At 63.1% G+C, this 56,592-nt stretch carries 53 protein-coding genes (1 of these 53 only partly in view); 20 read left to right on the top strand and 33 right to left on the bottom strand.

The features are described from left to right. The 3 genes from FN060_RS05500 to FN060_RS05490 form a co-directional block, all read left to right on the top strand. On the top strand, window positions 1-662 hold the 3' portion of the coding sequence (locus tag FN060_RS05500) for a tellurite resistance TerB family protein (protein ID WP_077549738.1). It extends 40 nt beyond the left edge of the window; the window shows 662 of its 702 coding nt (coding positions 41-702); the start codon falls outside the window, past its left edge; the stop codon is at window positions 660-662. 68 nt (window positions 663-730) lie between these two features. After that, window positions 731-1,426, top strand: a complete 696-nt coding sequence (locus FN060_RS05495) for a GNAT family N-acetyltransferase (RefSeq protein WP_077549737.1) — start codon at window positions 731-733, stop codon at window positions 1,424-1,426. Further along, window positions 1,419-1,631 carry a hypothetical protein gene (locus FN060_RS05490; protein WP_077549736.1) on the top strand — a complete coding sequence of 71 codons (213 nt, stop codon included), beginning with the start codon at window positions 1,419-1,421 and terminating at the stop codon, window positions 1,629-1,631. Before FN060_RS05495 ends, FN060_RS05490 begins: the two co-directional genes overlap by 8 nt. Here the strand turns inward: FN060_RS05490 and FN060_RS05485 are convergent. The 3 genes from FN060_RS05485 to FN060_RS05475 all read right to left on the bottom strand — a co-directional run bounded on the left by FN060_RS05485 (window position 1,628) and on the right by FN060_RS05475 (window position 4,282). After that, window positions 1,628-2,671 (bottom strand): nickel/cobalt transporter, encoded by a 1,044-nt coding sequence (locus FN060_RS05485; RefSeq protein WP_142587224.1) that lies wholly within the window; start codon window positions 2,669-2,671, stop codon window positions 1,628-1,630. The two genes, FN060_RS05490 and FN060_RS05485, sit on opposite strands and share 4 nt — an antisense overlap. Continuing rightward, window positions 2,671-3,312 (bottom strand): DUF1007 family protein, encoded by a 642-nt coding sequence (locus tag FN060_RS05480; protein ID WP_077549734.1) that lies wholly within the window; start codon window positions 3,310-3,312, stop codon window positions 2,671-2,673. The genes FN060_RS05485 and FN060_RS05480 overlap by 1 nt, the downstream gene beginning before the upstream one ends. A gap of 73 nt (window positions 3,313-3,385) precedes the next feature. After that, complete coding sequence (locus FN060_RS05475; protein WP_077549733.1) at window positions 3,386-4,282, bottom strand: LysR family transcriptional regulator; 897 nt, start codon at window positions 4,280-4,282, stop codon at window positions 3,386-3,388. 544 nt (window positions 4,283-4,826) lie between these two features. On the opposite strand from FN060_RS05475, the gene odc2 reads away from it, so the two are divergent. The 3 genes from odc2 to FN060_RS05460 all read left to right on the top strand — a co-directional run bounded on the left by odc2 (window position 4,827) and on the right by FN060_RS05460 (window position 7,878). Continuing rightward, window positions 4,827-5,960: an ornithine/lysine decarboxylase gene (odc2, locus tag FN060_RS05470; protein WP_142587223.1), complete on the top strand. Its 1,134-nt coding sequence runs from the start codon at window positions 4,827-4,829 to the stop codon at window positions 5,958-5,960. Window positions 5,961-6,055: 95 nt separating this feature from the next. Continuing rightward, window positions 6,056-6,625 (top strand): GNAT family N-acetyltransferase, encoded by a 570-nt coding sequence (locus FN060_RS05465; RefSeq protein WP_142587222.1) that lies wholly within the window; start codon window positions 6,056-6,058, stop codon window positions 6,623-6,625. Window positions 6,626-6,792: 167 nt separating this feature from the next. Continuing rightward, window positions 6,793-7,878 (top strand): acyltransferase family protein, encoded by a 1,086-nt coding sequence (locus FN060_RS05460; RefSeq protein ID WP_142587221.1) that lies wholly within the window; start codon window positions 6,793-6,795, stop codon window positions 7,876-7,878. Window positions 7,879-8,021: 143 nt separating this feature from the next. Here the strand turns inward: FN060_RS05460 and FN060_RS05455 are convergent, their stop codons facing one another. The 4 genes from FN060_RS05455 to FN060_RS05440 all read right to left on the bottom strand — a co-directional run bounded on the left by FN060_RS05455 (window position 8,022) and on the right by FN060_RS05440 (window position 10,952). Then, window positions 8,022-8,582, bottom strand: coding sequence for a hypothetical protein (locus tag FN060_RS05455; protein WP_142587220.1), 561 nt, complete (start codon window positions 8,580-8,582; stop codon window positions 8,022-8,024). Window positions 8,583-8,598: 16 nt separating this feature from the next. Next, window positions 8,599-9,774 carry a zinc-dependent alcohol dehydrogenase gene (locus FN060_RS05450; RefSeq protein WP_142587219.1) on the bottom strand — a complete coding sequence of 392 codons (1,176 nt, stop codon included), beginning with the start codon at window positions 9,772-9,774 and terminating at the stop codon, window positions 8,599-8,601. A 190-nt stretch (window positions 9,775-9,964) separates the two neighbouring features. Then, a complete protein-coding gene (locus FN060_RS05445; protein WP_077549728.1) occupies window positions 9,965-10,183 on the bottom strand; it encodes a tautomerase family protein in 219 nt (72 codons plus the stop codon). A gap of 28 nt (window positions 10,184-10,211) precedes the next feature. Continuing rightward, complete coding sequence (locus tag FN060_RS05440; RefSeq protein ID WP_077549727.1) at window positions 10,212-10,952, bottom strand: SDR family oxidoreductase; 741 nt, start codon at window positions 10,950-10,952, stop codon at window positions 10,212-10,214. Window positions 10,953-11,050: 98 nt separating this feature from the next. On the opposite strand from FN060_RS05440, the gene FN060_RS05435 reads away from it, so the two are divergent. Both FN060_RS05435 and FN060_RS05430 read left to right on the top strand, forming a co-directional pair. Then, the gene (locus FN060_RS05435) at window positions 11,051-11,944 is read left to right on the top strand and encodes a LysR family transcriptional regulator (protein WP_142587218.1); all 894 of its coding nucleotides are present in this window, start codon (window positions 11,051-11,053) and stop codon (window positions 11,942-11,944) included. A 94-nt stretch (window positions 11,945-12,038) separates the two neighbouring features. Next, window positions 12,039-13,064 carry a serine hydrolase domain-containing protein gene (locus FN060_RS05430; RefSeq protein ID WP_142587217.1) on the top strand — a complete coding sequence of 342 codons (1,026 nt, stop codon included), beginning with the start codon at window positions 12,039-12,041 and terminating at the stop codon, window positions 13,062-13,064. Window positions 13,065-13,469: 405 nt separating this feature from the next. Here the strand turns inward: FN060_RS05430 and FN060_RS05425 are convergent, their stop codons facing one another. The 6 genes from FN060_RS05425 to FN060_RS05400 all read right to left on the bottom strand — a co-directional run bounded on the left by FN060_RS05425 (window position 13,470) and on the right by FN060_RS05400 (window position 17,880). Further along, window positions 13,470-14,150: a spermidine synthase gene (locus FN060_RS05425; RefSeq protein WP_142587216.1), complete on the bottom strand. Its 681-nt coding sequence runs from the start codon at window positions 14,148-14,150 to the stop codon at window positions 13,470-13,472. 4 nt (window positions 14,151-14,154) lie between these two features. Continuing rightward, window positions 14,155-15,141 (bottom strand): WD40 repeat domain-containing protein, encoded by a 987-nt coding sequence (locus FN060_RS05420; protein ID WP_142587215.1) that lies wholly within the window; start codon window positions 15,139-15,141, stop codon window positions 14,155-14,157. After that, on the bottom strand, window positions 15,141-16,259 hold the full coding sequence (locus FN060_RS05415; protein ID WP_142587214.1) for a CobW family GTP-binding protein: 1,119 nt from the start codon (window positions 16,257-16,259) through the stop codon (window positions 15,141-15,143). Before FN060_RS05415 ends, FN060_RS05420 begins: the two co-directional genes overlap by 1 nt. Before the next feature lie 117 nt (window positions 16,260-16,376). Then, entirely contained in the window at window positions 16,377-16,781 is a 405-nt protein-coding gene (locus tag FN060_RS05410) for a type II toxin-antitoxin system VapC family toxin (RefSeq protein ID WP_142587213.1), read from the bottom strand. Next, window positions 16,781-17,032: a type II toxin-antitoxin system VapB family antitoxin gene (locus FN060_RS05405; RefSeq protein WP_052639408.1), complete on the bottom strand. Its 252-nt coding sequence runs from the start codon at window positions 17,030-17,032 to the stop codon at window positions 16,781-16,783. Before FN060_RS05405 ends, FN060_RS05410 begins: the two co-directional genes overlap by 1 nt. A 56-nt stretch (window positions 17,033-17,088) precedes the next feature. Next, window positions 17,089-17,880 (bottom strand): creatininase family protein, encoded by a 792-nt coding sequence (locus FN060_RS05400; RefSeq protein WP_142587212.1) that lies wholly within the window; start codon window positions 17,878-17,880, stop codon window positions 17,089-17,091. An 82-nt stretch (window positions 17,881-17,962) separates the two neighbouring features. On the opposite strand from FN060_RS05400, the gene FN060_RS05395 reads away from it, so the two are divergent. The 3 genes from FN060_RS05395 to FN060_RS05385 all read left to right on the top strand — a co-directional run bounded on the left by FN060_RS05395 (window position 17,963) and on the right by FN060_RS05385 (window position 20,564). Continuing rightward, window positions 17,963-18,457 (top strand): MarR family winged helix-turn-helix transcriptional regulator, encoded by a 495-nt coding sequence (locus FN060_RS05395; RefSeq protein WP_183949900.1) that lies wholly within the window; start codon window positions 17,963-17,965, stop codon window positions 18,455-18,457. A gap of 100 nt (window positions 18,458-18,557) precedes the next feature. Next, the gene (locus FN060_RS05390; RefSeq protein WP_052639404.1) at window positions 18,558-19,580 is read left to right on the top strand and encodes a LacI family DNA-binding transcriptional regulator; all 1,023 of its coding nucleotides are present in this window, start codon (window positions 18,558-18,560) and stop codon (window positions 19,578-19,580) included. Window positions 19,581-19,601: 21 nt separating this feature from the next. Further along, the gene (locus tag FN060_RS05385; protein WP_142587210.1) at window positions 19,602-20,564 is read left to right on the top strand and encodes a 2-hydroxyacid dehydrogenase; all 963 of its coding nucleotides are present in this window, start codon (window positions 19,602-19,604) and stop codon (window positions 20,562-20,564) included. Window positions 20,565-20,589: 25 nt separating this feature from the next. On the opposite strand, the gene FN060_RS05380 is transcribed toward FN060_RS05385, so the two are convergent. After that, window positions 20,590-21,384 (bottom strand): gamma-glutamyl-gamma-aminobutyrate hydrolase family protein, encoded by a 795-nt coding sequence (locus FN060_RS05380; RefSeq protein ID WP_077549717.1) that lies wholly within the window; start codon window positions 21,382-21,384, stop codon window positions 20,590-20,592. Between the two features lie 286 nt (window positions 21,385-21,670). Between FN060_RS05380 and FN060_RS05375 the strand changes: the two genes are divergently transcribed. Beyond that, the gene (locus tag FN060_RS05375; RefSeq protein ID WP_142587209.1) at window positions 21,671-22,777 is read left to right on the top strand and encodes a TRAP transporter substrate-binding protein; all 1,107 of its coding nucleotides are present in this window, start codon (window positions 21,671-21,673) and stop codon (window positions 22,775-22,777) included. A gap of 131 nt (window positions 22,778-22,908) precedes the next feature. Here FN060_RS05375 and FN060_RS05370 read toward each other — a convergent pair whose 3' ends face one another. From FN060_RS05370 to FN060_RS05345, 6 genes are all read right to left on the bottom strand, one after another. Then, window positions 22,909-24,309, bottom strand: a complete 1,401-nt coding sequence (locus FN060_RS05370) for an NAD(P)(+) transhydrogenase (Re/Si-specific) subunit beta (RefSeq protein ID WP_077549715.1) — start codon at window positions 24,307-24,309, stop codon at window positions 22,909-22,911. A 12-nt stretch (window positions 24,310-24,321) separates the two neighbouring features. Then, complete coding sequence (locus FN060_RS05365; RefSeq protein WP_052639394.1) at window positions 24,322-24,732, bottom strand: NAD(P) transhydrogenase subunit alpha part 2; 411 nt, start codon at window positions 24,730-24,732, stop codon at window positions 24,322-24,324. Beyond that, window positions 24,732-26,042: a Re/Si-specific NAD(P)(+) transhydrogenase subunit alpha gene (locus FN060_RS05360; RefSeq protein WP_142587208.1), complete on the bottom strand. Its 1,311-nt coding sequence runs from the start codon at window positions 26,040-26,042 to the stop codon at window positions 24,732-24,734. Before FN060_RS05360 ends, FN060_RS05365 begins: the two co-directional genes overlap by 1 nt. Window positions 26,043-26,118: 76 nt before the next feature. Beyond that, window positions 26,119-26,343, bottom strand: a complete 225-nt coding sequence (locus FN060_RS05355) for an aa3-type cytochrome c oxidase subunit IV (RefSeq protein ID WP_142587207.1) — start codon at window positions 26,341-26,343, stop codon at window positions 26,119-26,121. 175 nt (window positions 26,344-26,518) lie between these two features. Next, on the bottom strand, window positions 26,519-27,268 hold the full coding sequence (locus FN060_RS05350) for an N-acyl amino acid synthase FeeM domain-containing protein (RefSeq protein WP_142587206.1): 750 nt from the start codon (window positions 27,266-27,268) through the stop codon (window positions 26,519-26,521). A gap of 137 nt (window positions 27,269-27,405) precedes the next feature. Beyond that, window positions 27,406-29,700 (bottom strand): putative bifunctional diguanylate cyclase/phosphodiesterase, encoded by a 2,295-nt coding sequence (locus FN060_RS05345; protein ID WP_142587205.1) that lies wholly within the window; start codon window positions 29,698-29,700, stop codon window positions 27,406-27,408. A 373-nt stretch (window positions 29,701-30,073) separates the two neighbouring features. On the opposite strand from FN060_RS05345, the gene FN060_RS05340 reads away from it, so the two are divergent. The 3 genes from FN060_RS05340 to FN060_RS05330 all read left to right on the top strand — a co-directional run bounded on the left by FN060_RS05340 (window position 30,074) and on the right by FN060_RS05330 (window position 33,839). Then, window positions 30,074-30,634 (top strand): TRAP transporter small permease subunit, encoded by a 561-nt coding sequence (locus FN060_RS05340; RefSeq protein ID WP_142587204.1) that lies wholly within the window; start codon window positions 30,074-30,076, stop codon window positions 30,632-30,634. Between the two features lie 2 nt (window positions 30,635-30,636). After that, window positions 30,637-32,625, top strand: coding sequence for a TRAP transporter large permease (locus tag FN060_RS05335; RefSeq protein ID WP_142587203.1), 1,989 nt, complete (start codon window positions 30,637-30,639; stop codon window positions 32,623-32,625). 194 nt (window positions 32,626-32,819) lie between these two features. Beyond that, entirely contained in the window at window positions 32,820-33,839 is a 1,020-nt protein-coding gene (locus FN060_RS05330; protein ID WP_142587202.1) for an LLM class flavin-dependent oxidoreductase, read from the top strand. A 24-nt stretch (window positions 33,840-33,863) separates the two neighbouring features. On the opposite strand, the gene FN060_RS05325 is transcribed toward FN060_RS05330, so the two are convergent. Together FN060_RS05325 and rpsU are read right to left on the bottom strand one after the other, a co-directional pair. Then, window positions 33,864-34,748 carry a tetratricopeptide repeat protein gene (locus FN060_RS05325; RefSeq protein ID WP_142587201.1) on the bottom strand — a complete coding sequence of 295 codons (885 nt, stop codon included), beginning with the start codon at window positions 34,746-34,748 and terminating at the stop codon, window positions 33,864-33,866. Window positions 34,749-34,867: 119 nt separating this feature from the next. Beyond that, window positions 34,868-35,095, bottom strand: a complete 228-nt coding sequence (rpsU, locus tag FN060_RS05320; protein WP_052639379.1) for a 30S ribosomal protein S21 — start codon at window positions 35,093-35,095, stop codon at window positions 34,868-34,870. Window positions 35,096-35,398: 303 nt separating this feature from the next. Here rpsU and FN060_RS05315 point away from each other — a divergent pair, with 303 nt between their 5' ends. From FN060_RS05315 to FN060_RS05295, 5 genes are all read left to right on the top strand, one after another. Then, complete coding sequence (locus FN060_RS05315) at window positions 35,399-36,022, top strand: hypothetical protein (protein ID WP_142587200.1); 624 nt, start codon at window positions 35,399-35,401, stop codon at window positions 36,020-36,022. Window positions 36,023-36,151: 129 nt separating this feature from the next. Further along, window positions 36,152-37,405, top strand: coding sequence for a sarcosine oxidase subunit beta family protein (locus FN060_RS05310; RefSeq protein ID WP_052639375.1), 1,254 nt, complete (start codon window positions 36,152-36,154; stop codon window positions 37,403-37,405). A gap of 16 nt (window positions 37,406-37,421) precedes the next feature. After that, complete coding sequence (locus FN060_RS05305) at window positions 37,422-37,763, top strand: sarcosine oxidase subunit delta (RefSeq protein WP_142587199.1); 342 nt, start codon at window positions 37,422-37,424, stop codon at window positions 37,761-37,763. Then, window positions 37,760-40,738 carry a sarcosine oxidase subunit alpha gene (locus FN060_RS05300; RefSeq protein ID WP_142587198.1) on the top strand — a complete coding sequence of 993 codons (2,979 nt, stop codon included), beginning with the start codon at window positions 37,760-37,762 and terminating at the stop codon, window positions 40,736-40,738. Before FN060_RS05305 ends, FN060_RS05300 begins: the two co-directional genes overlap by 4 nt. Then, window positions 40,731-41,279: a sarcosine oxidase subunit gamma gene (locus tag FN060_RS05295; RefSeq protein WP_142587197.1), complete on the top strand. Its 549-nt coding sequence runs from the start codon at window positions 40,731-40,733 to the stop codon at window positions 41,277-41,279. Before FN060_RS05300 ends, FN060_RS05295 begins: the two co-directional genes overlap by 8 nt. Window positions 41,280-41,294: 15 nt before the next feature. Here FN060_RS05295 and FN060_RS05290 read toward each other — a convergent pair whose 3' ends face one another. The 11 genes from FN060_RS05290 to FN060_RS23065 form a co-directional block, all read right to left on the bottom strand. Next, a complete protein-coding gene (locus FN060_RS05290; RefSeq protein WP_142587196.1) occupies window positions 41,295-42,536 on the bottom strand; it encodes an SAM-dependent methyltransferase in 1,242 nt (413 codons plus the stop codon). Between the two features lie 59 nt (window positions 42,537-42,595). After that, on the bottom strand, window positions 42,596-43,084 hold the full coding sequence (locus FN060_RS05285; protein WP_142587195.1) for a MaoC family dehydratase: 489 nt from the start codon (window positions 43,082-43,084) through the stop codon (window positions 42,596-42,598). 43 nt (window positions 43,085-43,127) lie between these two features. Continuing rightward, entirely contained in the window at window positions 43,128-45,101 is a 1,974-nt protein-coding gene (glgX, locus tag FN060_RS05280) for a glycogen debranching protein GlgX (RefSeq protein ID WP_142587194.1), read from the bottom strand. Beyond that, window positions 45,098-45,268 (bottom strand): GFA family protein, encoded by a 171-nt coding sequence (locus FN060_RS05275; protein WP_210310764.1) that lies wholly within the window; start codon window positions 45,266-45,268, stop codon window positions 45,098-45,100. The genes glgX and FN060_RS05275 overlap by 4 nt, the downstream gene beginning before the upstream one ends. A 26-nt stretch (window positions 45,269-45,294) precedes the next feature. Continuing rightward, window positions 45,295-46,923: an alpha-D-glucose phosphate-specific phosphoglucomutase gene (locus FN060_RS05270; RefSeq protein ID WP_142587193.1), complete on the bottom strand. Its 1,629-nt coding sequence runs from the start codon at window positions 46,921-46,923 to the stop codon at window positions 45,295-45,297. A gap of 1 nt (window position 46,924) precedes the next feature. Then, window positions 46,925-48,367, bottom strand: coding sequence for a glycogen synthase GlgA (gene glgA / locus FN060_RS05265; protein ID WP_142587192.1), 1,443 nt, complete (start codon window positions 48,365-48,367; stop codon window positions 46,925-46,927). A 6-nt stretch (window positions 48,368-48,373) separates the two neighbouring features. Beyond that, complete coding sequence (gene glgC, locus FN060_RS05260) at window positions 48,374-49,636, bottom strand: glucose-1-phosphate adenylyltransferase (RefSeq protein WP_142587191.1); 1,263 nt, start codon at window positions 49,634-49,636, stop codon at window positions 48,374-48,376. Between the two features lie 17 nt (window positions 49,637-49,653). Beyond that, window positions 49,654-51,867 (bottom strand): 1,4-alpha-glucan branching protein GlgB, encoded by a 2,214-nt coding sequence (glgB, locus tag FN060_RS05255; RefSeq protein ID WP_142587190.1) that lies wholly within the window; start codon window positions 51,865-51,867, stop codon window positions 49,654-49,656. After that, entirely contained in the window at window positions 51,867-54,329 is a 2,463-nt protein-coding gene (locus FN060_RS05250; RefSeq protein ID WP_142587189.1) for a glycogen/starch/alpha-glucan phosphorylase, read from the bottom strand. The genes glgB and FN060_RS05250 overlap by 1 nt, the downstream gene beginning before the upstream one ends. Before the next feature lie 203 nt (window positions 54,330-54,532). Then, window positions 54,533-55,681, bottom strand: a complete 1,149-nt coding sequence (locus tag FN060_RS05245; protein WP_142587188.1) for a vWA domain-containing protein — start codon at window positions 55,679-55,681, stop codon at window positions 54,533-54,535. A 215-nt stretch (window positions 55,682-55,896) separates the two neighbouring features. Beyond that, window positions 55,897-56,592, bottom strand: a 696-nt coding sequence (locus tag FN060_RS23065; RefSeq protein ID WP_244665697.1) for a cupin domain-containing protein, incomplete at its 5' end; no start/stop codon positions are given.

Below are 56,592 nucleotides of genomic sequence, written 5' to 3'. Positions count from 1 at the left end.
CGCAGATGGGCGGCAAGTCGGGGGATATACTCGGCCGGGCCGGCCAGTTCGGCGACATCGCGAAGAACAACCCCTGGAAGACGGCGGGTATTGCTGCGGCACTGCTTGGCACGAAGACGGGGCGAAAGCTCGCCGGCAATGTTGCCACCGTGGGCGGGCTCGCGGCAATCGCGGGTCTCGGCTATATGGCCTACAAGAACTACCAGTCCGGCCAGTCGCCCCAGACGGTGACACATAAAGAACCTGAGATCCTGCCGCCGCCGGTGGATTCGCCCTTCAACCCGCAGTCCTCCGCGCTCAGCAATGACTTTGCCCTGACCCTGATCCGCGCGATGATCGCCGCCGCCAAGGCCGACGGCCATATCGACGCCGCGGAGCGGGCGAACATCATTGACAAGGTGCATGCGGTTGACCTCGGCTCGGAAGCGGAAGCCTTCATCGCCAACGAGCTCGCCAATCCCGTTGATATAGACGATCTCGTCGCCTCAGCTCGCACCGAGGAGCAGAAGGTGGAGCTCTACACCGCCACCCGGCTCACCATCGATCCGGATACGCGCGCCGAACGCGGCTATCTCGACCTCCTCGCCGGTCGCCTCGGCCTGCCGGATGCGCTGCTTGACCATATCGACGCCACAGTCTCGGCCGCCAAGGTTCAGGCCTAGGTTCCCCTTCGGCCGGTTGCCTTTGTCCGGCAGCTGGCCTAAGCCTCGACCCGGACAAGAGGCAGACCATGAGTGATCTCAGGAACTACAAGGTTGAAGCACCCGGCCCCGTTACCTTGCGGGGCCGCTTCGTGACGCTGGAGCCCTACGAGGCCGGGCGCCACCTGCAGGCGCTATGGGAAGGACTGGGCGGCATGGGCGTCAACCAGCTCACCCGCTACTTCCCCAACGATGACTTTGTCGGGATCGACGATTTTGGTGCGTGGCTCGAGAAGGCTCGCACGCAGAGTAACTTCATGACCCTGGTCTTCCGGGATAACACCAGCGGGCGGATCGTCGGCATGGCGAGCTATATGCGGCCGGATCCGAAGAATGGTGTCGTCGAGGTCGGCTCGGTGGCCCATGGCCCGGATGTCCAGCGATCGCCGCTGACCACCGAGGCGCATTACCTCATGGCTCGACACGTGTTCGAGGATCTCGGCTACCGCCGCTACGAGTGGAAATGCCACAACGAGAACGAGGCCAGCAAACGTTCCGCTGTCCGCTACGGCTTCACCTTCGAAGGTGTCTTCCGCCAGCATGTCATCTCGAAAGGCGCCAACCGCGATACCGCATGGTTCTCGATGATCGACCGCGAGTGGCCGGTGCTGAAGCAGGCGTTCGAAGCATGGCTTGCGCCCGCCAACTTCGATGCTGATGGGAGCCAGAAGCGGCGCCTCGAGGCTATTCGCGAAGAGATCACCACGGGGGTGCAGCATGAGTGACAAGCAGCGCAGCCCGGCAATCGCGGCTGCCATCATCTTCGCGGGCTTCCTCGCGCTGTTCTTCGTCATGCCACCGATCATGATCTGGCTGGCGGAAACTTTTTCTCCCTATCTCGCTGCAGCCTTCGGCGTTCTGGCTGTTGTCTCCTTCTTCCTGATCTTCTGGCTGCGAGCCCGCCATCAGCGGCGCAAGACCGACGTCTAGGCCTGGAGTGCTGCCCCGAGCAGCGAGAGGCCGATCAGCAGGATGAAGAGCGCGCCGGCGATCTCGAAGCCGCTCGTAACCCGGCCTGCAGTGCGTGATCCGGGACCCGCGAAGCGAACGGCGACATCCTTCGCCGTCACGGCGAGGATCGCGAGCACCGACACGGTGATGGCGGTGCCGAGCGACATCGCCAGTACCGAGAGCATTCCGCCGAGATAGAGGCTGTTCAGGAGCGAGAAGCTCATGACTAGGATGGCGCCGGAGCAGGGGCGCAGCCCGACCGCCACGATGGCCGACCAGGCTTCCCTGGCTCCGAAGCGGTTCCCGCCGAGCAGGCTTGGATCCGGCGCATGGGCGATGCCGCAGGTTTCGCAGGCGTCTCCGCTCCCCCGATAATCATGGTCCGTTACGTCGACCGCCTGGAAGGCGGACACGGCAGGTCGCGTGGGCCCGAGCCGCATGGGTCGGGGCGACGTTGCGTTGCCTGCGCCCGCCAGAACGGGCGCGGGTGCCGCACGAAGCACCATCAGCTTGCGGACCAGCAGCCAGGCGCCGAAGGCGGCAATCAGCGCGAAGCTCGCGATTTCCATGGCGCGGGTTGCGGCCGTCATGGTGATGCCGCTGCCCCTGAGGAGGAAGAACGCCGTGCCGACCAGGAGTACTGCCACAAGCCCCTGAAGGAGCGAAGAGATGAAGGAGATGGCCACGCCGCGCCGGAGTTCCACCTCATTGGCGATCATGTAGGAGGAGATCACCGCCTTGCCGTGTCCTGGCCCTGCCGCGTGGAAGACACCATAGGCGAAGGAAAGGCCGACCAGCCCGCTCAGCGCCCACGGATCGTCGCGCATCGCCTTCAGCGTGCCGGTGAGCGAGCGGTAGAAGAGCTGCTGGTAGTCGTTGATCCAGCCAAGGAAGCCACCGAGCGGGCCGCCGATGCTGAAGGCCGGTTCAGCCGACCCGACGCCAAGCGGCGACTGCGCGTGCGCGGCTCCAGCCAGCGCCAGCCCCACCAGCAGCAGAACCAGACGTCTCGACCGCATCAGCAGGTCAGCTCCAGTCGTGTTGCAAAGAGCTTGGACATGTCGTTACCCGAGGGGTCTTCGAAGAAGGCTTCGGTCAGTGTTTCGCTGTTCTGAGCAATGATCTCGTCGGGATCGGGGCGAACGACCTGCCGCTGGCATGCGTCGGCCGCCTTGCCCTGCGCGACGAGGTCTTCGTCGGTCGGGAAATCGATGGCCGTGTACATGGAGGGATCGTAAACGCCGAAGGCGAGCTTGCCCTTCAGCGGCAGCGGCGCCTCCGGCCGGACCGCGAAGAAGATAAGAATCTGGTTCTCCTCGAACGAGACATGGATCGCATCCGGTTTCACGATCGCTGCACTCTTGCCGTCCACAGAGATTGTCGTGAAGTAGTCGAAATCCGCAAGCGAGGCCCGCATGATCTCGCCGAGCTCGGCCAGTTCGGCCTCGTCAAGCTTGAGGTTGGTGTTCTGGTCGAAATCGAGCAGCACGCTCGACGAGAACACCTCGTCGAATCGCCATACGTGACGCAGTTCCGAGATGCTGCCATCGTCGGCGGCTACGACCTCCAGTCGCGCCTCCGCGAAGATGTGAGGGTGCGCGGCGGCCATTCCCGGCAGCGCCAGCGCGAAGGCAGTCACCGAAGGCAGGAGGTATTTCATGCGGGGACCGTGTCTCCGGATTGGAACATCTGCCGTATTTGGGCAGGAAATGGGTCGGAATTTCGACCTGCTGTCAACGCTGGTGCCTGCGGAACCAGACGGCCAGGTAGTCGACGAAGCTGCGCACCTTGGCGGGCAGGTAGCGGCGATGCGGATAGACGGCATAGATCCCGCGATCCTTGGCGATATATTCATCGAGAAGCGTGACCAGATCGCCCGCCTGAATGGCGGGGTTTGCGATGAAATCCGGGATGATCGCAACGCCCAGACCCGCCTTAGCGGCACGTAGCGTAGCCTGCGGGCTGTTTACCTCGACCGGGCCGCTGACCGGCACCGAGATCGTGTTGCCGTCTGCGCTGGAGAAGCGCACATTGTTGTGCCAGCGGGAATTGGTATCGATCAGGAAGGGGATGCGCGAAAGGTCCTGCGGCGTCTCGATCGGGCCGTGCCGTGCCACGAAATCTGCGGACGCGCAGGCATAGACCCGGAAATCGGCGATCTTGCGGGCGATCAGCCCGGAGTCCTCAAGCTTTGTGATGCGGATCGCGAGGTCGAAGCTCTCCTCGATCAGGTCGACGAAGCGATCCTCCGCGACGATTTCCAGCGAGACGTCGGGATGCTCCTTGGCGAAGTCGATCAGCGACTGGCCGACTTCCGCATCCACGAACGTGCGCGGCACCGAGACTCTGAGTCGGCCTTTCAGGTCCGCATTGTTCTCCCGCACCAGGTCGGCGAGGTTGTCGATCTCCTTCAGGATGTCGGCGGCCGTCCGGTAGTAGGTATGCCCGGCCTCGGTCATGGAGAACTGCCGCGTCGTGCGGTTCAGGAGCAGGGCGCCAAGATCATCCTCCAGCTCCTTCACATACTTGGAAAGCAAGGCTTTCGAGCGGCCTGTCCGCCGCGAGGCGGCCGAAAAGCCCTCCGCTTCCACCACGTCGATGAAGGCGCGCATGCGCGTCAAGGTGTCCAATACGATCGTCCCTTTTCTGGCCCCACGCCTAGTTGGGAATTCAGGTTCCCGGCGGCAATGTGAAAAATAGATAAACAGGCGAAAAAATCTCTTGATTGTGAAGGCGAATATTCTTATCTCCCGTGCTGCCCAAAGTCGCACGTGCCTGTGGGTGTCCGCCGACCCTCGAACTGGGATTCATCCCTAAGGTGAGGTCATCGGTAAGGTACCTGGAACTAACCCCTCCAGTCGCTATTCCGGCCAACCGGGAAATGCGAGGACATCTTGAAGCAACGACGGTGCGGGCCTTTCTGGTTCTCTTCCGGCTTTCCATCAGCCGGGGTCACTGAAGAGGCACACCATCATTGCCGGAAGTGCGGTGGGATAACCCCTCCAATCCATGGCAGACAAAGCCGGATCTTTGCCCGTGGCAGGGCGCTGATCCATTGTTTGCGCGTATGAGCGTGTAGCGGCGTCGGGGTCTCCACCGGCTGGCGCGATCGCATACCTCATCCGCCCTTTGTCCTCCGGTCCGCCGGAGCTTGGAATTTTGAGGGACTGCAAGATGACGACCGCTCGTATTCTCGATTTCATCAAGACCCGACGCCCCGAAGGCCCCTGCCTCGTCGTCGACCTCGATGTCGTGCGCGACAACTTCCACGCGTTCCGCCACGCCCTGCCCGACAGCGCGATCTACTATGCCGTCAAGGCAAACCCGGCGCCGGAAATCCTGAAGCTGCTCGCCTCGCTCGGTTCGAGCTTCGACTGCGCGTCGGTTGCAGAAATCCAGATGGCGCTCGACGCAGGTGCGACGCCGGACCGGATCTCCTACGGCAACACGATCAAGAAGGAACGCGACGTTGCCCGCGCACACGCGCTCGGCATCGGTCTCTTTGCCGTCGACAGCCACGAGGAAGTGGAGAAGATTTCCCGTGCCGCTCCCGGCGCGAAGGTCTTCTGCCGCGTGCTGACGGATGGCGAAGGTGCCGAATGGCCGCTGTCGCGCAAGTTCGGCTGCGTGCCGCAGATGGCCGTCGACGTGCTCGTCTACGCACACCAGCTCGGCCTTGAGTCCTACGGCGTATCCTTCCACGTCGGCTCGCAGATGATGAAGGTCGATGCTTGGGATTCGGCGCTTGCCGATGCCAAGCGGGTCTTCGCTCAGCTGGCCAAGCAGGGCATTCACCTGCAGATGGTCAACATGGGCGGCGGCTTCCCGACTAAGTACCTGCGCGACATCCCGTCGGCGGAAGCCTATGGCCAGGCCATCTTCGCTGCTCTGCGGTCGCACTTCGGCAACAACCTGCCGAAGACGATCATCGAGCCGGGCCGCGGCATGGTCGGCAACGCCGGTGTGATCAAGGCGGAAGTGGTTCTCGTGTCGAAGAAGTCCGACAATGACAACCACCGCTGGGTCTTCCTCGACATCGGCAAGTTCGGCGGTCTCGCCGAAACGATGGATGAGGCGATCCGCTACCCGATCCGCACGGAGCGCGACGGCGACGACATGGAGCCTTGCGTGCTCGCCGGCCCGACCTGCGATTCCGCTGACGTGCTCTACGAGAAGAACATGTATCCGCTGCCGATCTCGCTGACGATCGGTGACGAGGTTCTGATCGAAGGCACCGGCGCCTATACGACGACCTATTCGGCGGTGGCCTTCAACGGCTTCGATCCGCTGAAGAGCTACGTCATCTAAGGCCTGACACCGCCGACCCCGTAACCAGCCGGGGCGGCAAGCTCACAATTCCTCTTCATCGCCGCTGATAACGGTATTGGGTACGGGAGGCCGCCATGGCCGCTGTTCTTGACACTGTGCGCGCATTCTTTGCGCCGACCACCTATACGATCGATAGCGAAACGCCGGCGGATGTCGTCGCGCGTGAAAACCTGCTTGACCGGGTCATGGGACCGGAGCGCCGCAGGAAATCGTCGGAAAAGATCCGCCGCGGCCGCCTGCCCGCCGAAGGCCTCGCCCTTGTTGCCCGCGACGAAGACGGTCACGTGATCGGTACCGTGCGCCTGTGGAACATCGAAGCCGGCATCAGCCAGCAGGGCACGCTGGTCGAGGCGCTGTTGCTCGGGCCGCTTGCCGTCGACTGCACGCAGGAAGGCCGCGGCATCGGCGGCGCGCTTATGCGCGCGGCGATCGCGGAAGCGGATCGGCGCGGCCACGGCGCCATCTTGCTGGTGGGCGACGCCGCCTATTACGAGCGTTTCGGCTTCTCGGGCGAGAAGACCCGGCACCTCGTCATGCCCGGCCCCTCTGATCGTGACCGCTTCCTGGCGCTGGAGCTCCGGTCCGGCTGGCTGGACGGTGCCGCCGGCATGATCGTCGCGAGCGGACGCAAGCTTGCCTTCTGACGGCAGACACCCGTGCAAGCTCCGGCCTGCCTGACGCAGTCCGCGGTTCACCTTATGGAGTAGGCCGCCGCTGCCAATTTGTGCAGGTTTGCCTTATTGTAGGATGGGCGCTTATCTACCGACCCCTTGTTGCTGCTGTTACTTTCTAGAGCAGCAAGGGGGATGCAATGCGAGAATTGTCAGGGCGGTTCACGGTTGTCGATGCGTTGCGCGGCGCGGCGGCGATGGGCGTGGTCCTGTATCATGCTGTTTCGGCCGGACATGTGGAACGTTTGATGGCGCTGTTTCCGGCGTGGGTTGAGGCGGGGGTGCTGCATGCCGGCCTCGGCGTCGCCGTGTTTTTCGTACTGAGCGGCTTCGTCATCGCCCATTCGCTTTACAACCGACCGATGACTCTTCGGGAACTCGGCCGTTTTACCCTGAAGCGTTCGCTTCGGCTCGATCCGGCCTATTGGGTTTCGATCGCGGCCACTATCGCCTTCGCGGTGCTCTCCTCTTACGTGGTAGCCGGCCGGGAAATGCCGATTTACACTGCTCCGCAGATCCTCGCACACATTTTCTACGTTCAGGACCTTTTGGACTACCCGGCAATCAGCCCCGTCTTCTGGACGCTATGCCTCGAAATCCAGTTCTACCTCGTCTACGCCCTGCTCATCGGAGTGAGCGGCTTCAGACCAGCCGGAATCGTTGCAGCCTGCGCCGTCAGCCTTGTTTGGCCGCTCGGCCTCGGACCTGAACTCTGGTCCGGGCTCTTCTTGCCGCTGTGGTATGGCTTCCTTCTAGGGGTGGCAGTCTACTGGACATGGCAGCAGCCGAGACTTGTACCTCTATTTCTGATCTACGCGACAGTGCTGCTTCTATCCGGCCTATGGGCGGACGACGCCTTTAGGGTCGTGTGCTCGGCGACGGCGCTGTCCCTTTTCTGGGCATCCATCTACGGGCAAATCAGCGTCGGGCTGAACTGGCAATGGCTGCAGTTTCTGGGCCTGATCTCCTATTCGCTCTACCTGACGCATAATATTGTCACTGGCGGGATTTTTCGCATCGCGACCATGCTGGGGCCCCGCTCGTCACTGGGGGATCTGGTTTGGTGGGGACTTTCGATCCTGGGCTGTGTCAGCTTTGCGACCGTCTTCTGGTGGCTTTTTGAGCGGCCAAGCATGGAACTGTCCAAGAGAGTGGGGCAGCGGAAGAATGCCGGTTGTCCACCTCAAAGCCCTGCCCCCATGGGAGTATCACAGGGGCCGCACTAGTCCGGCCCCACCGCGCAGGGTCCACCGACGGAGAAGGCTAAGAGGGATTGGCGACTTGGGCGCCGTTGCGACGACTGCTTCCAAACGATGAACTGGCTGCTCCCGGGAAAGGAGCGGGCTGAACCGTCTCACATGCGCTGCTCTTACAGCGCCAGCTGCGGCGCGGGAAGCGCCTTGACCGGCGCCTCGCCCTCCTGTTGCCCATCGCGGCGGGCAGCCTCGACGCCATTGGGGAAACCGCTGCGGTCGCTGTAATCACGGATGTCGTTCTCGTCGCGCCTGCTCTGTTGCCGAGTTGCGAGTGCGGCCGCAACGTCGAGCAGCGTCACCCCGGACACCATGGCGAGTGCGAGCGCCGCATTGCCGCGCTTCGGATTGTCGTCCGTGACTGCGGTGCTCAGCACGGCGAGGTCGACCGCGTCACCTGCGACCCGGCTATAGAGCCCTGCCTTCTTGTCCACCGAAAGCGTCAGCATGCCGCTGGCGATCTCGCGGGCGCCGAAGGCGCGGATCAGGCTTTCGGATCCTTCCATGCCGATGGCGCGGCTGATGCGTCTGGCGGCGACAAGCTCGGCGATGCCGAGGCCGATGCTGAACCAGCCGAGATTGCGGGCGAGGCGGTCTGTGTTGGTGAGGGAACTCGGGCCTGTTTCGATCACCCTTGGATTGTCCGAGCGCTGTAGGGCGTTGGCGATATGCATCATCACTGTTCTCCCTATCCTATGGTTTGAGTACAACCTTGACGCAGCCGTCCTGCTTGTTGCGAAAGACCTTGTACATGTCCGGTCCGTCCTCGAGCTTCGCCGTATGGGTGATGACGAAGGAGGGATCGATCTGGCCTTCCTCAATCCGGCGGACGAGATCGTCGGTCCAGCGGTTGACGTGGGTCTGGCCCATACGGAAGGTGAGGCTCTTGTTCATCGCCGGACCCATCGGGATCTTGTCGACAAGCCCGCCATAGACGCCGGCAATCGAGATGATGCCGCCGGGCTGGCAGACATAGATCATCTCGCGCAGCACATGCGGCCGGTCACTCTCCAGCATCACCATCTGCTTGGCGCGGTCGAGAAGCGTATCCGGCTGGCCCATTGACACATGGGACTCCAGCCCGACCGCGTCGATGCACTTTTCCGGGCCCTTGCCTGTGGTGAGGTCGTTCAGACGCTCCACCACGCTTTCGGTCTCGAAATGGATGGTGATTGCACCACCCGCTTCGGCCATGGAAAGCCGCTCGGGAATGCAATCGATCGCAACGACCTGCTTGGCGCCGAGAAGGACGGCGCTGCGGATCGCCATCTGTCCGACAGGGCCGCAGCCCCAGATGGCCACAGTGTCGGTCGGCTGGATGTCGCAATTGACCGCCGCCTGCCAGCCGGTGGGGAAGATATCGCCGAGGAAGAGGGCCTGCTCGTCGGTCAGGCTGTCAGGCACCTTGATATGGGTCTTGTCGGCGAAGGGCACGCGGAGATACTCCGCCTGGCCGCCGGGATAACCGCCCGTCAGGTGCGTATAGCCGAAGAGCCCTGCGGTCGCGTGGCCGAAAACCTTGTCCGCCATGTCCTTGTTGCGGTTGGAGCGCTCGCAGACGGAGAAGTTGCCCCGCTTGCACTGGTCGCATTCACCGCAGAGAATGGTGAAGGGCACCACGATCCGGTCGCCCTTCTTGAGGGCACCGTTGATGCCGGAGCCCACTTCCACGACCTCGCCCATCATCTCGTGGCCCATGATGTCACCCGGCTCCATTGCCGGAATGAAATTGTGGAAGAGGTGCAGGTCGGAACCGCATATGGCACAGCTGGTGACCTTGATGATCGCGTCGCGAGCGTCCTCGATCTCGGGATCCGAGACCGTGTCGCAGCGGATGTCCTCTTTTCCGTGCCAGACCAGAGCTTTCACAGACTTCTCCTTCGGTTGATGTGTGCGCACTCACGCAGCGTGCAGGGCACCACAACCTTCGAAAGGGCCTGAGGTTTCAGATCTTCCCGAACTTCACGAAGGGTTGCCCGGACGATGGCCAGACAAATCAGGGAACAGACATTGCCGGATCCCGGCGGCAACGCCGCCGGGCGGCACCAGCTTTGAGCGCTTATTCCGCTTCACGTGCGCGGTAGGCGTCGGGGATGACGTAGATCTCATCGGCGCGGCCATAGCCGCCATCCTTGACCTCCTCGATCAGCACCATGGTATGCGGACGTGCCGCTTCGCTGAAGTAACCGATCAGCAGGTCTGTCGTGCGGTGCACGATCTCCTCCTTCTGCGCCCGCGTCAGCGCGCCCTCCGGGGTCTTGATGTTGACGAATGGCATGGTTTTTTCCTCTCGCTCTCTCGTTACGTCACAGCATGCCGCCATTGGCGCGAAGCACCTGGCCGTTCACCCATCCGCCCTCGGGGCTTGCGAGGAAGGACACGACCGGGGCGATGTCGTCCGGCTGGCCGAGCCGCCCGAGCGGAATGCCTCGGACGATGCTCTGCACCAGTTCTTCCGACTTGCCGTGCATGAACATCTCGGTTTCCACCGGCCCCGGCGCGACGGCGTTGACGGTAATTCCCCGGCTTCCGAGCTCCTTCGAGGCCACATGAGTCATGGCTTCGACGCCGCCCTTGCTTGCCGCGTATCCGCCGTAGCGCGGGCCGTATGCCCCGATGACGCTGGAGGAGAAGTTGATGATGCGGCCACCGTCGCGCAGCCGGCGGCCTGCCTCGCGGATACCGTAGAAGGTACCGGTGAGGTTGACGGCGATGTGCCGCTCGAAGGTGGCATCATCCATCTCCGTCAACGGGATGAGCGTCATCACGCCGGCATTGTTGACGAGGACGTCGGTGCCGCCGAAATGCTGTTCCGCAGCGTCGAACAGTGCGGCGATGCCTGCCGATGTGCTGACGTCCGCCTGCACGGCGAGCGCCTTGCCGCCGGCCGCTTCAATCTCCGCGACCACCTCGTCGGCGGCGGCCGGGCTTGAGGAATAGTTGACGATGACTGCGAAACCGTCAGCTGCAAGGCGAATAGCCGCGGCGCGGCCGATGCCCTTCGAGGCTCCGGTGACGATGGCGACGTGTTGTTCTGTGTGTGTCATGGCATGTCTCCTTTCGTTCCTACCCAAGATACGAAGCCTTGGTCGAAGAACAATGAACGCGAATTGACATGATAATTCAGCCATGCTGAACAATAGCAATGGATCGCCTGACGCGCATGGAACTCTTTGTCCGGGTGGTGGAACGCGGCAGCTTCGCCGCGGCCGCCGCCGATCTCGGGCTTGCACGTTCCACCGCGACGGCGGCGATCAAGGCGCTTGAGGCGGATCTCGGCGCGCGCCTCCTGGAACGGACGACCCGTCACGTCGCCGTCACCCTCGATGGCCGCGCCTTCTACCAGCGCTGCCTGTCGATCCTCGCCGAGATGGCGGAGGCGGAGACGATTTTCCGGGAGGCAAAGCCGCAAGGCGTCCTGCGGGTGGACGCCCATCCGATGCTGACGCAGACATTCCTGCTTCCGCATCTTCGCGAGTTCCTCGACCGCTACCCGGCCCTGGAACTGCAGATCGGCCAGACGGATCGCTATGTGGACCTCATCCGGGAGGGGGTCGACTGCGTCATCCGCGCCGGCGAAATTTCCGACAGTTCATTGATCATGCGGAGGCTCGGCTCGATCACCGAGCTGACCTGCGCCAGCCCCGCCTATATCGAGGCCCACGGCACGCCTGAAACCCCGGATGCGCTGGAGGGGCACGAGGCGATCGGCTTCATCTCCTCGCGTACCGGGCAGGTCCTGCCGCTGGAGTTCACCGTCAACGGGCAGATCCGCGAAATTACGCTGCCGACGCGCATCCGGGTCAACAATTCCGACACGATCGTGGACCTCGCCTGCCGTGGCTTCGGCCTGATCCAGGCGCCGCGTCACCGCCTTCGGCCTTTCATCGAGAGGGGTGAACTCGTAGAGGTGCTGGCAGATTTCTTACCGGCGCGAACGCCGCTTTCGGCTCTCTATCCGCAGAACCGGCAGCTCTCGCCGCGCGTGCGCGTGTTCCTCGACTGGATCAGCGAGATCTTTGCAAAGGCCGAGCTCTAGAAGCCGCAGTTGGCTCTCTTCACGCGCCATCACCTTGGCGTGAATCGGCAGGGCGGCCATAGTTCAGGACCCACGTCGCACTAAATTGGCGTTCATGATCACAAGACGCACCCTGATTTCTGCCATTCCCCTCGCTCTCACTGCCCCTCATGCTCTCGCCCAGGCTGTTCCGCAGACGCCGGAGCCCGGCGCATCCCTCGGCGCTGTCTTGGACGGGGCGAGAGGCCTGGAGCCGCTCAAGGTGGTGCTGGTTTCCCGGGAAGGAGAAATGCTCGCCGAACGCGCCTTCAACGGGCATTCAATCGACGAATCGACGAACATCAAGTCGGCCTCCAAGTCGATCATCTCCGCAATGGTCGGCGTCGCCATCGACAAGGGTCTGTTGCAGGGAACCGACCAGAAGATCGCGCCGATCCTCGAACGCGAGCTGCCGCGCGAGCCGGATCCACGCATGTCCGAGATCACCATCGGCAACCTTCTCTCCATGCAGGCGGGTCTCGCCCGCATGTCGGGACCCAACTACGGCCGCTGGGTGTCGAGCCGCAACTGGGTGCGGTTTGCCTTGTCGGAACCGTTCGACGGCGAGCCCGGCGGCTCTATGCTCTACTCCACCGCCTCCACCCATCTCCTCTCGGCCATCCTCACCCGCGTCGGGGAGAAGTCGACGCTGGCGCTGGCGCGCGAATGGTTCGAGCCGGTGGAAGGCTTCCGTATCGGCTCCTGGGAGCAGGATCCGCAGGGGATCTATCTCGGCGGCAACCAGATGGCGATGACCGCGCGGTCATTGCTGGCCTTCGGTGAAGTTTACTGCAACGGCGGCAAGGCAGAGGACGGCACGCGCATCATCTCCGAGGACTGGATAGAGCAGTCATGGATACCGCGGACCAATTCCCGCTTTTCCGGCGATGGCTACGGCTATGGCTGGTTCCTGCGCAGGATCGGCGGCGAGGAGATCAGGTTCGGCTGGGGCTATGGTGGGCAGATGCTCTATATCGTCCCGTCGCTCGGGCTCACGGTGGTGATGACGTCGGACGAGAATTCACCCTCGGCACGGACCGGCTATCGCGACGACCTGCACGCCCTCCTGGCGGAGATCATCGGTGCTGTTCGCTCCGCCTGACGGGAGCAATGTTGTTGCGCGGGCGAGAAATTGCGCTGGCGTTTCAAGGCCGCGATTCCGTCATTCTTCCCCGTCCATCCCCGCAGCCTTGCCTCGTCTTATCCTGAAGCAGTCATCGGGCAGGGACCGGGTTCGCGAACCGGTTGCCTCCCCCCGGGAAGCACCCGGTGCCCGGTGATGGTTGCAGACGGTGGCGGGCCGGCGTCAGGCCGGCCCCCACCCGAAGCTCCGGAAAGAGAACTGACACCTCTCCTCTGGATCTTTGGGAAGGCCGGAAGCAATCGGGCAGGCAGTCATGCCTGACACACCAATACCCTCGATGCCGATTGCCTGCCCATCCCCTGATCCCGTCGCGGAGTTCTCCGGCGCGGTTCTTCCTGCTGCCGGTCGGCAGGTGCAGAGGTTCTAGCGAGCCTGCTTCACGCCAAGCCAGATCATGTGCTTCGCCCCGCGTCCCTTGGTGCTGGCACGCGTCGGATTTTCCTCAACCGCGAATCCTGCCGACTGCATCCGGCGCGTGAAGCGGGAATCCGGGGCAGAAGACCAGATGGAAAGCACGCCACCCGGCCTCAGCGCAGATTTGGCCGCTCCCAGACCGCCTGCATCGTAGATGCGGTCGTTCTCGTCTCGCGTCAGCGCCTCCGGCCCGTTGTCGACATCGAGAAGGATGGCGTCAAAGACAGCCGTCTCGCGACGGATCAGCTCGCCGACATCCGCTTCCACGACCATGACGCGCGGATCGTCCAGGCACCCCTTGAACACCTCGGCCATCTCGTTCTTCGCCCAGCGGATCACCGCCGGCACGAGCTCTGCGACGACGACACGCGCATCCTGTGGAAGTTCCGCCAAGGCTGCACGGAGCGTAAAGCCCATTCCGAGGCCGCCGATCAGGATCACCGGCCGTTGGCGATCGCTGATCTTGCCGATGGAGAGACGCGCCAGCGCTTCTTCCGATCCGGAGAGCCGGCTGTTCATCAGTTCGTTGGTGCCGAGCATGATGGAGAACTCGGAGCCGCGCCGCTTGAGGCGCAGTTCCTCGCCTCCGCCGGGAACGGTTGCAGTGTCGATGAGGGTCCAAGGAATCACGGGCTCAGGCCGAGATGTCGATGACGCCGCAGTCACCGGCTTCCGAAGCGAAGGCGAGCAGCTTGCCCGTCGCGCTCCAGCTCAGGCCGGTGATGGCGCCCTTGCCCGGGCGACGCAACAGCGCCTCCTTGCCGTCGGCGATCCGCACGCCGAGGATCATGCCGTCGACGAAGCCGATCGCCAGGACCTCCTCCGCCGGATGGAATGCAACCTGGGTGACCATGATGTTGGCGCGCGTGCCAAGCTCCAGCGGCGCCTTGCCCATCGGACCGTCCTTGGCCGAGAACGGCCAGACGATCGCGGCGGGCGCGCCGGAGGAGGCCAGCCACTTGCCCTTCACCGACCAGGAGAGCGACTTCACCTTGGCCGGATACCCGGTCATGCGCATGTGGCGTGCGTCCCCGGGCTTGCCGTCGAGCTTCCAGCCGTGCAGGGCGTTTTCCTGCATGGTGGTGACGAGGAAACGGCCGTCAGGGGAGAAGGTCACGCCGGTGTGGGCACCCTTCCAGTCAAGGTCCACAGGCGCGCCATTGGTGCCGACCCAGTGCAGGGTCACGCCGTTGTACCGCGCCACGGCAATCCGTAGGCCCTTCGGGGCGAAGGCAACGCCTTCCACCGTGCGCTCTTCGGGAAATTCCCGCGTCGTGCCGTCCGAAAGGCGCACGAAGCTCGTGCGCCCATGCGCATAGGCGACGGCCCCCTGCGGCCCGCCGGCTACCACGTTGATCCACTTGCGCGGCGCTTCCGCCAGCTGCGTCACACTGCCGTCATGGGCGATGCGCAGGACCTTGCCGTCCTCGCCGCCGGTAAGGAGGGTGGCGCTGTAGGGGTCGCGGATGCAGGTGAGCAAGCCCTCATGCGCGTCTGTCACCTTCTCGCCGCCATCGAGGCGGTGGATGGTGCCGGCAGCTGAGGCGAAGAGAGGGACCTCGCCGAGGAAATGCGTAGCGACGAAATGGCCTTCGAGATCAAGCGGTGCGACGGTCGGCATCAGGCAGGCGTCGCCTCGCAGGCCCTGAAGCTCTTCTCGATCTTCTCGACGTCGAGGTCGCGGCCGATGAAGACGAGGCGGGATTCGCGCTTCTCGCCATCCTTCCAGGGACGCTGGTGGTCGCCCTCGACGATCATGTGAACACCCTGCACCACGTAGCGTTCCTCGTCGCCCTTGAAGGCAATGATGCCCTTGAGGCGCAGGATATTGGGACCATCGGTCTGGGTGATCTTCTGGATCCAGGGGAAGAAGCGGTCCGGGTTCATCTCGCCACCGCGCAACGAGATGGACTTCACCGTCACGTCGTGGATCGGGGAGGGGGCATGATGATGGTGATCGTGGCCATGGCCATGATCGTGATGATGGTGATGATCATGATCGTGGTGGTGATGGTCGTGGCCGTGATGATGACCGTGGTCATGGTCGCAATCCGGGCCGCAGACATGATCCTCGTGACCATGCTCCAGGAACTGCGGATCGTTCTCCAGCGCCCGCTCCAGGTTGAAGGCACCCTGGTTCAGGACTTTGGCGAGATCGACGCCGGAACGGCTCGTCTTGTAGATGCGTGCGCCGGGATTGATGGCCCGAACGACGTCCTCGATCTGCGCCAGCTCGTCCGGCGTCACGAGATCGGTCTTGTTGATGACCACGACATCGGCGAAGGCGATCTGGTCCTCGGCCTCGCGGCTGTCCTTCAGGCGGAGCGGCAGGTGCTTGGCGTCGACTAGAGCGACCACGGCATCAAGCTCGGTCTTGGCGCGCACGTCGTCGTCCATGAAGAAGGTCTGCGCAACCGGAACCGGGTCGGCAAGGCCGGTCGTCTCGACGATGATGCCGTCGAAGCGGCCGGGGCGGCGCATCAGGCCTTCCACGACGCGGATCAGGTCGCCGCGCACCGTGCAGCAGACGCAGCCGTTGTTCATCTCATAGATTTCCTCGTCGGATTCCACGATCAGGTCGTTGTCGATGCCGATCTCGCCGAACTCGTTGACGATGACCGCATACTTCTTGCCGTGGCTCTCGGAGAGGATGCGGTTCAGGAGCGTCGTCTTCCCGGCGCCGAGATAGCCGGTGAGAACGGTGACGGGAACGGGCTTGGCGATGGTCGTGTCGGTCATGGGAAACCTCGAAGGGTGAGCCGGCGCCGGGGCGGCGCGCAAAAGGTGTCGGCCTGATATAAGGGCAAGCCGGAAGCAGTTCAAAGGGTTTTGAATGTTATAAGGTGACAGCGGTTGTCACGGCTTGGTGTCGACGTCTGTCTCCCGCAGGAGACGGTCTGTGGTCAGGATAGGCTGCCCCATCACCTTCGCATGAGCGTAGTGGAAGCAATCGAAGTTGCTCAGATACCGACGGCCGATGCCGCGATCCTGCGCCACCGCGACGGCGTGATGCAAAATCTCCCGGGGCTGGCCTGTCTCCCTCAACTCAATATTGCGGTCGTCCAGCCACTCAAGCACGGCACCTTCCGCGTCGCGATAGCTACAGTCGAGCTGATCAGGACGCGAAAGGATGATGATCGCCTCCCAGGCAGCGAGTGCTGAGGTGAAAGGCGAAGCTGCGCCGAGTAAGGCCTCTTCATAGGCATCGGCCGTGTCTTCGCCTGCCATCAACGATATGATCGCGCAGGCGTCGACAAACATCAGTCAGATGCTAGTTCGTGGTCGAGTTCGTGGAACGCTTCGGCAGGAACAGGACGTCGGTTCGGCTTGAATGCGAGGCCGCGTCTAGCAAGTACGCGCCTTGCAGTCTCACGTGGGCTTTCGTTCTTTAGGCGGCTTGCGATGGTTTCCCGCAGCGCATTGACGACTGCGTCTGTGATCGTGGTGCCGTCAAGTTCCGCCAATTCGCGCGCCAGAGCATCCGCTTGCTTGTTACGGATATTGAGGGTCATCATGGCCTCCTGTGTAGCAGCAGCATAGCCATTTGTGTAGCTAGCTGCAATGCGAGCTATGACAGTTCCACCGCATCGAACGCCGCCACATCTTGCAGCAGTTCCATGATTCCCTTCACCGCATGGGCCAGGATGGCCTCGCCCTTTTCCGCGGTCGCGGCGGCGGCATTGCCGGCGACACCCGCCTTGTTGAGGTCCGACATCTTCCAGCCGAAGGCATGCGGGCCATAGGCGCGCAGGTGCCGGTAGCGGCTGGCGAATTCGCTCTGGCGGGATTGGAAGGCTTCGGCCCTCCCCATGTCCACCCGATCCGGATGGAGCGCCAGCATGACCGACGTCTCTATGTCACCGCCATGGATGTCGATCGCCTTTTCCTCAGGGCTGATCAGTCCTTCGGGTAGCCCGAAGCGTGTCCAACTCGTCGCGACAGCGAGCATGTTGAACCGGACACGGGCTTCGGTGGCGACGATGGTCATCAAAGGGGAATTGCCGCCATGGGCATTGAGCATCACCAACTTGCGGATGCCTTGTCGGTGCAGGTCCTCCGCAATCCCCAGCCAGCGCATCACCGCCTCGTCGAATGCCAGTGTCTTCGTCCCGGGCACATCCATGTGCTCGATGGAATAACCGACGGGTTCGATGGGAAGGAAGGTGACCGGAAGGCGAGGGGGCAGGGTGTTGATCAGCCGGTCGACGATCCCCGTTGCAATCAGCGTATCGGTTTCGAAGGGCAGGTGCGGTCCATGCTGTTCATGGGCGCCGAGCGGCAGGACGGCAATCCAATCGCTGCGGTCGACGGGCGACAGCGTCGGATCATTGTCCCTGAAATGCGGCCGTGGGTGAGGCATCTGGCGGTCCATCCCTCGTTTCGCTATGCATGGGACGAAGTCTATAGCCGTGCGAGCCTCAGCACGGAAGCAGGAAGGGCAGATGGCCAAGAAGAAGGACGGCAAGAAGGGCAAGGACGGCAAGAACGGCAAGAAGAAGGATCTCGAAGCCTTTGCTCCCGCCGATCTTGCGGTCGGCCTCACCCAGGCGGCCCGGTCCCTGCGCACCGTGCTCAGCCGCAGCCTTGCCGAAAGTGGCCTCTATGCGGGGCAGGATGGCGTGATCCTTGCACTCGCCGAGCAGGACGGCTTGACTGCCGGCCAGTTGGCCGCCCATCTCGGCGTCAAGGCCCCAACCATGACGCGCACCATCGGACGCATGGAGGCGCAGGGTTTCGTCATGCGTAGCGAGGACGGCGAAGACGGACGCCTGACAAAAGTATTCCTCACCGAGAGCGGCAGAGCGAGCGTGACACGGATCGAGCAAAGCGTGGCGGCCTGTGGGGAGCTAGCCTTGAAGGATTTCTCCGGCAAGGAGATCCGGACACTGATGCGGCTCCTGCGCGCCCTGGACAACAATCTCCATTCGCCTGAATAACCTGTTCGCTGGGCCTTTCCGGGCAGTTGCGATTTCCCATTTAATTATTTAAAGGATTTTAAATCCGGCCGCAGCCGGTGCTTGCCTGGCCGGAGGGGACGTGGCGCAAAAGATCAAGCTGTCGACGATTGCCGAAAGCCTCGGCCTGTCCACCGCAACCATTTCGCTCGCCTTGCGCGACAGTCCGCTGGTTGCAGCTGATACCCGGGAGAAGATCAAGGAGCAGGCGCGCGCGCTGGGCTATATCTACAATCGGCGCGCGGCGAGCCTCAGGACCTCCCGCTCCGGCATTGTCGGCGTCGTTGTACACGACATCATGAACCCCTTCTACGGGGAAATCCTGAAGGCGATCGAAAGCGAGCTCGACCGCAGCGGCCAGACCTTCATCCTGTCCAATCATTACGATTCCGTCGAGAAGCAGCGGACCTTCATCGAAACACTGCTGCAGCTCGGTGGCGATGGGGTCATCATGTCTCCGGCGATCGGCACTCCGATTGAGGACGTCAAGCTCGCCGAGGCCAATGGCATGCCGGCCATTCTGGTTGCCCGGTCCATGGAGGGCGTCAACCTGCCCATGTATCGCGGCGACGACAGCTACGGCATCTCGCTCGCTACCAACCATCTGATCGGGCTCGGCCACCGGGTCATCGCGATGATCGGCGGTACGGATCAGACCTCGACCGGGCGCGACCGCTACCAGGGCTATGTCAACGCGCTGCGCAAGGCAGGCATCGAGGTGGACCCGAACCTTCGCATTCCGGGCCCCCGGTCCAAGCAGGGTGGGTTCGAGGCGGCCGTGCATTTCCTGTCGCTGCCGCAGAAGCCGACTGCTGCCGTCTGCTGGAACGATCTCGTCGCAATCGGCCTGATGAATGGGATCGCCCGGGCCGGCCTTGTCCCCGGCCAGGACATCTCGGTCACCGGCTACGACGACCTCGAGGAAGCCTCGATCGCAACACCGGCCCTGACAACCGTCTGGAACGGCCAGAGCGAGGTCGGCCGGCTTGCCGCGCGCGCGCTACTTGACCGCCTTGCCGGGAGCCACGAGCCGGACGGCATCCATCTCATCAAGCCGGAGATGCGCATCCGCCAGTCAACCGGCATCTACCGACCCCGCAGCTGAATTCGAAGGAGGAGAGACAGCATGTCCGACCAACCCGTAGCCATACTCGTGCCCGGCCGCATCCACCCGCGGGTGCTCGAACGGCTGATGGAGACCTTTGAGATCGTCGCCGTCCCGATGGGCCCCCCGCACGATATCGATCCCGGCCTTCGCGACAGGATCAGGGGCGTTGCCATCTCGGGCGTCCTGGACAACGGCTGGATCGACAGGTTGCCCAACTTGGAGATCGTCTCCAACTTCGGCGTCGGCTACGATGGGGTCGATACGGCAAAGGCGTTGCAGCACGACATCATCGTCACGCATACGCCCGACGTGCTGAACGACGAGGTCGCCGATACGACCATCGCACTGCTCCTCAACACGCTTCGGGAATATCCACGGGCCGAAAATTATCTGCGCGAGGGGCGCTGGAAGAGCGAAGGGCCCTATCCGCTGACACCGCTTTCGCTGCGCGGCCGCCACGTCGGGATCCTCGGTCTCGGCCGCATCGGCATCGAGATCGCAAGGCGGCTCGAGCCGTTCAAGGTTCGGATCGGCTACCATACCCGCACCCGCAGGGACGGGCTCCCCTATACCTACTATCCATCGCTGAAGGCGATGGCCGAGGAGGTGGACACGCTCATCTCGATCGTGCCCGGCACGGCTGCGACCCATAAGATATTCACCTCGGAGATCTTCGCGGCCCTTGGGCCGAACGGTGTCTTCATCAATGTCGGTCGCGGTACGAGCGTAGACGAGGAGGCGCTGGCCGAGGCTCTGCGCAGCCGCACCATCGCCGCAGCGGGACTGGACGTCTTCTATGATGAGCCGAACGTCCCGCAGGCGCTCCTCGACCTTCCGAATGTCAGCCTCTTGCCGCACGTGGCCTCTGCGTCGGTGCCGACGCGCAATGCCATGGCCGACCTGGTGGTGGACAATCTCATCGGCTGGTTCCGCGAGAAGAAGGTGATCACGCCGGTTCCGGAAACGCCGGTAAAGGCCTGAACAACCCTCGTTGCTGCCGGTTGGCTCAGCCGGCAGCAGCGGCCAGCTTCGCGGGCCGTGTGCCGGCTCCACGAACGGCGGCGTAGTCCCTCACTGCGTCGCCGAAGGCTTTGAACAAGGCGCGCGAGGGGGCATCCGTCTCGGCCCAATATTCCGGATGCCACTGGACGCCGACGGCAAAGCCCTTCGCATCGATCACCGAAACTGCCTCGATCGTCCCGTCTTCAGCCGTTGCCTCGACCGCCAGCCGGGGCGCAGTCTCGGCGATCGCCTGGCGGTGCAGCGAGTTGATCTGCACCTCGCCGGAGAGGCCGAGGTGGCGGGCGATGCAAGTGCCTTCCCGAACGAAGACAGGCTGGCGGATCGCGTACATGTGATCGCGCTCGGGCACGTTCGGCTTGCGGTGGTCCCACATTCCAGGCTGGTCGTGTATCTCGCTCGCAAGCGTCCCGCCCAGCGCAACGTTCAGTTCCTGGAGCCCGCGGCAGATCGCAAGCATGGGAATACCGCGCTCGATGGCGCGCCGGATGAGAGGCAGCGAGGTGGAATCCCGCGCAATGTCGAAAGGCCCATCCGCTTCCGTCGCTTCTCGACCGTAGAGCGAGGGATGGACATTGGTGGCGGAGCCGGAAACGAGAAGTCCGTCGACCCGGTCGAGGATGGCATCGGTGTCATTGCCTTCCTCGAAGGCGGGAATGATGAAGGTCATCACGTCCGCCACCTTGAGGGCCGCCTTCACGTACTGGTTCGGAGTGGCGTGCCAGACTGTACCCTCAAATTCGCGAATATCTGCGGGTAGGGCGACGATCGGTTTGGGCATCTGAAGTCTCCGAGACGAAACCGATTTCTGGCGCCGGATCATCCTTGCTGTCAAGCGGTTCCCGCGGCTCCTGTCGCCCATAGTTTGGGCAGCGTTCTTGGCGGTGTGTGAAACCTGCGGAGAAATTGCGCAGGTCTCGGATTCTGTTAGTAAAAGAACATCCGAGACCAAGGGATAATGCCGGATATGCTTGCACGCGCGAGGGGGACATGGTTACCTCCGCGGCGGACCGGGGGAGGGCAAGAAGACCGTCCCCTGCGGTTTTTGTTTTGTTGGGAGGTAATACATGGATCGTCGTTCATTCTTCAAGAAGGCGGCAGTAACCGGCGCCGGTGCAGCCGCCGCCACGACGCTGGCGGCTCCGGCCATCGCTCAGGAAAATCCGAAGATCACCTGGCGTCTGACGTCTTCGTTTCCGAAGTCGCTCGACACCATCTATGGCGGTGCTGAAGACATCGCACGCCGCGTCTCGGAAGCCACGGGCGGCAACTTCACCATCCAGCCCTTCGCGGCCGGTGAAATCGTTCCCGGCCTCCAGGCAGCTGACGCCGTTAGCGCCGGCACGGTCGAAATGTGCCACACCTGCTCCTACTACTATGTCGGCAAGGACCCGACCTTCGCGATCGGAACGGCCATCCCCTTCGGCCTCAACGCCCGTCTGACCAATTCCTGGTTCTACGAAGGCAACGGCAACAAGCTTCTCAACGAATTCTACGCCACTCATGGCCTCTACGGCATGATCTCCGGCAATACCGGCGCCCAGATGGGTGGCTGGTTCCGCAAGGAGATCAACACGGTCGACGACTTCAAGGGCGTCAAGATGCGCATCGCCGGTCTTGCCGGCAAGGTGGTCGAGAAGCTCGGCGTCGTGCCGCAGCAGATCGCCGGCGGCGACATCTATCCCGCTCTGGAGAAGGGCACGATCGACGCAGCCGAGTGGGTCGGTCCTTACGACGACCAGAAGCTCGGCTTCTACAAGGTCGCCAAGTACTACTACTATCCCGCATTCTGGGAAGGCGGCCCGGTCATCCACTCCTTCGTCAACCTGGAGCAGTGGAACAACCTGCCGAAGCACTACCAGGCCGCGCTGACCGATGCCTGCGCCTATGCCAACACCAGCATGATGGCGAAGTACGACGCCAAGAACCCGGCCGCCGTGAAGCAGCTCGTTGCCGACGGCACGATCCTGCGTCCGTTCAGCCAGGAGATCCTCGAGGCCTGCTTCAACGCCGCGCAGGAAGTCTATGCCGAGCTCACGGCTTCCAACGAGTGGTTCAAGAAGATCTACGAAGACCAGGTCGCCTTCAAGAAGGAAGGCTATCTGTGGATGCAGCTGTCGGAATACACGTTCGACACCTTCATGATGATCCAGCAGCGTAACGGCAAGCTCTAAGCTTTAGTCGACTACGGTAGCACCGAGGCCCGGATCTCAGGATCCGGGCCTTTTCTGTTGCAGCCCTCTGGACAGGTCAAAAAGAAAGCCCGGCTTCTCGCCGGGCTTGGGATTCGGGCAGATTGACCCGTCTAGTGCTTCATCGCCTTGACGATGTCCTCGGTCATCTTCTTGGCGTCGCCGAGCAGCATCATCGTGCCGTCCTTGTAGAACAGCGTGTTGTCGATGCCGGCATAGCCGGAGCCGAGCGAGCGCTTGACGAAGAGGCAGGTCTTGGCCTTGTCGACGTCGAGGATCGGCATCCCGTAGATCGGCGAGGTCTTGTCGTCGCGCGCCGCCGGATTGGTGACGTCATTGGCGCCGATCACATAAGCGACGTCCGCCTGCGCGAACTCCGCATTGATGTCCTCCAACTCAAAGACCTCGTCATAGGGCACGTTGGCTTCGGCGAGTAGCACGTTCATGTGTCCGGGCATGCGGCCGGCGACAGGATGAATGGCGTACTTCACCTCGACGCCGTGCTCCTTCAGCGTATCGGCAAGCTCGCGCAGCGCATGCTGCGCCTGGGCGACGGCCATGCCATATCCTGGCACGATGATCACCTTCTCGGCGTTCTGCATCAGGAAGGCTGCGTCGTCGGCGGAACCCTGCTTCACGGTCCGCTGGATCCCGTCGTCGGCACCCGCTGCAGCCGTTTCACCGCCGAAGCCGCCGAGGATGACGGAAATGAAGGAGCGGTTCATCCCCTTGCACATGATGTAGGAGAGGATCGCACCCGAGGAGCCGACCAGTGCGCCGGTGATGATCAGCGCCAGGTTCCCGAGCGTGAAGCCGATGCCGGCTGCGGCCCATCCCGAATAGGAGTTCAGCATTGACACGACGACCGGCATGTCGGCGCCCCCGATCGGGACGATGAGCAACACGCCAAGCGCCAGCGACAGGATGACGATCAGCCAGAACTGCGTATGGCTCTCCGTCTGTGTCAGCGCGACGATCAAGACGATGATCGCCACCAGCAGGCCGATGTTGATCAGGTGCCGGAAGGGCAGGAGGATCGGCTTGCCGGACATGCGTCCGTCGAGCTTGAGGTAGGCGATGACCGAACCGGTGAAGGTGATCGCGCCGATCGCGGCGCCGAGTGCCATCTCGACGAGCGCCTGCCCGTGGATCGTGCCGACATCGCCGATCCCGAAGGAGACCGGGTCATAGAGGGCGGCGGCAGCAACCATGACGGCGGCGAAGCCGACCAGCGAATGGAAACCTGCCACAAGCTGGGGCATGGCCGTCATCGGAATGGTACGAGCGATATAGGCGCCGGCACCGCCGCCGATGGCGAGCGCCAGCACGATCAGTACAAGCCCGCCGAAGTCCGGCGTCGCAAGCAGAAGCGTCGTGCCGATGGCAATGCCCATGCCGACCATGCCGTAGACATTGCCCTGGCGGCTGGTCGTCGGATGCGACAGGCCGCGGAGCGCCATGATGAACAGCACGCCGGAGACGAGGTAGAGGAAGGCTGCAAGGTTCTGTGACATTGTTCAGGACCCTCAGCGATCTTTTTTCTTGTACATGGCGAGCATCCGGCTGGTGACCAGAAAGCCGCCGAAGATGTTCACCGAGACAAGCACCAGTGCCACGAAGCCGAAGCCGGTGGCATAGCCGCTGGCGGAGATGCCGACAGCGAGGAGTGCCCCGACCACGATCACCGAGGAAATGGCATTGGTGACGGCCATCAGCGGGGTGTGCAGCGCCGGCGTCACCGACCAGACGACGTAATAGCCGACGAAGATGGACAGCACGAAGATCGCCAGCCGGAACACGAAGGGGTCGATCGCGCCGCCTGACACTCCGTGTGCTGCCTGGGCGACAGCTTCGGGAGCCTGTTCGGCCGCAACTCTCACAGCCTCGACGGCATGTTCGAGCCGATCAAGAGCCGAATTCATCACTTCGCTCGCCATCAAAGCCCCTCCTTCTTGTCAGGCGTTGCTGCTTCGGTCTTCTTGCGCGTTCGCTTGGGCTTGTCCGGCGAGGTCTCGCCCGAGACGGGAGATGCAGTCCTAGCCGGTTTGCGCGCGGGTGCCGCAGCAGCGGTTGTCGTCGTCTCGGCTACTGATGCCGTGGAGGGTGCAAACGATGCTGCCGCCTCGGCAAAATTCGGATGCACCACCTGGCCTCCATGGGTCAGCATGGTGGCCTTCACCAGTTCATCGTCCGGATTGACGGCAAATTCCTTGGTCTCCTTCGAAACCATGGTCTCCAGGAAGGCGAAGAGGTTCTTCGCGTAGAGCGCCGAAGCAGAGGCCGCAACGCGGCCCGCCACGTTGGCGTAGCCGATGACCTTGACGCCTTCGACCGTGGCGATCGAACCCTTGACGGAGCCCTCGATATTGCCGCCCCGCTCGACGGCGAGGTCGACCGCGACCGAGCCGGCCTTCATCGAGGCGAGCATGGCACGGGTGACGAGGCGCGGCGCCGGCCGGCCGGGAATGAGCGCGGTGGTGATGACGATGTCCTGCTTGGCGATGTGCTCGGTGACGAGCGCCGCCTGCTTCGCCTGGTAGGCTTCCGACATCTGCTTGGCATAGCCGCCGGCCGTTTCCGCGGCCTTGAACTCCTCGTCCTCGACGGCGATGAACTTGGCGCCGAGCGAGGCGACCTGTTCCTTGGCGGCCGGACGCACGTCGGTGGCGGAGACCACGGCACCCAGCCGGCGGGCGGTGGCGATCGCCTGCAGACCGGCGACGCCGGCGCCCATGACGAAGACCTTGGCGGCCGGAACCGTACCAGCGGCGGTCATCATCATCGGCAGGGCGCGGCCGTATTCATGCGCCGCATCGATGACGGCACGGTAGCCGGCAAGGTTCGCCTGGGAAGAGAGAATGTCCATGGACTGCGCGCGAGTGATGCGCGGCATCAGCTCCATGGCGAACGCCGTGATGCCGGCGCGCGCCATTTCCGCCAGGGCCGCCTCGTTGCCATAGGGGTCCATGCCGGCGAAGACGGCGGTGCCGGGCCTGTATCCGCTGATCTCGGCCGATCCCGGACGGTTGACCTTGAGGATCACGTCCGCGGTGGCGGCGTCCGAAGCCGAGCCGATGCGCGCGCCAGCCGCCTCGAAATCAGCGTCGAGAATACCGGATGCCGTCCCGGCGCCCGCCTCGACCACGATGGAAAAGCCCATCGCCGAGAGGCGCTTCACCGTTTCCGGCGAGGCCGCCACCCGTTCCTCACCTGCCCCTTCGCGGGGTACGAAAATCACCTTTGCCACGATTTGCCCTCCCAGATTCGTGTGCTGGACAGGCATGAATGTCATGCCGGTCCTTCCGATCATTTCGGTCGAGGGATCAGTGAAGCAGGTAGAAGCCGGCGGCGGTGAGGACGAGGAAGACGATGAGCGCGCCGAAGAAGCCGGCCCCGCCGAAGAACCCGGCCGCCATGGCGATCAGGAGGACGACCATGACCATGGTTCCCCACTTCGTCAGCGCGAGGAACATGTTGTAGGTCTTCTCGTGCTCCGGGTAATCCATGGAAGCACCCGTCTCGACTGGAGCGCTGTTGTGATTGTCCATTCGTCGTCTCCCTGATGCGGCCGCTCCGACCACCTTCTCGGCGCGGCCGTTGAAACCTGTCCGACCGGCCACGAGCGAAATGATCGGGGCCGATTTTGTTGGATTCTGGCCTTACACAAAGCCGCCACAAAGCGCAATGGCACCTTCTGGCGCAGGCAGTCACGCTCCCGATGTTTCAGCTCGCGAGCGGCATGGAATGCTGCCGGGCCAGTCGTGCCGTCGGCAGGATCGTCAGCGGCGCCATGCCGCTGAGCGGCGATCGGTCGAACATCAGACGGCGTTCGTAGGGCTGGGATTCGTAGATCGGGAAGCGGCTCAAGAGCTTCGGCCCGATCTCGCGGGTGCGTGACGCAAGAAGCGTCAGATCGAAACCATATATGCTGGCGAAGGTCGGGGGTACGACGGTATCGGCATAGAAATAGCGGCGGTAGAAGGCGGAATGGGCGGGACGGATATGCTGCAGCATGCGGTCCGCATTGAAGTAGATCGCCGCCATGATCGTCGGCCTGACCGTCAGGAAAGGCAGGGCCGAGCGCTCGCCGTCCAGTTCGGGATCAATGGCGAGCCTTGCCGGGTCGATCAGCGTCATGCCGGCATCGAGGAAGGCATTCACTGCGTCGGGAAAGACGCCGGCCGACTGGCTGATCCGGTGGGTCGGGGTCACATGGTGCACCCTTATGGTGCTAACCAGTTCCTCATATAGATAGACCCCGAAGACGTAGGCGTGGTCGTCGAAATCGACCTCGTCGAGCATGCTGCTCGCGGAGAGCGGCAGGACGCCTCGCTCCTGATAGGACTTGTAGCGAAGCCGGGCAATGTCTTCGAAATCCTCCTGGCTTTCGATGCGGCGATACTCGACGGCGTCCAGGATCGAAAGAAGCTTGGTGGAAAATTCCTTGGTGGTAACGGTACTATTATTGAGCATCTGCGGCAATCTCCTCAGAGTTAACGAGAAGTTAACCCGAGATTGTCCGCTTCGGATGTGCTGCCACCCCGATCGGGCGGTATTTCGACGATTATGGTTAAGACCGAAGGGCGCGCGGCGCCTCCGTTCCGAGGCCGCTATATCACTGGCTTTAGGCGCTTGCGCGATGCCTTGACGGCCACAGGCTGACCGCTTGCACGGAGCATCCTGCTCGCGGCCTCGGCATCAACGGGTGGCGCAAAGACGTAGCCCTGGATCAGATCCGCGAAGCGGTTCTCCTTGATGAGTTGAAGCTGTTCCTGCGTCTCCACGCCCTCAATCACGATCCTCAATGCGAGATCGCGCGACAGTTGCGCAATTCCCTTCAGCAACTTCAACTGGCGCGGATCATGGTTGATGTCCCGGATGAACGCCCGGTCGACCTTGACGATGTCGAGCGGCAGGGAAGTCAGATAGCTGAGACTCGAAAAACCGGTGCCGAAGTCATCAATCGCGATCGTCACACCCTTCTCCCGCAACTGATGCAGGACCTTGCTTACCGCGGCGGGGTCATCGATGAAGCAGCTTTCTGTCAACTCCACGTGCAGGCGCCAGGGGGGCAGGCCGGTGCGCGCAAGAATATCGAGTATGTCGCCGAAGATGTCCGGATTCAGTAGGTCGTGGGCGGACAGGTTCACGGAAAGCGCCGTCGGGTGCTCCCAGCCGGCGCAATCGCGGCTGGCCCGTTCCAGCACGAAGCGTGTGATGCTGGAGATGATGCCCATCTCCTCTGCCATCGGAATGAAGACGTTGGGCGCGATCATGCCTTTTTCAGGATGCTTCCAGCGAACGAGTGCCTCCATGCATTCGATCCGGCTGCCGTCGACCGTGTACATGGGCTGGTAGACAACCTGGAGCGCCTCGTCCTCGACCGCCTGTCGCAACGCAGCCCGCAGCTTCTGCTCCTCGACATAGCGAGCATCCATTTCGGGTCGGAAGAAGGAGAGGGAGCCCTTGCCCTTCACCTGCGCATCGCTGAGCGCGAGATCGGCCTTGATCAGCCAGGTCTCTATATCGAATTCGTCGGCTCGACCGACGATGGCACCGCCATTGACACAAATTTCGATCCGGAAGTCAGGGAGATCATAGGCTCGCTGGATTTCCTCATGCGCCTTCTGGACGTGTGCCTCCAGTTGGGGGCGGTCCTCGGCCATCACGAAGAGGGTGAATTCGTCGCCCACCAGGCGCCCTGTGAGCAGGTCGGGCCCAGCCTGGGCAGACAGCCTCGATGCGACGGCTGCTAGTAGCCGGTCACCGACCACATGGCCCCGCAGGTCGTTGACGTGCTTGAAGGCTTCGAGATCGAGCACGACAAGGGCGGCAAGGCTGTCAGACGGGCGCCGATTGAGCTCGGCCGTTGCCATTGCGGCAAAATGAGACCGGTTGGCCAGCCCCGTCAGTGTATCGAACTGCACCATGTGCAGGATCTTCGCGTCCGCCTCGACGCGAGCACTGACGTCCTCGAAGATCAGCACGATCCCGCCATCCTCGCGCCGGCTGGCGGAGAATTCCACATGCAGCCCTTTCTTGAGCTGGAAAAGGGTGCGGTCCACGTCGCCGCTCAACAAATGCCGTAGTTCAGAGACGGCCCTCGTGCGGTGATAGCCATTATGGGCTTCCAGCACACCAACCAGCGGAAGCCCGCGAATCTCGGAAGCGTCCGGCAGCCCGAGCAGGTCGGAGGCGCGGCGGTTGACGACTTCGATGCGGCCTTCGCTGTCGAGCATGACGAGTCCGTGGGCTATCGTCGTCAGCGCCAGATCAAGCTGGTTGGCGATAAGGCGAATCTTTCGGGCCGCCAGGACATTCTTGTAGAGAAACTCGCGTACGCCATTGGCCATGGAGCGGGTCGTCAGGCCGAAGGGGATAAGCAGTAGTGACATCATTGCAAGATGCGTGTCGCCGCTGGCGACGCAGGCGATGATGATGGGGACGCAACAGCCGAGCGTCTGGAAGTCTACCGCATAGCGCGAGCCGTAATTGCGGCCTACGATGGACATCATCGATCCCATCGTCATTGCGATGCAGGTAAAGGCGACGAAGCTGTCCTTGAGGACGAGCATGGCGTGGCCGCTCGTCGTTCCCAGAAGGAGAGCCGTCATGGTGGCGCCCACGACGTAGCGCCGCTCCCAGCGAGCGATCTGCTTGTCCGTAAGCGAGGTCTTGTCGACCTTGTCGAAACTCAGGAAGTCGAAGAAGCGAAAGGCGAAGACGAGCGGGAAGCCGCCCGCCGCATAAAGATAGAACTGGGATCCTGTATAGCTGAAGACGATAGCGCACCAAACGACGTGGACCACCACACCGGTTATCAATGTGCCACGATTTTCAAACAGCGAGCTCACGAAGGACAGGTAGACGTCCGTCGGCAGCGTCGTTGCGTCTTGCGCTTTCATGGGTTGCCCCTCGTCTCGGCCCAACCCTGCCTGAGACAGCTTAATTTCATCCGAATCGGCACCCCTTCCCCCATGAACCTGAGGGGTTGTTTGTTTTCTGCTTAACAGAAGTCAAAGAAAGCCCCGCAGGAATTCGCACTCCATCTTCACAGATTTCCGAACGGTGGCAAGCGGATCACTGTCCCGAGACGATTCGACCATTTCCAGCGGACAGACTGTCGCGGTTGGGCCGCAGAAGCCTTGAGAACCAGCGCATCGCGCGCCTAGCCAATTGATTTTTGCGGCTCCAGCCAATACAGGTCGCGCACTAACAACGGGACCCGGCAATCGCCCAGACCGGTGGCGATGCCGCAAGGTTCGACAGGAGGGGAAAATGTCTGCGCTGCTCGCACTCAGTCGCGCGATTGATGCCGTCACCACGGTGATCGGGAAATCTGTATCATGGCTGCTGCTCGCAGCCGTTCTGATCAGTACCGGTAATGCCATCCTGCGCAAGGCGCTCGACATGTCGTCGAACGCATGGCTGGAAGTGCAGTGGTACCTGTTCGGCACCGTCTTCATGCTGGCCGCGGCCTATGCGCTGCTGAAGAACGAGCATGTCCGCATCGACATCGTCTCGTCCATGTGGAGCAAGCGGACGCGCGACATCATCGACCTCGTGCTGCACATCATCTTCCTCGTGCCGTTCGCCGGGCTGATGGCTTATCTTGCCTGGCCCTGGTTCTGGCTTTCGTTCAACTCCGGCGAGATTTCGTCGAATGCCGGGGGGCTCACCATCTGGCCCGCCAAGCTGGTGGTGCTGCTGGGCTTCCTGCTGCTCCTGCTGCAGGCCTTCTCCGAGATCATCAAGCGCTACGCCGTCATCACCGGTCGGATTGTAGATCCACGTCATGATACGGCCGGCGAAATGCCGACTGCCGCGACGGAGGTCTGAGCGTGATCGACTTCATTGCCCACAATCTGCCGCTGGTGATGTTCTCCAGCGTCATGCTGATGCTGCTGCTCGGCTATCCAGTGGCCTTCACGCTCGCCGCCGGCGGCCTGATCTACTTCGTGATCGGCGTCGAACTGTCAGCGATTTCGCCGGAAATCCGGCTGTTCTGGCCGCTGCTGCAGTCGCATCCCGAACGCATCTACGGCATCATGTACAACGATACGCTTCTGGCGATCCCCTTCTTCACCTTCATGGGGATCATTCTGGAGCGGTCGCGCATGGCGGAAGACCTGCTCGACACGATCGGCCAGCTGTTCGGCCCGATCCGCGGTGGCCTGGCCTATGCCGTCATCCTCGTCGGCGCGCTTCTCGGCGCCACGACCGGCGTCGTCGCCGCATCCGTCATGGCCATGGGCCTGATCTCGCTGCCGATCATGATGCGCTATGGCTACAACAGGCCGCTCGTCTCCGGCACGATCGCCGCCTCCGGCACGCTGGCGCAGATCGTCCCGCCGTCGCTCGTCCTGATCGTCATGGCCGACCAGCTCGGTCGCTCGGTCGGCGACATGTATGTCGGCGCGCTCTATCCGGCACTGCTGATCGTCGGTGCCTACTGCCTCTACATCTTCGCAGTCTCGATGGTGAAGCCGGAATGGGCACCAGCGTTGCCCATGGAGGCCCGCACGCTTGGCTCCGGCGTGACCTCGCTGGTCGTCATGCTGGTGATCGCCATCGCCCTCTATTATCTCGGCATGTACGTCCTGTTCACCGGCATCCAGTCGCCGGAGTGGCAGCTGGTTGCGGCGATGACCTTTGCCGTTGCCGTGGTTTATGTCGTGGCATTGGTCAACAGCCGCGTCGAGAAGAAGCTCATCTCGCGCTTGGCCGAGCAGGTCATCATCGTGCTCATCCCGCCGCTGGCGCTGATCTTTCTGGTGCTAGGCACGATCTTCCTCGGCATCGCCACTCCGACCGAAGGCGGCGCGATGGGCGCCACCGGCGCACTGCTTCTCGCTCTCGCCAAGGGGCGCCTGAGCTTCGGAACGATCAAGAATGCACTGGACGCCACGACGAAGCTGTCAGCCTTCGTGATGATGATCCTGATCGGTGCGCGCGTCTTCGGCCTGACCTTCTACGGCATCAACGGCAATGTCTGGATCGAGGAACTGCTGCTGGCACTGCCCGGGGGCGAGTACGGCTTCCTGATCGTGGTGACGATCATCGTCTTCATCCTCGGATGCTTCCTCGACTTCTTCGAGATCGCCTTCATCATGGTGCCGCTGCTGGCGCCCGTGGCAGAGGCGCACGGGATCGATCTCGTGTGGTTCGGGATCATTCTCGGCATCAACCTGCAGACTTCGTTCCTGACGCCGCCCTTCGGCTTCTCGCTGTTCTTCCTGCGATCCATCGCGCCGGCTGCACCTTGGCTCGACAAGGTAACGGGCAAGACCATGCCAGCCATGAAGACGACGGAAATCTACAAGGGTGTCTTCCCCTATATCGTCATCCAATTCGTGATGATCCTCGTGGTGATCTTCTTCCCCGGGCTGGTGATGCACTACAAGACCGATCATCCGAGCGCCGATCCCACCGATATCCAGATCGAGATCCCCGGCTTCGGCGGCCAGGGTGGCGGGCTCGGCCTGCCGCCGCTGGGCGGCCAGGGAGGCGGAGGAGATGGCGGAGCGGGTGCGCCGCCTGCCATGGGCCTTCCGCCCCTCAATCTCGGCGAGCCGCCTGCCTCGGGAGCCCAGCCCGCGGCGCCGCCGGCCTTCGGCCTGCCGCCACTCAACCTGGGTGGGGAGCAGCCGCCATCGGCGCCGCAGCCTGCGGCACCGTCAGAGCCCGGGGCTCCTGCCGCTCCGCCGGCCTTCGGACTGCCGCCGCTCCAGGGACTGCCGGGGCAACAGGTCCCGCAGGCACCGGTCCAACAGCCGGCACAGCCACCCGTGCAGCCGGACCTGAGCCAGCCGCCACCGATCAATCAGTAGGTACCAAGCAAAAGCCCCGGCACGTCCGGGGCTTTCTCCTCGCTCCTGATCAGTCCGGTGCAGTGTCAGGCAGCGGGATTGGCGGCATCGTTCAGCACGAGCGAACGGTCCGTCCGGCGTCCAGAACGAGCTGGTACCTGACGCCGAGGCGTCCGCGTGCCATATAGGCCGTAACGCCACGGCAGGAGCACGCCATGAAGAAGATCGGTTTCCTTTCCTTCGGCCACTGGATGCCGTCACCACAGTCGGGCACACGCTCGGCCGGAGATGCTCTGCTGCAGTCCATCGATCTGGCCGTGGCAGCCGAGGAACTTGGTGCCGACGGCGCCTATTTCCGCGTCCACCATTTTGCCCGGCAACTGGCCTCGCCCTTTCCACTGCTCGCGGCAGTAGGAGCCAAGACCAGCCGCATCGAGATCGGCACGGCCGTGATCGACATGCGCTACGAGAATCCGCTCTACATGGCCGAGGATGCCGGTGCGGCGGATCTCATAGCCGGTGGTCGCCTGCAACTCGGCATCAGCCGCGGCTCCCCGGAACAGGTCATCGATGGGTGGCGCTATTTCGGCTATGAGCCAGCCGAGGGACAGAGCGATGCAGACATGGGGCGTCGCCATGCGGAGGTCCTTCTCGACGTCCTGAAGGGGGAGGGCTTCGCCCAGCCGAACCCGCGGCCAATGTTCCCCAACCCGCCCGGGCTGCTTCGCCTAGAGCCCTATTCCGAGGGCTTGCGCGAGCGCATCTGGTGGGGTGCCGGTTCCAATGCGACGGCGGTGTGGGCTGCCAAGCTCGGCATGAACCTGCAGTCGTCGACGCTGAAGGACGACGAGACGGGCGAGGCCTTCCACATCCAGCAGGCCAAGCAGATCCGTGCCTATCGCGATGCATGGAAGGAGGCGGGCCATGACCGCACGCCGCGGGTTTCCGTCTCGCGGTCGATCTTCGCAATCGTCAACGACATGGACCGGGCCTACTTCGGCCACGGCAAGGACGAGGATTCGATCGGCTATCTCGACGCCAATACCCGCGCCATCTTCGGCCGTTCCTACGCTGCAGAGCCGGATGCGCTGGTCGAGGAACTAAGGAAGGACGAGGCGATTGCGGAGGCCGACACGCTGCTCCTGACGGTACCGAACCAACTGGGCGTGGAATACAACGCCCACGTGATCGAGGCGATCCTCAAGCATGTAGCGCCAGCCCTGGGCTGGCGCTAGGCTTCTGCAGCGGCCGGTTCCGGCCTAGCTGCTGCGGGTGCGAGCGAGGCCGTCCTTGGCCGGTTGGTAGTTGGGGTCCAGACGGGCGGCATGGGCAAACGACTTGGCGGCGCGGGCCCTGTCGCCGCGGGTCTCGTAAACGAGCCCCTGGTTCGTCCAGGATTCTGCGAGCTTGTCGTTATAGGCGATCGCCGTGTTGATGTCCGCGAAGGCGTTTTCGTCGTCGCCCATTGCGAGGTAGGAGACGGCGCGGCCGTTATAGGGTTCGGGCGAGTTGGGCGACAGCGAGATCGCCTTGGAGAAGTCCTCGATGGCCTGCGCATGCTGGCCACGAAGCTGATAGATCAGTCCCCGGTTGTGGTAGGCGCGACCGTCGGTCGTGTCGAGCTGGATGGCGCGGTTGAAATCGTTGAATGCCTCGTCGTTGCGGCCTGCCTGACGATAAATGTTGCCGCGGCCGATATAGGCGACGTCATAACTGGAGTTCAGCTGGATCGCGCGGTTGTAGTCATTCGCGGCTTCCACGGGCTTGCCCATGTTGCGGTAGACGAGGGCCCGGTTGGCATAGGCCTGGTAGAACTGCGGATTGAGCTGGATTGCCCGGTTGAAATCGTCGAGCGCCTGCTTGAACTGGCCGGCGCGCCCATAGGCGGAGCCGCGGACATTGTAGCCTTCCGGATCCCCAGGATTGGCGTTGATGACGGCCGTCAGCGAGGCAATGTTCTCTTCCGAGCCCTGGGCGCGGTCGACAGTGATGAGATCGGTCGTCTGCGATGTGGTCGAGCAACTGGCCAGAAGGACGCTGGAGGCGAGAGTGAGTGCAGAGAGCGTAACCTTGCTGCGAATCGGGGCGGTGATGGTCGAAAAGACGAGTGTTGCGGACGAAGGAGCAGCAGTCTTGAAGGCCATCAGGCTCGGTTCCTCGTATCGTTCAGGAGCGGAATCGTGATCCGGTAAAAGCGAAAGGCGGCGGCGCCCAAGTCGCCACCGCCTCATTAGCACGTCAAAAACGTCAGAAAAACGGCCGATTAACGGCTCGGGCGCGGAGCGGCAATCAGGCCTTCGCGCTGCATGCGCTTGCGAGCCAGCTTGCGGACGCGACGAACGGCCTCAGCCTTTTCGCGAGCACGCTTCTGGGAAGGCTTTTCGTAGTAGTCGCGCATCTTCATTTCGCGGAAGATGCCTTCGCGCTGCATCTTCTTCTTGAGAGCGCGGAGAGCCTGATCAACGTTGTTGTCGCGGACAAGTACCTGCACGTGTAATCCCGTTCCTTGGTTTGGTTGCTCGCCGGAATCCATGCCGATTCGAGGCGAAAGAATAACTGTGCCCGGCCGGAAAGCCGTGCGATTGGTTCGGCAGATAGCAGAGGCCGGGTCGGAAGTCCAGATACTCCGATGCGGCGGCCTGCCGAAAAATATCGTGCGCGGGACGGGCGATGGCCTCCAGCCAACCGATCTTGCCAACTCAGGAAAACTTTAGGTTGCTGTTATGCGTTATTGCAATTTATGGTAAATGCGTCATAGTGTTATTTTCTGAGGGGGCAGAGGCGGAGGGGTGTGATGCGGACGCAGGTGCTCGCGGCTTTGATGGCGGTGCTACCGCTGACAGCCTGCTCACCGAACGCCGGCGCAGGCAAGATCGCTTTTGGCGAGACCATTGGCCTCTCGACCACCGGCAATCTCCGGATCATCACCGAGCGCCAACGCTACGGCATGCCGCCGGTCGTCTGTACCGAGCCGAGCCCGGATTACGCCATCGCCTTCAACTTCACCCGCAAGGCAAAGCTCGATCTGCCCTCGCCAGCGGGTACCCGGACGTTGGATGGAGAGCTTTCATCCACGGAGACCATCGACGAAGGTGAAGGGCGCGCCGCCGCTGTGCTGGCGCTGCGCGACGGTCTCTACAATGCCTGCCAGAGCTATGCGAACGGGGTAATCGGGCACGATGCCTATGCGATGATTCTTAGCCAATACGGCGCCCTGCTGGTGGCGCTGGTCGGCAGCGACACGGTGAAGGGCGCGCCGGTAGCGTCCTCTATCGGAACGCAGAATGCCACCCTCTCGGCACTCACCGTCGCCTGCGTCAGCAGCTATGACAGGTCGCGCGGCGAGCAGACGAACGCGCTGCTGACACCGGCATTTTGTCACAGTGTCTTCCAGCGTGCGATGGCACCGCGCCGCTGATTCAGGCGTCTGGCGACATTAGCAAAACAATCCCCTGCATGCGTCGCAAAAGAGCCATTGCGGGCCGTGTTGATTTGCGATTGCTATGTCTCTAACAGAACTCCGTTCCACCAGGGAGTCGAAGGCGACATGCGCAAATATTCGGTCTTCGCCGTGGCCCGCGAAGCACTCCGCGGCCATAAGGGTTGGGAAGCCCAGTGGTCCTCGCCGGAGCCCCGCTCCAGCTATGACGTGATCATTGTCGGCGGCGGCGGGCATGGGCTAGGAGCGGCCTATTACCTTGCCAAGGAGCACGGCATCACCAATGTCGCGGTGCTGGAGAAGGGCTGGCTCGGCGGCGGCAATACCGGCCGCAACACGACGATCATCCGCTCCAACTACCTCTACGAAGAGAGCATGGACATCTACGAGCATTCCCTGAAGCTGTGGGAAGGCTTGAGCCAGGACCTCAACTACAACGTCATGTATTCGCCGCGCGGCGTGATGATGCTGTCGCACAATACGCACGACATGCAGAGCTTCAAGCGGCACATCAACGCCAACCGGCTCTACGGCATCGACAACGAATGGCTGACGCCGGAAGAGGCGAAGGCCTATGTGCCGGTTCTCGACATCTCGAAGACCGCCCGCTATCCGATCAACGGTGCGGCGCTGCAGCGGCGCGGCGGCACGGCACGCCATGATGCCGTGGCCTGGGGCTATGCCCGCGCCGCCTCCGACCGGGGCGTCCACATCATCCAGAATACCGAAGTCACCGGCATCCGCCGCGGCCCGAACGGCGAGGTGACGGGGGTCGAGACCAATCGGGGCTTCATCGGCGCGAAGAAGATCGGCGTCTCCGCCGCCGGCCATTCCTCCGTCGTGATGGAAATGGCGGGAGTGCGCATGCCGCTTCATTCGACGCCGCTGCAGGCGCTGGTCTCCGAGCCACTGAAGCCGATCTTCCCCTGCGTCGTCATGTCGAACACGGTGCACGCTTACATTTCGCAGTCAGACAAGGGCGAACTTGTCATCGGCGCCGGTACCGACCAGTACAATTCCTACAGCCAGACGGGCGGACTTCAGATCATCACCCATACGCTCGATGCCATCTGCGAACTCTTCCCGATGTTCCGCCGCGTCAAGATGATGCGCCAGTGGGGCGGCATCACCGACAACACGCCCGACCGCTCGCCGATCCAGGGCGTGACGCCGGTGCCGAACCTGTTCGTCAACTGCGGCTGGGGGACGGGCGGCTTCAAGGCGACGCCGGGTTCCGCCAACCTGTTTGCCCACCTGATCGCCAAAGGCGAGCCGCACAAGCTGGCGGCAGGCCTGACGCTCGACCGCTTCCGCACCGGCCGGCTGATCGACGAGGCGGCCGCCGCCGCCGTCGCGCATTGATTGCGAGGTTCCAGAGATGCTGCTGATCCACTGCCCCTATTGCGAGGAAGATCGCTCGGAACTCGAATTCCGCTGGGCGGGCGAGGGCCATATCGCAAGGCCGGAGAACATCTCCGGCATCACGGACGAGGAGTTCGCCAAGTTCTTTTTCCTGCGCAACAACGAGAAGGGCCTGACCTATGAGCGCTGGCGCCATATCCATGGTTGCGGGCGCTTCTTCAACGCGGCGCGCGATACGGTGAGCGACAGGTTCCTGATGACCTACAAGGCGGGCCTGTCGAAGCAGCCGGTGCCGGGCGTCTCGGCGACGGAGAAGACCGTCGAGACCTATGAGCAGACCGAGGGAGACGCCCGATGAGCGCTTCGGCGAAGAACCTCGGCGCCTATCGCATCACGGGAGCAGGCCGCCTGACACCTGCGCGCACGGCGCGTTTCACCTTCGACGGCAAGAGCTACACGGCGATGGAGGGCGATACGGTCGCTTCCGCACTGCTGGCCCACGGGGTTCACCTTGTCGGACGCTCGTTCAAGTATCACCGGCCGCGGGGCATCCTGACCGCCGGACCGGAAGAGCCGAACGCGCTTCTCGATGTTTCCCGCGACGCTGCCCGCCGGCAGCCGAATGTGCGCGCCACCGTGCAGGAGGTCTTCGACGGGGCGAAGATCTCGTCGCAGAACCGCTGGCCGTCGCTTGCCTTCGATGTCGGCGCCGTCAACAACCTCTTCTCGCCCTTCTTCGCAGCCGGCTTCTACTACAAGACCTTCATGTGGCCGAAGGAAGCCTGGACGAAGGTCTACGAGCCCTTGATCCGCCGTGCCGCCGGCCTCGGCGTTGCGCCGACGGAAGAGGATCCGGACCGCTATGCCAACCGCTTCGCCCATTGCGACGTACTGATCGCCGGCGCCGGGGTTGCCGGGCTGACGGCCGCTCTCTCGGCTGCCTCCACCGGTGCGGAGGTCATCCTCGTCGACGAGCAGCCGGAGGTGGGCGGCGCTCTCCACTTCGACACCTCGACGACCATCGACGGTCAGGATGGCTATGACTGGGCGCAGGACACAGCCGCGAAGCTGCGGGCGATGCCGAATGTGCGGGTGCTGACCCGGACCACCGTCTTCGGCTACTACAACCACGGCTTCCTCGGGCTTGCGGAACGGGTGAGCGAGCACCTCGACCGCCCCGGACGTGACACGCCACGCGAGCGCCTGTGGCAGGTGCGGGCGAAACGCGTGATCCTCGCGACCGGGTCGATCGAGCGGCACATGGTGTTCGCCAACAACGACCGCCCGGGCATCATGCTGGCGTCTGCGGCCCGCACCTTCCTCAACCACCATGGTGTCGCCGTCGGCCGCAATGTCGGGGTCTACACCGCGCATGACAGCGCCTATGAGGCGGCCTTCGACCTGAAGCGGGCGGGCGTCCATATCGCCGCCATCGTCGACTGTCGCGAGCGGCCGGGCGAGGCAGTGCTGGAGGAGGCGCGGGCGCTCGGGATCAACGTGCTGACAGGTCATGCCGTGACGGATACGGGCGGACGACTGCGGATCAAGTCGATGACCGTGGCCCGCAACGGCAATTTCGACATCCGCAAGATCCCCGTCGACGCGCTGATCGTCTCGGCGGGCTGGACCCCGTCTGTGCACCTCTTCTCCCAGTCGCGCGGCAAGCTGCGCTGGGATGAGGCGAACCGGCGGTTCCTGCCGGATATCTATGCACAGGACTGTGTCTCGATCGGGGCCTGCAATGGAACCGACGATCTTGCCGAGGCCATCGACGAAGCCATCTCCGCCGGCGGTGGCAGGATTGCCGTGCAGGGCGAGAGCCGGTTCGCCTGGACCGGGGGCATGATCGGTGCCGCGGAAGGCGCGGGTCCGGACACGACCGTCAAGGCATTCGTGGACTTCCAGCACGACGTCACGGCGAAGGACATTCGTCTTGCGGTGCGCGAAGGCATGCACTCGATCGAACACATCAAGCGGTTCACGACGAACGGCATGGCGTCCGACCAGGGCAAGCTCTCCAACATGCACGGGCTGGCGATCGCCGCAGAGATGCTCGACCGGCCGATCCCCAAGGTCGGCCTCACGACCTTCCGCGCGCCCTATACACCGGTCACCTACGGCACGCTGGTGGCGCACTCCCGCGGCGAGCTCTTCGACCCCGCCCGCAAGACTCCGATGCACGAGCTCGAAGCGGCCGAAGGTGCCGAATTCGAGGATGTCGGCAACTGGAAGCGTGCCTGGTATTTCCCGCAGCGCGGCGAGGACATGGGCTCCGCGGTCAACCGCGAGTGCCGCACCGTCCGCGACGTGGCGGGCGTCTTCGATGCCTCGACGCTCGGGAAGATCGAGGTGGTCGGGCCGGATGCGGCACAGTTCCTCAACCTGCTCTACACCAACGCCTGGGACACGCTGCAGCCGGGCAAGTGCCGCTACGGCATCATGACCCGCGAGGACGGCTTCATCTATGATGACGGCGTCGTCGGGCGGCTGGCCGAGGATCGCTTCCACGTCACCACGACGACCGGCGGCGCGCCGCGCGTTCTCCATCACATGGAAGACTATCTCCAGACCGAGTTCCCGCACCTGAAGGTGTGGCTGACCTCGACCACCGAGCAGTGGGCGGTGATTGCCGTGCAGGGCCCAAAGGCGAGGGAGATCATCCAGCCGTTTGTCGAGGGCGTCGACATCTCCAACGAGGCCTTCTCGCACATGAGCGTGGCTGAATGCACGGTCATGGGCGTTCCGGCCCGGCTCTTCCGCATGTCGTTTACCGGCGAACTCGGCTTCGAGGTCAACGTCCCCGCCGATTATGGGCCGGCCGTCTGGAAGGCGATCTGGGAACGGGCAAAGGGCATGGGCGGCTGCCTCTACGGCACCGAGGCCATGCACGTGCTGCGCGCCGAAAAGGGCTATATCATCGTCGGCCAGGATACCGACGGGACGGTGACGCCCGACGATGCGGGCCTCGGCTGGGCGGTTTCGAAGAAGAAGACCGACTTCGTCGGTATCCGTGGCCTGAAGCGCCCGGATCTCGTCCGGGATGGTCGCAAGCAACTCGTGGGGCTTCGCACCAACCGGCCAAGCGACGTGCTGGAAGAGGGGGCGCAGATCGTTGCCGACCCGAACCAGCCGAAGCCGATGACCATGCTCGGCCACGTGACGTCGGCCTACTGGTCGGAGAACTGCGGCCGCTCGATCGCCATGGCGCTCGTCGCCGGCGGCCGGGAGCGGATCGGCCAGACGCTCTATATACCGATGAGGGATCGTACCATTGCCGTCGAAGTGACCGACACGGTGTTCTTCGACAAGGAAGGAGGCCGCATCCATGGCTGATCTCGCGCAACGCACGCTGCCGCTTGCCGGCGTCCATGGCGGTTCCGCCAGCGTGAGGCTGACGCCCGCCCAACCAACCGAACGGATATCGCTGCGGGCCCGGGCGGAGGACGTGACTGCCCTTTCGCAGGCTCTCGGACTCGACCTGCCGACGACGCCGAAGACGTCCGCCTCCGCGAACGGACGCACCGCGCTATGGCTCGGGCCGGATGAATGGCTGGTGATCGGCGAGGCCGGGTCGGGGCTGATGCGGGCGGCGCAGGAATCCGGCGTGCTGCATTCCGCCGTTGATGTCTCCCACCGCAATACGGCGATCCTCGTCGAAGGATCGGGTGCTGCGGCAGCAATCAATGCCGGCTGCCCCCAGGACCTGTCGCTCAAGAGCTTCCCCGTCGGCGCCTGCACCCGCACCATCTTCGGAAAGGCCGAAATCGTGCTGTTGCGGACGGGCGAGGAGAGCTTCCGGGTGGAGGTCTGGCGATCGTTCTCGGACTACGCCTTCGGGCTGCTGGCCGAAGGAGCGAGGGACGCCTCCATCTGAAGTGATGGGACCTCCTCACACCGCGAGGTTCAGCGCCTTCTCCCGTTGGAGATACTCGCGCTGCTTGTCGGTAATGTAGTCGCGTACGATGGGTGCGGCGTCGCGCTTTCGCGACATCTGCATGTGGAAGACGAGCTGGCTGCCGGTGCGGAACATCATCTCGGCGCTGATCAGATAGAATTCCCACATCCGGGCAAAGCGGTCGTCATACATGGCGATTACCCGCTCGCGGTTCTTCTCGAAGCGCTCCGCCCAGTGGGCAAGGGTAGTGGCGTAGTGCACGCGGAGGAATTCGAGGTCCATGACCCAGAGGCTGTTCCTTTCCACGCTATCGAAGACTTCCGACAGCGCCGGCGAATAGGCACCGGGAAAGATGTATTTCCTGAGCCACGGGCTGGCCATGCCTGGCGGGCTCATGTGGCCGATCGAGTGGAGAACGGCGATGCCATCGTCCGGCATCAGGTCGTTCAGGTGGCCGAAGAACTCGTCATAGTGCTGCACGCCGACATGCTCGAACATGCCGACGGAGACGATGCGATCGAACTTGTCGTCGACGTCGCGGTAATCGCGCAGCTCGAACGTCACGCGATCGGAAAGCCCCGCCTGCCGGGCCCTTTCCGAGGCGAGCTTCTGCTGCTCCTTCGAAAGGGTGACGCCGGTGACATGGACGTTCTCCAGCTTGGCGAGGTAGAGCGCCAGATCGCCCCAGCCGCAGCCGATGTCGAGGACGCGCATCCCATCTGCCAGGCATAGCTTGGAGGCGAGAAGGCGCAGCTTGTTCCGCTGCGCCTGCTCCAGCGTTTCCCCCATGTCCCGAAAATAGGCGCAGGAATAGAGCATGTTTTCATCGAGGAAGAGCCGGTAGAAATCGTTGCCGAGGTCGTAATGGTGGGCGACGTTTCTCTGGGCCTCGCCCTTGACGTTCGACTGCTGGCGCTTGCGGAAGCGCATCTTGATCGCGCGAAGTGCCTTTTGCAGCGGGTAGGAGCCGAGCGACAGGCGGTTGATCGAGAAGAGCGTCAGGAAGTCCCGCAGCGTCGAACCGTCCTCGAAGCGCATGGTGCCATCCATGTAGGCCTCGCCGGCGGCAAGCTCCGGATTGAAGACGAGCGTTCGATAGAGCCGCTTATCCGTCAGCCGCATGGTCACCTCCGGTCCGGGCGTACCGGCGAAAATGTGACGCTGTCCATCGGCGTCGATGACGGTGAGGCGGCCCTTGCGGATGAAGGACTTCATCATGTGGGAAAGCGGAAACATTCGTACCTCGCATATCGGCATTGATCGATAGGTGGGTATGCGTATGCGTCTGCTGCGGATCAGGCGTCCGCGGGTCTGTCCTTGGGGTCGAACTGGACGATGGTGATCCAGTTTGCGGTCAGTGCCGGCTTCTTCTCGTTCTCGATCTCGACGGACACGTCGTAGGTGGTCATCAGCAGTCCGGCGCCGCGGAAGCGGCACTCCGTGAGCGTGAATTGCCCGCGGACCCGGCTGCCGCACCGGACCGGCGACATGAAGCGGACCTTGTCGAAACCGTAGTTCAAGCCCATGGTCTGCTCGCGGATCTTCGGCAGGCAATCGTAGTTCATCGCCGAAAGCAGCGAAAGCGTGAGGAAGCCGTGCGCGATCGTCCCGCCGAACTGGCTCTCCGCCGCGGCACGGTCAGGATCAACATGGATGAACTGATGGTCGAGGGTCGCATCCGCGAATGTGTCGATCATCTGCTGATCGACGGTGATCCATTCGGAGGTCCCCAGCACCTGTCCAACCAGGCCCGGCACGTCTGCTAGCGAAATCTCGCGCGGCATGTTCCCTCTCCGATTCCCGTCTTCGGCTGCAATCTATAGGTGTTCATCGCGCTTGGACAGGCGAAGCATTACCAGCCTGCGGATCTTCGACAAGAAAGGTGACCGAACGTGGCGGAGACATGCCGTCCCACTCTTCGCCTTCGTCGAGGGTCACCCAGCAGGAGGGCAGGGTGAAAAGCTGCTCCCGATGTGCCCGGTTGAAGACCACCGCGATGCGCGTGACGAGGTCCGTCTGATGGTCCCGCGTCTTCAGGGTGACGGCGAGCTGGGCGGCCTCGGGCTGCTGCCAGTCTTCCTGTGCCACGGGCTGGCCCGAGGGACCGTACCAATCGATATCGTCGCCGGCGTCGACGAAGAAGCCGCATTCCGAGAACACCGAAAATCGCTTGCGCCAGCGGGCCAGGCGGGCCGTGTGCTGGACCAGCCCCTCGTCCATACCTGCCCAGTTAAGCCAGGTGATCTCATTGTCCTGGCAATAGGCATTATTGTTGCCGCCCTGGCTACGGCCCGCCTCGTCGCCCATGGTCATCATGATGGCGCCACGGCTGGCAAACAGGGTGGCGAGAAGCGCCATCACGTCGCGTCGGCGGGCTTCAAGCACAGCAAGGTCCTGAGTCCGGCCTTCGACGCCATTGTTCCAGGAGAAGTTGTCGTGATGGCCGTCGCGGTTTTCCTCGCCGTTGGCGTGGTTGTGGCGCTCCTCGTGCGAAACCATGTCCATCAGCGTGAAGCCGTCATGGGCGGCAATGAAGTTGACGCTGCGTGTCTGGTGGTGTCCGTGGCGGGCAAAGATGTCCTGCGAGCCTGTGAGTCGGGTTGCGAGCTCCCCAAGGGTCCAGTGGTCGCCTCGCCAGAAGCGGCGGATGTCGTCGCGGGCGCGGTCGTTCCACTCCATGAAGGGAGGCGGGAAGTTGCCCAGCTGGTAGCCGCCGGGGCCGATGTCCCAAGGCTCGGCGATCAGAATGCGGTCGGAAAGCACCGGATCCCTGATCATCGCCTGCAGGGTCTCGCTTTGGGCGGAAAATCCGTGCTGCCCGCGACCGAGCACCGGTGCAAGATCGAAACGGAAGCCGTCGATGCCGGCGTTCAGCACGAAATGGCGAAGGCTGTCGAGGATCAGGCCGCGGACGAACGGATGGTCGCAGGCGACGGTGTTGCCAGTGCCGGTATCGTTCACCAGCGTGCCCGGATGACCTTCCACGTGGCGGAAGCAGGCGAGGTTGTCGAGGCCGCGAAGCGAGAGTGTCGGACCGGCGCGATCGCTCTCGCCGGTGTGGTTGAAGACGAGGTCGAGGATGACGCCGATACCAGCCTCATGAAGTGCCGCGACCGTGTCGCACAGTTCGGCCACGCCCCCGGGGCACAAACGCGGATCAAGCGCCATGAAGCCGACCGGGTTGTAGCCCCAGCCGTTGGTGAGCCCGAGCGGCGGGAGGTGCCTTTCGTCGATCCAGGCGGTGATCGGCATCAGTTCGACCGCGTCCACGCCGATGCGCTTGAGGTGGGCGAGGACGGACGGATGGGCGAGGGCGGCGACGGTGCCTCGCTGATGCTCCGGCACGTCGGGATGCAGGATGGTGAAGGGGCGGACGGCGAGCTCGTAGATCAGGCCGCCGGCTCGGAACAGCGGCTTCGAAGGCGTCACCGGGTCGTGCCGACGCAGGATGGCCTTCGGCATAAGGTGGGCGGTGTCTGTGCCGAAATCTGCCAGGCGCCGGTCGTAGACGAAGGGACGGTCGATCTCGGTGGCGTAGGGATCCAGGAGCAGCTTCGAAGGATCGAACCAGAGGCCCCGGTCCGGATCGTAGGTGCCGTGTGCGCGATAGCCGTAGCGGGTATGTTCACCGATGTTAGGAACGGAGACGCGGTGGATATCGTCAGCACCACGGACCATGACGTGGCGGGCGGTTTCCGCGGTACCTTCCAGGTTGAAGATGCAGAGCTCGATCTTCGCGGCGTTCGCGGACCAGACCGCAAACTCTGCGCCGTGGGGCGCCAGGGTCGTCCCGAGCTTCATTCCGGATCCTTCTCATAGACGGCAAGGCCGTCCGGCGCGAGTGCTGCGAACACGCTGCCGGTTCGCTGCTGGCAGGCGAGGCAATGGCAGACGCCGACATTGAGCGGCTCGTCGTTCACTTCGATCCGGAGCTGCCCGCAACTGCAGGACGCGGTTCTCGTTGCCACTGTCTGGCTTTCTCCTGTCTCTGCAATCAGGTGATCACGGTCGGTCCCGTGCGGCCGGTGCGTGTCTTGATCTCGGCAATCTCGTCGGCGACAGCGATCAGGTCAGCCAAGGCGGCCTGCGTCTCGATGCCATGCCGGGAAGCATCCGGCTCGTAACGCTCGACATAGACGCGTAGCGTCGCACCGGAGGTGCCGGTGCCGGACAAGCGGAAGATGACGCGGCTGCCGCCCTCGAACAGGATGCGGATGCCCTGCCTGGTGCTGACGGAGCCGTCGATCGGATCGGTGTAGGAGAAGTCGTCCGCCGCCTCGACCTTCAGGTCGCCGAAGCTCTGGCCGGGGAGCGATGACAGCCTGCTGCGCAGCGCGTCCATCAGCCCGTTCGCCGCATCGGTATCGACTTCCTCGTAGTCGTGGCGCGAATAATAGTTGCGGCCATACTCGGCCCAGTGCTTGCGGACGATCTCGGCGACGCCTTCCTTGCGGGCGGCGATGATGTTCAGCCAGAAGAGGATCGCCCACAGGCCATCCTTCTCGCGCACGTGATCAGACCCGGTACCGAAGCTTTCCTCGCCGCAGACGGTGACCTTGCCGGCATCCATCAGGTTGCCAAAATACTTCCAGCCGGTCGGGGTCTCGTACATGCCGAGCCCGAGCTTTTCCGCCACGCGGTCGGCGGCAGCGCTGGTCGGCATGGAGCGCGCGATGCCGGCTATGCCCTTCGCGTAGCCGGGCGCGCATTTCGCATTGGCGGCGATGATGGCGAGGCTGTCGGAGGGGGTGACGAACATATCCTTGCCAACCACCATGTTGCGGTCGCCATCGCCATCGGAGGCTGCGCCGAAGTCCGGGCCATCGGCGCTCATGACGTCGTCGTACAGCTCTTTCGCGTGGACGAGGTTCGGGTCCGGGTGGTGGCCGCCGAAGTCCGGCAGAGGCGTCGCGTTGCGGACCGAGCCTGCCGGTGCGCCGAGACGCTGCTCTATGATCTCCTTGGCGTAGGGACCGGTAACGGCGCCCATGGAGTCCATGGCGATGCGAAAGCCGCCGGAGATCAGATTCCGGATGGCATCGAAATCGAAAAGGCTCTCCATCAGTTCCGCATAGTCGGCGACCGGGTCTACCACCTCGACCGTCATGCCCTCGAGGTCGACGCTGCCGATCCTGTCGAGGTCGACGTCGGGCGCGTCGACGATCTTGTACTCGCTGATGATCCTCGACCGCTCGAAGATCGCCTCGGTGATCTTCTCCGGTGCCGGGCCGCCATTGCCGATATTGTACTTGATGCCAAAGTCCTCGTTCGGCCCGCCCGGATTGTGGCTCGCCGACAGGATGATGCCGCCGAAGGCACCGTATTTGCGGATGATGTTGGAGGCGGCGGGGGTGGAGAGGATGCCGCCCTGGCCGACCATGGCCTTGCCGAAGCCCGCAGCGGCGGCCATCTTCAGCGCCTTCTGGATGACCTCGCGGTTGTAGTAGCGGCCGTCGCCGCCGATCACCAGGGTCTTGCCCGCGAAGCCCTCGAGCGAGTCGAAGATCGACTGGATGAAGTTCTCCGCGTAGTTCTCCTGCGCGAAGACGGGCACCTTCTTGCGGAGCCCGGAAGTGCCGGGCTTCTGGTCCTTGTAGGGGGCGGTCGGAACGGTCCGGATCATGTCAGCGGCCTTTCATCGTCATGTTCTTGTAGAGCTGGGCATAGAGCCCGGCGCTCTTGTCCCAGGAAACGTCGGTCTTCATGCCCTGCTTCTGCATCTCGGCCCAGGTCTTCGGCTCGCGGTAAAGGCGGAAGGTCCTGTTGACGGCGCGCTGCAGCGTATGGGTCGTGGCGGGGCTGAAGCTGACCCCGGTCGCAGCGCGGGCAGCGAGCGCAGCGGGGCTGGCATCGATCACGGTGTCGTTGAGGCCGCCGGTGCGCGCGACGACCGGAATGCAGCCGTAGCGAAGACCGTAGAGCTGGGTCAGCCCGCAGGGCTCGAAGCGGGAGGGGATCAGGATCGCATCGGCACCCGCCTGCATCAGGTGCGACAGCGGCTCGTCATAGCCCGTATGGATCGAGACGCGGCCGGGGTGGCGGGCGGCCGCGGCATGGAAGGCGTTCTCCAGCCCCGCATCGCCCGAGCCCAGGACGGCAAGGCGACCACCCTGGGCAACGATCTCGTTGGTGACGTCCGCCAGCAGGTCCATACCCTTCTGCCAGGTGAGTCGCGAGACGACGCAGAACAGCGGTCCGTCGTCGTGCTTCAATCCGAAGCGCTCGGCGACGGCATGCTTGTTCTCGCGGCGGCGCTTGAGCTTCGACGGACCGTAGGTGGCGGCAATCAGCGGATCGTGCTCCGGGTTCCAGACACGGGTATCGATGCCATTGACGATCCCGTGCAGGTCGCCTGCGCGGGCCGCGAGCACGCCTTCAAGCCCCATGCCGAATTCAGGGGTCAGGATTTCTTCCGCATAGGTCGGGCTGACGGTGCTGATCGCCGTGGCTGCCTGCAGGCCGGCCTTCAAGTAGCCGACGCCACCGTAATATTCCACTCCGTCGATGGCATAGGCATCCGGCGGCAGGCCGAGATGCGGGAAGATGTCGACGCCGTACTGGCCCTGGAAGGCGATATTGTGGATCGTCATCAGGCTCGGCGGCGCAGGGCGTCCGGCATAGCGGAGGTAGGCGGGCAGGAGACCCGTCTGCCAGTCGTGCAGGTGGACGAGGTCCGGACGCCAGCCATCCAGGATACCAAGTGCGATCTCGGCGCCGGCGCGCGACAGGGCGGCGAAGCGGCGCCAGTTGTCCGGATGATCGCGCCCGTCCGGCCCCACATAGGGACCGCCTGGCCGACCGAAGAGGGCCGGCGCATCGAGGATGAGCAGATCGAGGCCGTGATGCTCCACCTGCAGGATGGTTGCGGGATGGCCGAGCAGATCGTCGAAGGCGTGGCAGCGCGTTGCATGTTTCACTGCAGCCATGACGGCCGGATAACCCGGCATCAGCGTGCGGGTACGCACTCCGTGTTCCTTCAGCGCAAGCGGCAGGGCGCCTGCCACGTCGGCGAGCCCGCCGGTCTTGATCAGCGGGTAGACTTCCGAGGCAACCGAAAGGACGTTCATGCGGCTCTACAGATCCAGTTTGTCGATCATCGGCTGGGTGATCAGGCAGATGCCGTTCTCGGTGCGGCGGAAGCGCTTGGCATCGAGTTCGGGATCCTCGCCGACCACCAGACCTTCCGGAATGGTTACATTGGAGTCGATGACGACATTGCGAAGCTGCGCCCGACGGCCGATGCGGACATTCGGCAGAACCACCGCACCGTCGAGCCGCGAGTAGGAATTGGCGCGGACGCCGGTGAAGAGCAGGCTGCGGTGCAGTGTCGAGCCGGAGATGATGCAGTCTCCCGACACCACAGAGGAGATTGCCGAGCCGCGCCGGTCCTCGTCGTCATGGACGAACTTCGCAGGCGGCGTGATCTCCGCATAGGTCCAGATCGGCCAGGACTTGTCGTAGATGTCGAGCTCGGGAAGAATAGCGGTAAGATCGACGTTCGCCTGCCAGTAGGCCTCGATCGTACCGACGTCGCGCCAGTAGGATTCGCGCTCGAAGTCGGAACGGACGCAGGACTTGTGAAAGCGGTGGGCGACTGCGGTGCCGTTCTTGACGATGTAGGGAATGATGTCCTTGCCGAAGTCGCGGTTGGACGAAGGATCCGCCGCATCGCGCTTCAGCACCTCGGCCAGGAACTTCGTGTGGAAGACATAGATGCCCATCGATGCGAGGGCGAAGTCTGGCTTGTCGGGAATACCTGGCGGATTGGCGGGCTTCTCGACGAAGTCGATGATCTCGTCCTTCTCGTTGACATGCATGACTCCGAAGCCGGTCGCCTCCATGCGCGGCACTTCCAGGCAGCCAACGGTGACGTCGGCGCCGGAATCCACATGCTGCTGGAGCATGTATTCATAGTCCATCTTGTAGACGTGATCGCCGGCCAGGATGACCATGTACTCCGGATTGTAGCCCTCGATGATATCGATGTTCTGGTAGACGGCATCGGCCGTGCCTTCGTACCACTGCGTTTCCGAGACACGCTGGGACGCCGGCAGAATGTCGAAGCTCTCGTTGCGTTCCGGCCGCAGAAAGCCCCAGCCGCGCTGCATGTGGCGGATCAGCGAATGGGCCTTGTACTGGGTTGCGACGCCGATGCGGCGAATGCCGGAATTCAGCGCGTTGGAAAGTGCGAAGTCGATGATGCGGGCCTTGCCGCCGAAATAGACGGCCGGCTTGGCACGCCGATCGGTCAACTCCTTGAGGCGGCTTCCGCGGCCGCCCGCCAGGACATAGGCCATGGCATCGCGAGCCAGTGGCTGATAGCGCTTGTCGTCCATTCTGCTCCCCCTCTCTTCTATACTTGTTCCAGTTCCAGCATGATCGTCGCCAGGGGCGGAAGCGTCATGGTGGTACTGATATCTCCTCCGGCGTCGACCGCCTGTACCCGGCCGCCATTGCCCTTGCCGCTGCCGCCATAGATCTCCGCATCCGTGTTGAGGATTTCCCGCCATCTTCCCGCGGTTGGCAAGGGGAGGCGGTAATTTTCCCGGTAGGTCGGCGTGAAATTGGTTACGACCGCCACCGGCCGCTCGCCCGGTGCCATGCGCAGCCAGGCGAAGACGGAGTGGTCGTGGTCGTCGGCAATCAGCCAGCGGAAGCCTTCCGGCTCGCAGTCGCGCGCGTGCAGTGCGGGCTTTGCCCGGTAGCAGAGGTTGAGGTCGCGGACGAGCCGGCGCATGCCCTCGTGCTGGTGGTAGTGCAGGAGGTTCCAGTCGAGCGCTTTCGCCTCGCTCCATTCGCTCCACTGGGCGAATTCCTGTCCCATGAACAGGAGCTTCTTGCCGGGATAGCCCCACATGAAGGCATAGTAGGCGCGCAGGTTGGCGAATTTCTGCCAGTCGTCACCGGCCATCTTGGCGATCAACGAACCCTTGCCGTGGACCACTTCGTCATGGCTCAAGGGCAGGACGAAGTTCTCGGAAAATGCGTAGACGAGACCGAAGGTGATCTCGTTGTGGTGATGCTTGCGGTGAATGGGCTCCCGCTTCAGGTAGCTCAGCGTGTCGTGCATGAAACCCATGTTCCACTTGAAGCCGAACCCAAGTCCGCCTTCGTGGACGGGATGCGACACCTTCGGCCACGAGGTGGATTCCTCGGCGATCGTCATCACGCCGGGGTGGTTGCCGTAGGACAGGCTGTTCAGCTTCTGCAGGAAACGCACCGCCTCGAGGTTCTCGCGGCCGCCGTATTCGTTCGGAACCCACTCGCCCTCCTTGCGGGAGTAGTCGAGGTAGAGCATGGAGGCCACCGCATCGACGCGCAGCCCGTCGAGATGGAATTTCTCAGCCCAGTAAAGCGCGTTGTTGATGAGGTAGGACAGAACCTCCAGCCGCCCGAAATTGTAGATGGCGGTGTTCCAGTCCGGATGGAAGCCCTGGCGTGGGTCCTCATGCTCGTAGAGGGCGGTGCCGTCGAAGCGGCGCAGTCCGTGTTCGTCGGTGGGGAAATGCGCCGGCACCCAGTCCAGGATGACGCCGATGCCGACCTTGTGGCAGCCGTTGACGAAGCGGGCGAAGCCCTCCGGGTCGCCGAAGCGTGCGGTCGGCGCGTAAAGGCCGGTGGTCTGGTAGCCCCAGGAAGGGTCATAGGGATGTTCGGTTACGGGCAGGAATTCGATATGGGTGAAGCCCATGTCGGTGACGTACGGGATCAGCCGGGCAGCGAGTTCGTCCCAACTGAGGAAGGTGCCGTCGTCACGACGCTGCCATGACCCCGCATGGACCTCGTAGATCGATATGGGCTGGCGGCGATGATCGGCTTTTTGCCAATGGGTGAGGTGAGCCTCGTCTTCCCAGTCCTGCTTCAGTTCCGGCGTCGTCACGGATGCAGTGTTCGGCCGCATCTCCGCCTTGCGCGCATAGGGATCGGCTTTCAGGAGGCGTTCGCCGTCCCTGCCGATGATCTCGAACTTGTAGGGCGAGCCTGCCCGTACGTCCGGCGCGAAGATTTCCCAGATGCCGGTATCCTGCCGCAAGCGCATCACGTGCAGGCGGCCGTCCCAGTTATTGAAGTCGCCGACCACCGAAACCCGCCGGGCATTGGGCGCCCAGACGGCGAAATGAAAGCCATCCACGCCCTGATGGCGGATCGGATGGGCGCCCATCTTGTCGAACAGGCGCAGGTGGGAGCCTTCGCGGACGAAGTAATCGTCCATGGGGCCGAGCACGGGGCCGAAGCTGTAGGGATCGGTCACCGCCCATTCGTCGTCTCCGCCACGGCGGGCGCGATAGCGGATCGGTTTCGGCGACGAGACCTCGACCGGTCCCTCGAAGAAGCCTGCCTCATGGCGCCGCTTCAGCAGGCCTAGCCGCGTTCCATCGAGAAGGTAGGCGGCCACTTCCTCTGCGCCCGGGATGAAGCAGCGGACATGATAGCCGCTCGACAGCTTGTGGAGGCCGAGCACCGCGAAGGGATTGCTGTGCCGGCCTTCCAGGATCGCCTCGATCTCCGACAACGGAATTTCGCCAGGGGCTCTTCCGTCGTCGGGCGACTTCGGCGCTGTCGTCATCAGGCTCTCCAGATTTCCGACGCGTACTGGCGAATGGTTCTGTCAGAGGAGAACCATCCCATCCGGGCGGTATTTCGAATTGTCTTTGAATACCATGATTTAGGGTCGGTCCAGATTTGGTCAACGGTCCGCTGTGCCGCCGCATAGGCATCAAAATCCGCGGTCAGCATGAACCAGTCGTGATTGTAGATGCCGTCGATCAGGCCGGTGAAGCGGGAGCGGTCGTCCGGCGAGAAGACGCCGGAGGCGATCGCATCGAGCGCCTGCGAGAGTTCCTTCGACTTCTCGATGATGGCGCGCGGCTCATGACCGTCCGCCCGTGCCTGGGCGACTTCTTCCGCCGTCAGGCCGAAGATCACGATGTTTTCCGCCCCGACATGATCGCGCATCTCGACATTGGCGCCGTCCAGCGTACCGATGGTGAGTGCGCCGTTCAGCGCGAACTTCATATTGCCGGTGCCGGAGGCTTCCATGCCGGCCGTGGAGATCTGCTCCGAGAGGTCAGCGGCCGGCACCATGACTTCCGCCAGCGAGACATTGTAGTTCGGAACGAAGACAACCTTGAGCAGGCTGCGCACCGCCGGATCGTTGTTGATGACGCGGGCCACGTCGTTCGCCAGCTTGATGATCAGCTTGGCGTTGTGATAGCTGGGCGCCGCCTTGCCGGCAAAGAGCTTGACGCGCGGCACCCAATCGAGCTCCGGATGGGAGCGGATTTGGTCGTAGAGGGCAACCGCCTCGACGATGTTGAGAAGCTGGCGCTTGTATTCGTGGATGCGCTTGATCTGGATGTCGAACATGGCCGACGGATCGAGGCGCACGCCCATGCGGCTGCCGACGAGGTTGGCGAGTTGCACCTTGTTCTCGCGCTTAACGGCGGCGAACTTCTCCTGGAAGGCGGCATCGTCCGCGAAAGTGTCGAGAGCGTGCAGCGCTTCCGTGTCATCAAGGAACTTCTCGCCGATCGCTTCGCGGATCAGGGAGGTCAGCGCCGGATTGCACTGCATCAGCCAGCGGCGCGGCGTGATGCCGTTGGTCTTGTTGTTGATCCGGTCGGGATAAAGCGTGTGAAGGTCGGAGAAGACGGTGACCTTCATCAGGTCCGTGTGGAGCGCCGACACGCCGTTGATGGAATGGGAGCCGATGAAGGCGAGGTTACCCATGCGCACCCGGCGGTCGCCGTTCTCGTCGATCAGGGAGATGGCGCGGATCTGCTGGTCGCTGAAGTTCTTCGCCTTGCGGGCCTCGACCAGGATCTTCGCGTTGATCGCGTAGACGATCTGCATGTGGCGGGGCAGCAAGCGCTCGAAGAGCGGCACGGGCCAGCTTTCCAGTGCCTCGGGCAGGAGCGTGTGGTTGGTGTAGGAGAAGGTGCCGCGAGTGATTTCCCAGGCCTCGTCAAACTCCAGCCCGTGCACGTCGATGAGCAGGCGCATCATCTCGCCGATCGAAACCGCCGGATGCGTGTCGTTCAACTGGATCGCCACCTTATCCGGAAGATTGGAAAAGTCCGGATACTGCTGCAGATGGCGGCGCAGGATGTCCTGCAGCGATGCGGAGGAGAAGAAGTATTCCTGCCGCAGCCGCAATTCCTGGCCGGCGGGATTGGCATCGGCCGGATAGAGGACGCGGGTCAGCGCTTCGGCCTTGTTGCTCTCGCGCAGGGCGCCTATGTGGTCGCCGGCATTGAAGGCATCGAGCAGGATCGGGTCGATCGGCTGGGCCGACCAGAGGCGCAGGGTGTTGACCCGCTGGGCGCGCCAGCCGACCACCGGCGTGTCGTAGGCGGTCGCGATCACTCGCTCGGCCGGTTTCCAGACATAGCGCGGCGGCTCGTCATAGCCGCCGATGGTTTCCACCGAACCGCCGAAGCCGATCTCATAGGAGCTTTCGCGCCGCTCGAACTCCCAGGGGTTGCCGTGGGCAAGCCAGGTTTCCGGCAGTTCCACCTGCCAGCCATCCGCCATCTGCTGGCGGAAGAGGCCGTGGACATAGCGGATGCCATAGCCATAGGCGGGAATGTCGACAGTCGCCATGGACTCCATGAAGCAGGCGGCGAGACGACCGAGGCCACCATTGCCGAGCGCTGCATCGGGTTCGAGGCCCGCGATGACATCGAAATCGACGCCAAGGGAGGCCAGCGCATCGCGCAGTTCGTTCATGAGGCCGAGGTTCGACACGGCATCGCGCATCAGCCGGCCGATCAGGAATTCCAGCGAGAGATAGTAGACCCGCTTGTCGCCCTTTTCGTAAACGCGGCGTGTGGAATCCATCCAACGGTCGATGATGCGGTCGCGGACCACGAGAATGGCGGCCGTCAGCCAGTCGTGCGGCTTGGCAACCTTGGCATCCTTGCCGATGCGGTAGGTCAGGCGCTCGATGATCTCTGCGGCGAGGATTTCGGGACGGGTGCTGCGGGGGCTTGGCTGCGGGATTTCCACGGCCGGGAGGCTATCATTCATGGTCTGCCAACTCTTCCGGTAGGGCAGGCTGGGAGGCGGCCTGCGTGAACCTTCGGTCTTCCTGTATTCGAGTCAGTTTACGCACCGACGCGGGAAGCTGGCAATAAATCGATTGAGGCGGCGGAAAAAAGGCGGGGATAGGGGTGAGCGTGGAAAGCGACGAACCCGCCGGTCGGGCGGGTTCGTCAGGAACTTGTCCGGTCTCAACTGGTCAGGCGGGTCGCAGACTTCGCCGCCTTCTGGCCGATTGCCTTGAACGCTTCGATCAGGGTGTTGGCATCCTCCGGCTGGAAGTAATGAGCCGGGGTGGAGGCGCATTGTGACAACAGCTTCTGGCCAGCCGTGGGCGCCATGAAGGCAATGGCATAGACTTCCATGCCGGCGTCCTTGGCGTTCTTGCACGCCTTTAGCGTCTTGTTGTCCGCACCCGAGATGTTGTTTTCGCCGTCCGTCATGAAGACGATATATTTCGACGGATCTTCGTCACCGTTCTTGTTCTTGTGATAGGTGTTCTCCATCGAGTTGGCCAGTGACGTATAGGCAGTCTCAACGGCCTCTCCGGAATTGGTGTATCCGGATGCGGGCAGTGCATTCACATAGTCACGCGCGTCGGACGTTCCCCATGCAAGCGGCGAGGGATCCTGCATGGCCTCGTTGTAGGAGACTGCACCCGTACGAACGAGAGCTTGATCTAGGTCTACCTTGTCCAACTCCGTAAGCAGGTTTGCCGTCGCAGCCTTGAGTGCCTCAATCTTTGTCTGATACGCCATCCAGCACTGGGTTTTGCCGTTCTTTACTCTACACTTCTCCACTACGGTCTTGGTATTGTCTCCCATCGAGCCCGAGCGGTCGAGGACGAGGTAGAGCGACAGCGCGTTTGCCTTTTTCTCCGTCCCACTTGTCGACGTACCGCTAGTGGCAATGTTCATCGAACCTTGGCCGAGCACGCCCATCAGTGGGGTTAGGGCGAGGTCGTAATTCGAACCGACCTGAACCTGGAATTTTTTGCCGGTGGCGGTCGCTGTGGTCTTGATATCGATGTCGAGCGTCTCGGCAAGGGCACTCGCGGCGTCGGCGCCCATCGTGTTGGACGCCTGCCCGAGGAAGAACTGCCTGGCAAGCTCGCGGGCCGCCGCCTCATCGGCGGCTTCGCCGCTGGCGAGCGCCGTGGAGGCTGCAAGCGCCGCGGAGTCGGCGGCTTCCTGCAACTGCGTCTTGGAAACCATCATGTTGGTGAGGTCCAGCGCGACACCGGCTGCTCCCAGCAGGACGGGGAGCAGGATTGCCGTCATCATGCCGAAATTGCCGCTGCGGTCATTCAGGAGCCGCGAGAAATTCTGCCACGCCATCATCTTCCCATCCGCCCAAAACAGCTGAACCTCGGCATTGAATAACAGGAGGCCGTGGAGGAAGGGCTAAGCGGAAAGCTCAGATTTTAATCAATGGCCCGATTGGTGCCAAAACGGCCCGGAGCGGGGACGGAAGTGGCCGGAGGAGCATGCATTCGGCGTCCTCTCCTTTGCAGCGGGCGCTCGCAAGGCGAGGCCGCCTTGCGAGCGCGCAGGCCTCAGCCGCGGCCAAACTCGTCGACGATGCGGATGATGTCGTCCTCGCCGAGATAGGAACCGGTCTGCACCTCGATCATCTCGAGCAGGATCTTGCCCGGGTTGGCGAGACGATGGACCTCGCCCTGCGGGATGTAGACGCTTTCGTTCTCCCGCACCGTCTTCACCTCGTCGCCGACAGTGACCTCGGCCGTGCCCTTCACGCAGATCCAGTGCTCGGAACGGTGATGATGCTTCTGCAGAGACAGCTTCTTGCCCGGCGAGACGAACAGGCGCTTCACCTGGAAACGGTCGCCGTTGAGAATGGAGGTATAGCCGCCCCAGGGGCGGTAGGAGGTAGGGTGGGTCTCGGTGAGTGGCGACGTCGCCTTGTCGGCAGCGAGCTTCTTGACCATGCGGCCGACATTCTGGCTCTCCTCCAGCCGCCCGACATAGACCGCATCCTCGCTGGCAATGACGACGACGTTTTCCAGTCCCTGCACCGCAAGGTGGCTGGTGCGGGACATGACGAGGGAGTCTCGCGTATCCATCAGCGTCGCGTTGCCGGAAACCATGTTGCCGGCCTCGTCGCGCGTGCCAAGTTTCCATACTGCATCCCAGCTGCCGAGATCGGACCAGGTGAAGGACGAGGGGACGACAGCGGCGTTCGAGGTCTTCTCCATGACGGCGTAGTCGATGGAGATGTCCGGGCTCCTGAT

Origin of the sequence: Pseudorhizobium halotolerans, assembly GCF_902153235.2 — a bacterium.
Taxonomy (GTDB): Bacteria; Pseudomonadota; Alphaproteobacteria; order Rhizobiales; family Rhizobiaceae; genus Neorhizobium; species Neorhizobium flavum.
This window is presented reverse-complemented; position numbering and strand designations above follow the sequence as displayed.

Excerpts from the sequence above, each read along its gene's own strand:
- FN060_RS05445 (WP_077549728.1), bottom strand. The coding sequence starts at position 10,183 with ATGCCATTCGTCAACATCAAGACCCCGGAGGGCGCGCTGACGCGGGCG.
- FN060_RS05405 (WP_052639408.1), bottom strand. The coding sequence starts at position 17,032 with ATGACCCTCAATATCCGTAACAAGCAAGCGGATGCTCTGGCGCGCGAA.
- glgX (WP_142587194.1), bottom strand. The coding sequence starts at position 45,101 with ATGAAGCTCGGGACGACCCTGGCGCCCCACGGCGCAGAGTTTGCGGTC.
- FN060_RS05305 (WP_142587199.1), top strand. The coding sequence starts at position 37,422 with ATGCTGCTGATCCACTGCCCCTATTGCGAGGAAGATCGCTCGGAACTC.
- FN060_RS05290 (WP_142587196.1), bottom strand. The coding sequence starts at position 42,536 with ATGTTTCCGCTTTCCCACATGATGAAGTCCTTCATCCGCAAGGGCCGC.
- FN060_RS05350 (WP_142587206.1), bottom strand. The coding sequence starts at position 27,268 with ATGCTCAATAATAGTACCGTTACCACCAAGGAATTTTCCACCAAGCTT.
- FN060_RS05295 (WP_142587197.1), top strand. The coding sequence starts at position 40,731 with ATGGCTGATCTCGCGCAACGCACGCTGCCGCTTGCCGGCGTCCATGGC.
- FN060_RS05370 (WP_077549715.1), bottom strand. The coding sequence starts at position 24,309 with ATGTCACAGAACCTTGCAGCCTTCCTCTACCTCGTCTCCGGCGTGCTG.
- FN060_RS05430 (WP_142587217.1), top strand. The coding sequence starts at position 12,039 with ATGATCACAAGACGCACCCTGATTTCTGCCATTCCCCTCGCTCTCACT.
- FN060_RS05395 (WP_183949900.1), top strand. The coding sequence starts at position 17,963 with ATGGCCAAGAAGAAGGACGGCAAGAAGGGCAAGGACGGCAAGAACGGC.
- FN060_RS05420 (WP_142587215.1), bottom strand. The coding sequence starts at position 15,141 with ATGCCGACCGTCGCACCGCTTGATCTCGAAGGCCATTTCGTCGCTACG.
- FN060_RS05460 (WP_142587221.1), top strand. The coding sequence starts at position 6,793 with ATGCGAGAATTGTCAGGGCGGTTCACGGTTGTCGATGCGTTGCGCGGC.
- FN060_RS05340 (WP_142587204.1), top strand. The coding sequence starts at position 30,074 with ATGTCTGCGCTGCTCGCACTCAGTCGCGCGATTGATGCCGTCACCACG.
- FN060_RS05435 (WP_142587218.1), top strand. The coding sequence starts at position 11,051 with ATGGATCGCCTGACGCGCATGGAACTCTTTGTCCGGGTGGTGGAACGC.
- FN060_RS05355 (WP_142587207.1), bottom strand. The coding sequence starts at position 26,343 with ATGGACAATCACAACAGCGCTCCAGTCGAGACGGGTGCTTCCATGGAT.
- FN060_RS05375 (WP_142587209.1), top strand. The coding sequence starts at position 21,671 with ATGGATCGTCGTTCATTCTTCAAGAAGGCGGCAGTAACCGGCGCCGGT.
- FN060_RS05440 (WP_077549727.1), bottom strand. The coding sequence starts at position 10,952 with ATGACACACACAGAACAACACGTCGCCATCGTCACCGGAGCCTCGAAG.
- glgC (WP_142587191.1), bottom strand. The coding sequence starts at position 49,636 with ATGGACGACAAGCGCTATCAGCCACTGGCTCGCGATGCCATGGCCTAT.
- FN060_RS05250 (WP_142587189.1), bottom strand. The coding sequence starts at position 54,329 with ATGAATGATAGCCTCCCGGCCGTGGAAATCCCGCAGCCAAGCCCCCGC.
- FN060_RS05400 (WP_142587212.1), bottom strand. The coding sequence starts at position 17,880 with ATGCCTCACCCACGGCCGCATTTCAGGGACAATGATCCGACGCTGTCG.
- FN060_RS05415 (WP_142587214.1), bottom strand. The coding sequence starts at position 16,259 with ATGACCGACACGACCATCGCCAAGCCCGTTCCCGTCACCGTTCTCACC.
- odc2 (WP_142587223.1), top strand. The coding sequence starts at position 4,827 with ATGACGACCGCTCGTATTCTCGATTTCATCAAGACCCGACGCCCCGAA.
- FN060_RS05285 (WP_142587195.1), bottom strand. The coding sequence starts at position 43,084 with ATGCCGCGCGAGATTTCGCTAGCAGACGTGCCGGGCCTGGTTGGACAG.
- glgA (WP_142587192.1), bottom strand. The coding sequence starts at position 48,367 with ATGAACGTCCTTTCGGTTGCCTCGGAAGTCTACCCGCTGATCAAGACC.
- glgB (WP_142587190.1), bottom strand. The coding sequence starts at position 51,867 with ATGACGACAGCGCCGAAGTCGCCCGACGACGGAAGAGCCCCTGGCGAA.
- FN060_RS05270 (WP_142587193.1), bottom strand. The coding sequence starts at position 46,923 with ATGATCCGGACCGTTCCGACCGCCCCCTACAAGGACCAGAAGCCCGGC.
- FN060_RS05325 (WP_142587201.1), bottom strand. The coding sequence starts at position 34,748 with ATGGCCTTCAAGACTGCTGCTCCTTCGTCCGCAACACTCGTCTTTTCG.
- FN060_RS05455 (WP_142587220.1), bottom strand. The coding sequence starts at position 8,582 with ATGATGCATATCGCCAACGCCCTACAGCGCTCGGACAATCCAAGGGTG.
- FN060_RS05385 (WP_142587210.1), top strand. The coding sequence starts at position 19,602 with ATGTCCGACCAACCCGTAGCCATACTCGTGCCCGGCCGCATCCACCCG.
- FN060_RS05245 (WP_142587188.1), bottom strand. The coding sequence starts at position 55,681 with ATGATGGCGTGGCAGAATTTCTCGCGGCTCCTGAATGACCGCAGCGGC.
- FN060_RS05490 (WP_077549736.1), top strand. The coding sequence starts at position 1,419 with ATGAGTGACAAGCAGCGCAGCCCGGCAATCGCGGCTGCCATCATCTTC.
- FN060_RS05495 (WP_077549737.1), top strand. The coding sequence starts at position 731 with ATGAGTGATCTCAGGAACTACAAGGTTGAAGCACCCGGCCCCGTTACC.
- FN060_RS05465 (WP_142587222.1), top strand. The coding sequence starts at position 6,056 with ATGGCCGCTGTTCTTGACACTGTGCGCGCATTCTTTGCGCCGACCACC.
- FN060_RS05410 (WP_142587213.1), bottom strand. The coding sequence starts at position 16,781 with ATGTTTGTCGACGCCTGCGCGATCATATCGTTGATGGCAGGCGAAGAC.
- FN060_RS05310 (WP_052639375.1), top strand. The coding sequence starts at position 36,152 with ATGCGCAAATATTCGGTCTTCGCCGTGGCCCGCGAAGCACTCCGCGGC.
- FN060_RS05485 (WP_142587224.1), bottom strand. The coding sequence starts at position 2,671 with ATGCGGTCGAGACGTCTGGTTCTGCTGCTGGTGGGGCTGGCGCTGGCT.
- FN060_RS05345 (WP_142587205.1), bottom strand. The coding sequence starts at position 29,700 with ATGAAAGCGCAAGACGCAACGACGCTGCCGACGGACGTCTACCTGTCC.
- FN060_RS05480 (WP_077549734.1), bottom strand. The coding sequence starts at position 3,312 with ATGAAATACCTCCTGCCTTCGGTGACTGCCTTCGCGCTGGCGCTGCCG.
- FN060_RS05315 (WP_142587200.1), top strand. The coding sequence starts at position 35,399 with ATGCGGACGCAGGTGCTCGCGGCTTTGATGGCGGTGCTACCGCTGACA.
- FN060_RS05365 (WP_052639394.1), bottom strand. The coding sequence starts at position 24,732 with ATGGCGAGCGAAGTGATGAATTCGGCTCTTGATCGGCTCGAACATGCC.
- FN060_RS05330 (WP_142587202.1), top strand. The coding sequence starts at position 32,820 with ATGAAGAAGATCGGTTTCCTTTCCTTCGGCCACTGGATGCCGTCACCA.
- FN060_RS05380 (WP_077549717.1), bottom strand. The coding sequence starts at position 21,384 with ATGCCCAAACCGATCGTCGCCCTACCCGCAGATATTCGCGAATTTGAG.
- FN060_RS05300 (WP_142587198.1), top strand. The coding sequence starts at position 37,760 with ATGAGCGCTTCGGCGAAGAACCTCGGCGCCTATCGCATCACGGGAGCA.